Source organism: Tritonibacter mobilis, assembly GCF_001681715.1.
Taxonomy (GTDB): domain Bacteria; phylum Pseudomonadota; class Alphaproteobacteria; order Rhodobacterales; family Rhodobacteraceae; genus Epibacterium; species Epibacterium mobile.
On record NZ_LNWY01000005.1, the window covers coordinates 344,685 to 400,259 of the forward strand.

A 55,575-nucleotide genomic window follows, 5' to 3' on the forward strand; every position below is an offset into this window, starting at 1 on the left:
GCAGCTGACACAATTCTGGCTATTAAAATGCAAAAGCGCGGGACAGATGCCCCGCGCTTTTTCTGTACGAGCACCTCCGGTGCCGTTGGGCGCTTGTCGCCCCTTCAGCTTTTCTCAAATATCTCGGAGCGCGAGGCAGAGCTTCGCATCTCTGATCAAACCAGTGCGCCGCAGGCGCTCCGCTGGATCACGCGATTTCTGTAGTGACGTCGACGTTGCCCCGCACAGAATTGGAATAGGGGCAGATTTTATGTCCGGCTTCAGTCAGGCGCTCGGCGGCCTCTTTGTCCACACCGGGAAGTGTCACTTTCAAGTGGACCTTGAGGCCAAAGCCACCAGCTTCACGCGGGCCAATTCCAACTGCGGTTTCGACTTCGACGTTGTCCGGAACTTTCGGTAGGCTATCGTCTTGGGTTGTCGCAAACTTCATCGCGCCGATGTAGCAGGCGGAATACCCGGCGGCAAAGAGTTGCTCTGGGTTGTAGCCTTTGCCATCGCCTCCCATTTCTGTGGGCGGGGCGAGATCAAGAACTAGATCGGTGCCAGCTACTTTGGCTTGACCATCGCGGCCTCCGGTGGCGGAGGCATGGGCGGTGTAAACGGGGGATACGGACATGTTCGGCTCCTTTTGTCGTGGGCGATTATATCGTGTGCGATATACTTGGGTGCCCCAAGCAGAAAGTCAACCGCTTGCGATTGCATCGTGCGAGATCTAAATTTCCCACATGGATAGACCTTTGAAAATCGATGAGCTTTTGTGCTTCTCCGTTTATTCGGTGAACCATGCGATCTCGCGCCTCTATCGTCCGCTGCTGGCCCCGTTGGGGCTGACCTATCCACAATATCTAGTACTGGTCGCGCTGTGGGACAGGGACCACCGTCGGGTCAGCGATCTGGGAGCAGAGTTGCAACTGGATACGAATACACTGACCCCGTTGCTCAAACGTATGGAGACTGCCGGACTGCTCACACGCCAGCGCAACCCAGAAGATGAACGCAGCCTGATTGTAACGCTCACAGAAAACGGGCGAGTGTTGGAGCATAAAGCTACTGAGCTTACGGCATGTGTGTTGGAGGCAATGGGAGGGGATATTGAGGAACTCTCGGCTTTGCGCGATCAACTGCACGCACTGCGCGACAAGCTGGAGCAAAGGTAACCTGACTCATCCGCCCTTTGGATCAGTCAGTGGCTTGGCTTTGCCTCGGTCCAGTCCCAAACGGCTCTCACGCCAGATTACGATGCCATTTGCCACAATGACCAGCGCTGCACCTGCCAGCATCACCGCGGATGGCCATTCTGCGAACCAAATGTAGCCAATCACCAGCGCAAACAACATCGACACGTAGTCATAAGGGGCCAGCAGCGATGCAGGTGCAAACCGATAGGACGAGGTGATCAGGATCTGGGCAACTGCACCAATAAAGCCAGTACTGATCAGCAGCAGCAACAAGGGGGTATCGGGCATGATCCAGCCAAAGGGCAAGGTAAGAAGCGACAACAGTGAAGCGGTCACAGAGAAGTAAAAGACAATCGCCGCGGTTTCCTCGCTCTGTACCATTTTCCGGATGTGGATTTGTACAAACCCGCGCAAGGCAGCGGCCGTCAGGACCAGCATCGCTCCGATGAAGGCCGTATCCTGAAACGCCTCAGATCCCCCAAGTCGGGGAGAAAGCATGATCACTACGCCGACAAGCCCGATGGCGACGGCGCTGATGCGAATGATGCGAATACGCTCCCCGAGCAGCAACGCCGCCAGCACCAGCGTAAAGATTGGGGTGGCATAACCCAGAGCCGTAACCTCTGGCAGTGGCAGGATGGCCAGGGCTGCAAAATTCAGACCCATTGCAGAGGTCCCCACTAAGCCACGCCAAAAATGAAGCATCGGGCTTTTGGTGCGCAATCCGGCTGGTAGATCGCCACGTAGGGCAAGCCACACAAGGATTACAGGCAGCACGAAAAAAGATCGAAAAAACACGGCCTGACCCGTGGGAACAGTCTGTGTGATCTCTTTGATCAAACCCGACATGATGGTGAAAAGCCCAATGGCGGTCACTTTCAGGGTGATCGCCAAAAGTGGTCGATGCGATGTTAAGCTTTTTACCATGAGCGGACCCTGCGCGCTTGTCCGATGAATGGCAAGCGCGCAGGGTTGAACTGGTACATTATTTACTGGTCAACAATTCGGCTAGGTCAGTGCGCGTGACCGTGGTCATGGGCGTGGTCATCTTGCGCGGCCTTGGCCTTACCATCGCGCCACTCTGCAAGAGCTTGGCGCAGGATCTGGAAAGCGGAACTCAGGAACAAACCGGCCATGATGCCCGCAACGATCAGATCGGGCCAACCTGTTGCGGTGCCCCAGACGCCGAGGGCCGCGATCATCACTGCCACGTTTCCAACCGCATCATTGCGCGAACACAGCCAGACCGAACGTACGTTCGCATCGCCATCTTTATAGGCGGCCAGCAATGCCACCGACAAAAGGTTCGCGGCGAGCGCCATGAAGCCGATATAGCCCATGACTTGCGCCTCCGGGACGCCAACGACGAAAACTTTCCAAACAGTAGAGCCAAAGACCCAGCTCCCCATCAGCAAGAGGCTTACGCCCTTACCAATTGCCGCCATTGACCGTGCGCGCAGGCTGGCACCGATTACCGCCAGTGAAATCCCGTAAGTGAGCGCATCACCCAGAAAGTCCAGGGCGTCAGCCTTCAGTGCTTGGCTATTGGCGGCCTGACCGGCTGCCATTTCAACGAAGAACATCGCCGCGTTGATTACGATTACAGCCCAGAGACGACGCTTGTATTCGCGTGATACGCCGTCAAACTGAGCGTTGTGGTTGCAACATCCTGCCATGGGTCAGGTCCTTTGCTCTTGTCCTTGATCTCGATTCGGTATGAACCTAATTGCTCTAGCCACTAGAGGTTCAAGAGGGGATTTCGATGTATTCTATCGGCGCACTGTCAAAGGCCACCGGGGTCAAGGTTCCAACCATTCGCTATTACGAAGAAATCGGCCTGATTGATCATGCGACGCGCAATGCAGGTAATCAGCGGCGGTATGATCAAGCAGGGCTAGAGCGGCTCGGCTTTATCAAACATGCTCGTGATCTTGGCTTCGCGCTTGAAGAAATCAAAGACCTCATGGCGCTCAACGGTGAGTTGGGGCAGGACTGTCATGCGGCCGATATTATTGCGAAGGCGCAGTTGGAAAAGGTCCGCGCACGGATTTCACGCCTCCAGCAGCTTGAGGCTGAACTGGAAAGGATCACCCACCTGTGTGAAGGCGGTAGCGGCGGGACGTGCAAGGTGTTGGGAGCGTTGGGCGATCACAGCCTGTGCATCGGCGATCACGATTGATCGAATTCAACCGCCCTTAGACACCGGGCGGATCTGCAGGGGGGATGAACTTCTCCATGTCCTCGGCAGCCAGAACCGCCTGAAGACCGCTGCGATAGTCTGGATATAGCAGATCGACGCCTAAGTCTTCTTTGATCCTGTCATTGCGCACGCGTTTGTTTTCGCCGTAAAAACTGCGGGCCATCGGGCTCATGCCCGCTTCATCAAATGGCACCTCTGAGGGGATTGGCAGCCCCAACAGTTCGGCGGCATATCCCAAAACGTCTTGTGGGGGGGCTGGTTCATCATCACAGACATTGTAGATCGCCCCCGGGTCAGGATGAGCGATGGATGCCTTTAGAACCTGTGCGATATCATCCACATGGGCGCGCGAAAACACCTGACCGGGTTTGACGATGCGACGAGCCTTGCCTGCCATGAGTTTCGCAAATGGACCACGACCAGGCCCATAGATCCCCGCGAGGCGGAAAATATGAAGTGGTAGCTTTGGCACCGCCGACCAGTCATTTTCCGCCTGCACGCGCCAATCTCCACGCTGACTTGATGGTGTGGCGGGAGTGGCTTCATCCACCCACCCCCCATCGTGGTCACCGTAGACAGCGGTGGTTGACAGATACCCCACCCACTCCAGCGAAGGCAGCGCGGCAATTTGTGTACCCAGCGCATTCAGCACCGGATCGCCAGCCTCGGACGGGCTAATTGACAAGAGGATATGAGTGACGTTTTGCAGTGGGAGGTCATCTCCCGGCCATGTGACCAACTCCACATTCGCGTCATCGCTATGGTCAGGGGTGTCACGGGTTGTACCGATGATATGCCACTCATTGCGCGGCAGAATTTTTGCCAACGCGCGGGCGGTATAGCCATATCCAAAGCAGAGAAGCGTTTTGAGAGTGGTGTCCTGAGTCATGAGGCAGACCATGCGGGCGGGCGCAGGCAGATGCAAGCAACTGCCGGTAGTCATTGGGTATGATCCGCTCTACTACGTTCGAACCATTGCGCCTGACAAGGGCGCAACTCAGACGCGTAGCAAAGAGGAGAACATAAATGTTGACGTCCGAAAGTCAGTTCGAGACCGCCAAAGCCAGCCAGTATCTGCAGCAATTGTGCAAACATTTCGCGCATAAGGTCGAGGCGTCATGTGACGCTCATTCCGGCAAGGTCGCGTTTCCCTGTGGCACGGCAACCTTCGCTGCCAGCGACGATGTCTTGGTTATGACTGTGGTGGCAGAAGATCGGGCGGGATTAGAGCAATCCAAAGAGATCATCGAAAGCCATCTGATCCGTTTTGCCTTCCGCGATAAACTAGAGCGCCTTGACTGGGCCTGAAATCTAACTTTCCGAATTGACCATGGCTCTTCTGTGTGAGCTATGGCAGTTAATCAATGCCAGCAATTGCACAAGCAACAGCCAGCGAGACCGATCCCTCAAAACCATCAAAAGACCCGGAGTCTTTTCTATGTTTCGATCACTCGCCTGTGCCTCCGCACTGTTTCTTGCAGTGCCTGCTTTTGCTGCGGAGACTGTTTCCGTCGACACCTACCGCGGTGTTGTAGATGTCCCCGCCAATCCTGAAAAAATCGCCGTTTTTGATATCGCCGCTGTGGACACGTTGTCTGCGCTGGGCGTCGACGTAAGCGGCGCGCCGCAGAACCTTTATGTGGACTACCTCCAAAGCGTTGCGGACAAAGCCGAAGATCTGGGCACCCTGTTTGAGCCTGATATTGAGGCCGTACATGCACTGCAGCCCGATTTGATCATCGTGGGCGGACGCAGTTCTGATCAGGTTGATACGATGCGTGAACTGGCTCCAGCCATTGACATGACCATTTGGGAAGATGTCGTTGGACAAGGGTTGGCGCGCTTGGAAACCTACGGCAAGATCTTTGGTCGCGAAGACAAGGCGGCCGAATTGCGCGCGGATTTTGATGCGCAGCTAAAGAGCGCCCGTGCCGCGGTGGCGGATAAGGGGACGGCTCTGATCATCCTGACCAACGGTCCGAAAATTTCGGCTTATGGCAAGGCGGGCCGGTTTGGCTGGGTGCATTCCACACTAGACCTGCCAGAAGCAGCGGCGGAGATCAGCGATTCCACACATGGTGAAAGCATCTCTTTTGAATTTATCCAGACCGTAAACCCGGACTGGTTGATTGTGATCGACCGTCTCGCTGCGATTGGTCAGCCGGGCGAGAATGCGAAAACCACGCTCGACAACACGTTGATGCACGAAACCAAAGCGTGGAAGAACGATCAGGTCGTCTACCTCAACGCATCAGATATCTACATCTCCGGCGGCGGCATTCAGTCGATGATGCGCACGCTTTCGGATATTGAGGCCGGTTTCAACGGAAACTGATCTCTGATGTCGCGCACTGCCTTGGGTGTTCTGGCCCTCAGCCTCTTGTTCGTTGGGTCGCTCTTTGTTGGAGCGACCCCTCTTTCGCCGATGGACGTTACGACGCCGGAGGCGAGGGCCTTAATCTGGGACAGTCGCCTGCCGCGCGCATTTGCGGTGGTCCTGACCGGTGCGTCGCTGGCGATTGCCGGTCAGATCATGCAACTCATCGCGCGCAACAGATTTGTGGAGCCGATGACCGCCGGCACCGGTCAAAGCGCGATGCTCGGACTGTTGGTCGTTTCCGTCTGTCTGCCGGCCGCCTCCGTTGGGCTCAAGATGGCGCTCTCGGCCTTTGCTGCCCTGATCGGGAGCATCGGTTTTTTTGCGATCACCCGCCGCTTGCCGCCAGAGGAGCCGCTTTTGGTGCCGCTCGTGGGTATCGTCTATGGCGGTGTGATTGGCTCGGCTGCCGTCTACATCGGTTTTCAACTTGATATGTTGCAATATATTGACATTTGGCTGACCGGTGAGTTCTCCGGCACCATGCGTGGGCGATACGAATTGCTGTGGATTGCAGGTCTTGCGGCCGTGCTGAGTTATCTGGTGGCGGATCAGTTTTCCATTCTTGGCCTCGGGGAAACGGTGAGCCTCAACCTCGGCCTCAACTACCGTCAGGTCGTCCTGAGCGGTCTGGTAGTGATTTCAGTGGTGACGGGCCTCACCGTGGTGACAGTGGGCGCGATTCCCTTTATCGGGCTGGTGGTGCCAAATCTTGTCAGCCGCCTCGTCGGTGACAATCTGCGCCGCAGCCTGCCGCTGACGGCAATGGCGGGTGCAGGTTTGGTCCTGGCTTCGGATATCTTTGCACGCCTTGTGGTGCATCCGTTCGAGGTGCCCGTGGCGACCGTCATCGGCATTATCGGCGCGGCTGTCTTCCTGTGGATGCTTTACGGCAGAGCGCAGCATGTATCGTAATCGCCTGCTGTTACTCACGCTCGCCCTCTTGGCCTGCGCACTCGCCTATCTGTTCACTGGCGTGAAGGGGAGCCTTGAGTTTGCGCTGATGTTTCGCGGCAAAAAACTCGCGGCATTATTGTTGATTGGCGCAGCGCAGGCGGTGGCGGCGGTGATGTTTCAGACCATTTCCGGCAATCGCATCCTGACACCTGCGATCATGGGGTTTGATGCGCTTTACGTTCTGATCCTGACAGCTGCGGTGGTTGCACTGGGCGCACCTGCCTATCAACAGCTCGATCCGGGGCTATTGATGCTGACCAATGCGACGTTGATGTGCGCGGCGGCGGTGATGCTCTTTGGCCTGTTGTTGCGCAAAGGGCAGGGCGACCTGATGCGCATGCTTCTGACCGGGGTGGTCTTGGCGGTCATGCTGCGTTCTATCACTGGCCTCTTGCAGCGTGTGATCGACCCAAGTGAATACGCGGTGGTACAAGCGGCCTCTTTTGCGCGGTTCTCGCGGGCCGAAACGGATCTGCTGGGCGTCTCCGCTCTCCTCTGCTGTGGAGCGCTGGGATTGGCGTGGCGTATGCGGCACCGGTTGGATGTGTTGGCACTCGGACCGGTGGCATCAACCTCGCTGGGGGAGCCACCACTTCGCGGGCAGCGCAGGGCGCTCTTGCTGATTTCAGTTCTGGTTGCGGTCTCGACCGCATTAGTCGGTCCGGTGGCCTTCTTTGGTCTTTTGGTTTCTGCGCTGACCTATCTGGTTCTGCCAACCTATCGCCATGCGATCCTGCTTCCGGGTAGTGCGCTGATTTCCGGCGTGATCCTTGTTGGCGGCCAATGGGCGCTGGAGCGTGTCTTTGCCTTTACCACCCCGCTCAGTGTCGTGGTCGAATTCCTTGGTGGGGTGGTGTTCCTGCTGTTGTTGATGAAAGGACTGAAACGATGATCGAGGTCCAGAACCTGTCCCATGATATCCACGGTGCACCGATCCTCAGGGATATTTCTGTCACTGTCCCCAAAGGTGGCGTGACCGCGCTTGTTGGTCCCAATGGTGCGGGAAAATCCACGCTGCTGTCACTCATGGCGCGATTAATACCCCGACAACAGGGGCGTATCACGGTGGATGAGCTTGTCGTGGGCGAAAGCGATGACAAGGATTTGGCAAGGCGCCTCGCGATCTTGCCGCAAACGGTTCACGCCGCAAGCCGTTTGACAGTGCGCGATTTGGTTGGCTTTGGCCGGTATCCCTATCACAGGGGACGCCCAACGCCTGATGACCGCGCGATGGTTGAGGACGGTATGCGCCTCTTTGATCTGTTGCCGCTGGCGGAGCGGTCGCTTGATACGTTGTCCGGTGGGCAACGACAGCGCGCGTTTGTGGCGATGACCTATGTGCAGGATACGGATTATTTGTTGCTGGATGAGCCGTTGAACAATCTTGATTTGGCAGCCTCGCGCGCGCTGATGGCCCGCCTCAGAGATCTGGCAGACAATAAGGACCGCACGGTTATCATCGTGCTGCATGACATCAATTTTGCCACCGCCTATGCCGACCGTGTTCTGGTGATGAAGGAGGGGCGCCTTTGTGCAGATGGTGCACCGCAGGATGTGATTACCGAAACGCTGATCCAGAGCGTCTTTGAAACCGACGCGCCATTACGCACGGTTGAGGGTCGTCCGGTCGTGATGGTCTGATCCGGCTCTTCCCTGTCGCTTGACACAGGCCGTCTCACTGACGCAAGAGAGTAGCGATGGTTCCCCGACGCCTAAGGCAAGTGGGATGAAAAGGGAATTCGGTGAGGAGGAGCCAAAGGGCGCCAAATCCGAAACTGCCCCCGCAACTGTAAGCGGCAAGTGCCCCGTCACACACCACTGATCCAAATGGGTCGGGAAGGGACGGACGCGCAACGCCCCGCAAGTCAGGAGACCTGCCATCGCGATGTATAAACCAAGCGGGCGGTGGGCCTGCGGAGGACGCGATGCCAGATGTGATGTATCTGATGGACTGCAGTTGCCTGCCTCCCGTTGGGAGGCTGGAATGCACGTTTATCTCTACCTGATTTCAGCGACTTATGTGAGCGCAAAGCGTTCCGCAGCACTCGCCCGCGGGCTTGAGGCCGCCGCTCCTGTTCCCGCCATGGCCATTCGACTGGAGGCAGAGGGACAGGGTCTGTGGGCTGCGCTTGATGCACTCCTCGTGCGGGGGGCCAGCCGCATTGACTTGCGCCCGGTCGGAATGCCGTTTTCACAATCGCTGGAGAAATGGCTGCCCAGTGCAGCAGGTGCATGGCTTGCCCAGCAATCGGGCTCAACACCGGAGTTGTTTTTTGCCAGCAGCCCAGAACACGACGCGGCCACCGTGCGCGCTATTGCGCGGGCTGAGGTATCCCTGCGCCGGATTGGTGAAAAACCTGCGGGTGAGATGGGGAAGGGTTGGGATTTGCCGCCCGCGCATCGGCACCACCTGCTGGTTTGCACAGGTCCGCGTTGCCATGTGAAAGATGCGCCCAACCTTGCTGATGCACTCAAGGTGGAAATTCGGCGCGCCGGGCTCAGTGACAGCTGTTTGGTGAGCACCACCGGTTGCGTGTTTCCGTGTAACGCCGGACCGGTGATCGTGCATTACCCGCGCGGCGATTGGTATCGGGTGGCCGATCTCTCAGACATCCAGAGCTTTGTCGCGACCGTCCTCGCAAAGGGTGGCCGACTTGAACATCTTATTTTTCATCAAACGGGAGTGTCCCATGAACCTGCGTAATTTGCTGCTGCCGCTCGTGTTGCTGGCCTCGGCGGCGCATGCCGATCCGGTCACCATCAAAAGCTGTGGGGTCTCACACACTTTTGAGACCCCACCGAGCCGCGCCATCACCCTCAATCAGCAGGCGACAGAAGTCATGCTGGCGTTGGGGTTGCAGGACGCGATGGTTGGCACCGCCTATATGGATGACGCCATCCCGGAACAATGGAAAGCCGCCTATGACACCGTGCCTGTGCTGGCTGAAAAATACCCTGCTGCTGAGGTGGTGTTGGCAAACGAGCCTGATTTCCTCTTTGCCGGATTTGGTTCTGCTTTCTCTGAGGACAATCTCGGCGAGGCGACCAAATGGCATGACCTCGGCGTTGGCACCTATCTGGTGGATGCTTCATGCAAGGAAAAGCACCCCAAAGACGTGCCTCTGACTGTCGAGCCGATCTTCCACGATATTGAAACGGTTGGGAAACTCTTTGCAGTCGAAGATCGTGCAATAGATCTGGTGGGCACGCTCAAAGCCCGTCTGGACGCAGTGACGGCCGCGCCTGCGGGCGAAGGCCAATCCGCGTTTATCTACGACAGCGGCACCGATACGCCGTTCTCTATCGGGTGTTGCGGCGGGCCTGCGCTTTTGTCTCAGCTCACGGGTCTCAAGAGCATCAGCAGCGATGTTCCGGGCACTTGGGTCGATCTGTCGTGGGAACGCGTTGTGGCCGTTGATCCCGATGTCATCCTGTTGATTGAGGCCGACTGGTCCACGGCTGCCGACAAGCGTGCCTACATGGAGGCGGACCCGGTGTTGAGCGAGTTGCGCGCTGTCAAAGAGGGTCGTTTTGTCACCGTGCCGTTTTCCGAAACGCTCTTGGGGATGCGATTTGCCGATGGTGTTGAAAACCTGAACGATCAGCTTGCAGGGCTGAAATAAGTGAGCCGAGGATCGCCGCTCTTGCTGCCACTCTCTGTTGCGGTGCTACTGCTCGCGATGGCGGCCGGTGTCCTGTGGGGCACGGCTGAGATCACTTGGAGCGAACGGCTGGCGATCCTTTTGCGCAGCGAAGACGCGCCGCGCGGTTTGTCGATGATTGTCTGGCAGTGGCGCATCCCTCGGGTGCTTGCGGTGGGCATGATCGGTGCGGGGCTGACCCTTGCGGGTTTGTTGATGCAAACCGCGCTGCGCAACCCGATGGCTGACCCTTATCTCATGGGGGTGTCATCTGGCGCGTCTGCTGCTGCGGTTGGGGCGATCATTTGGTTTCCTGCCAGCGTTACACAGACGCTGGGCGTGCCGTTGATCGCGTTCCTTGGTGCGGCTGCGGCGTTTTTGCTAACCATGTCGCTATCGACGCGCCGTGGGCGATCCCTCGATCCTTTGGTGGTCATTCTTGCGGGCGTTGCGGTGTCGCTGATGTTTCAGGCGCTCACTGCGTTTTTCCTGTATGTCGGCGATCCGCATGCCACCCGCAACGCCATGGGATGGCTGATGGGAACCGCCGCTGGCACCGATTGGCATGAACTTCCGCTGTTGCTTGCGATACTGGTGATCTCCCTGATTCTTGCCTTGCGAACGGCATCCAAGCTGGATGCGACCCTATTGGGGGACGAGCGTGCGCAATCTCTTGGGGTGAACGTAGGGCGCATCCGGGTATTGGTGTTCTTTGTCACCATTGCACTGACGGGTATCGCAGTTGCGATTGCGGGGATTGTGGGGTTTGTTGGTTTGATCTTGCCGCATATGGCGCGGCTGCTGGTGGGCGCGCGCCACCGGGTGCTGATCCCGCAGGCTGTGATCCTCGGGGCGATCACCTTGATCCTCGTGGATTTGGCTTGTCGGGTGCTCCTCGCGCCTGAGGAATTACCACTCGGGGTTCTGCTCGCATTGCTGGCTGCCCCGCCGTTCATCTATATCCTGAGGGGGATGGCGCGTGTCCGATGAGCCAATACTCGAAATTTGTGATCTCTCGGTAGACGTGGGTGGGCAGCCCTATGTGCGGGATCTGTCGCTCCGGGTCAAACGCGGGCAATTCCACGGGCTGCTTGGTCCCAATGGCGCCGGTAAAACCACACTTCTGCGGGTTCTGTACCGTGCGCTGCGGCCTCAGGCGGGCGAGGTGCGTCTGCATGGCCGTGCGCAGTCCGAGTATAGCCCCATCGAATGGTCTCGGCATGTGGGGGCACTGGTGCAGGGTGGGGGGCTGCTCGCAGGTCTGACACCTGCTGATATCGTAGAGATCGGCCTGACAATGCGGGACATTCCTTGCGAAAAGCGCAGAGAAGCAACGCAGGATGCGCTGCAATTGGTTGGGCTTCAGGACAAGGCGAACCAAGACGCCGAGAGCCTCTCTGGCGGCGAGTTGCAGCGTTGCTATTTCGCTCAGCTGCTGGCCTGCGATCCTGAGGTCTATGTTCTGGACGAGCCGACCAACCATCTGGATTTGCACTACCAGCTCAGACTGCTGGATGAGGTCAGGCGGCGTGGGCGTACCGCGATCGTGTCATTTCATGATCTCGGGCTGGCGGCGCGCTATTGCGATACGGTGCATTTGATGCAGGAGGGTCGATTGGTGGCTGAAGGCATGCCGGAAGATGTACTCACCCGTGAGGTTCTCTATCACCACTATCGTGTTGACGGCGTACTAGAGGGTCACAGCCTTAAGTTAGAAGGGCCAGTTCTTGATAGAACCAGCCCTTTGCAAGCAGCGGAATGACGAGACCTCAGGCGACCATATGCCCCTCGCCGGGGGTGTCGTAAGCCTGATCCAGATTGGCGGAGTGGTTTGAACCCGTCTCGTCGATTTTGAACCGATTCACCGATGCCACCAGCTTGGCCGCCTCATCGCGCAGCATTTGTGTTGATGCAGCGGTTTGTTCCAGCATGGCCGCGTTCTTCTGCGAGCTCTGATCCAGATGCGTGACCGCACTGTTCACCTCAGTGAGGCTGCTGGATTGCTCAACATTTGCGGCACTGATTTGGTCGACCATTTTGACGATACTGGCGACACTCTCTTTGATTGCGCTTAGTTCACCACCTGTGCGGCTAACAAGTTCAACACCCTGAGTGACCTCGTTTGAGCTGTTTCGGATCAGCTCATTGATCTCTTGGGTGGCTGCCGCAGAACGTTGTGCGAGGGCGCGTACTTCGGATGCCACGACTGCGAAGCCTGCTCCAGCCTCGCCTGCACGAGCTGCTTCCACGCCAGCGTTCAGCGCCAGTAGATTGGTCTGAAACGATACACCCTCGATCAGATCTGTGATCTTGCTGATCGCTTCTGAGGCCTCGCGAATCCGGTTGATGGATGCGGTTGTTTCCTCGGCCACTCTCAGGGTGGAGTTGACCCGGTTCTGGGCGTCGCGCACGAAATCATAGGCTTGGCGAGAGTTGGATGCGGTGTCCTGCACAGAGTCGTTCAGCACCTGGATGGCCCCAGTGGTCTCTTCAAGCGATGCAGCGGTATCTTCACCACGTTTGGATGCATCAAATGTCGCTGCAGCGATTTCATTCGCGGTGTTGTTCAGCGTGATGCTGCTTTCGGCGAGTTGACGGATGACGTCAGTTTGCGTTTGGCTGAGCGTATCAACAGCCATAGCGATGTCTGCAAACACTCCGCGATGAGTATCAGGCATCCGCACCGTGAGGTCGCCGCTTGCAAGTGCGTCAACGGTGAAACGGACGTCGGCGAGTCCATTCTCCACGACTGTTCCGATGGCATTTACACCGTGACCCAACTCGGCAAACTCGCTGTCATCGTCCTCAACCGGGATGCGCAAGGAGAAATCCCCCTGTGCGCAGGCACTGATGACTTTGGTAATCTCAACCGCAAAGCGCTCGCGTTCGATTTGCCCTTTGCGGAAGTTGTCGATGGCTGTGCTTACAGCCTGCACTTCGCTGATAGAAGACTGTGGGATTTCTACGTCGAATTTTCCCTCAAACATCTTATTCAGAACGTTCTGAATTCTCAGCAACGGTTTTGCGATTTTCTGAGCCAACGCGAAACCAAGGGCGATAAATACGAGAAGTCCGATACCCGCCATCAATGTCGAGCGCTGCATCAGCTCATCCTGTGCAACCTGAGCGTTGGATACGATGGTATCGCGGCGATCATGGATCAGGTTGAGCGTATCTGCGAGAATAGGTTCGGCAGTGGCGTAGCGCTCCGACATGACACCGGTTTGTTTGTCCAGCGCCATCGTTTCTTCGACAAAAGCAGCGAAGGTAACACGGTAGTGTTCCAGCAGCGCGTCTATCTCCGTCTGTTGGGCGGCACTATCATAATAGCTGTCTGGAAAAGCACGGAACTCTTCAACCCGTTTTTGCAGGCGATCCAGGTACTTTGTATTCTTGCGCATGATGAAGTCTTTCTCGTGCCGACGCATCATCAGCATCTTCACCTGCATTTCGGGGTAGGACGTCGCTTTCAGGCTCTCCTCGACGGAATGGACAGCACTGCGAAGTTCCCCCTGAAGGCCAACGGTTTCATCTAAACCAAGCGCCCTGGACGTTGCGACTACATCAGAAAAACTGCTGGCGTAGGATGCTACGGCATCTTGCAATAGATCAAGGTTGGAAGAGATGTCTTCCATACCAGCCAAATCCACAGTCTGTTTGCGGGCGGAGTCCATGGTGCTGTTGAGCTGAGTGACGACCTCTGCGTGCCGGTCGACATATTTGTCGTCGCGACGCAGGAGGAAATCTTTCTCCGCCCGACGCGCCTGAAGGAAGGCCAACTCGAGTTGAACCAACGTCGCGTCCAATTTCTCGACGCGCTCGACCTCAGCTTGAGAGGTGTCCCGCGCATCATGTGTATAGAAAGACAGCCCGACGAGCGCGCACATGCTAATGGCGGCCAAACCGACAATGGACAGAATTGCGGTACGGATTGAATATTTCATGGGCGAGGCGCCTCTTCTGAACAGTTCCTGAGGCTCGATGTTACACCAATTAAGTTAAGCCAATGTTCAGCGCATGTGCGCCATGCGGGTGGACTTTGGGTATAGCTCGCGCCTTCCGGGTATTTTGAGTTCTCGAAAGAACAGCGAGAGTGGAGACGCTCGACTAAAGATTGCTGATTTACGCAATTGGGTAGAGAGTTCTTAACTCTATGCTGGCAGGATCACTCTGTGGCAGGCCTCGAATGCTCTGGCATTCTTGATGGTGTTGCTGCTCGGTGGAACCGGCAAGGTTCAGAAGAACATCCTCCGCGAATCGTATAGTGACCTACCGCCAATGCGCGGGCAAAGATGGCAGCAAGTTGCGCCTTTCTGTGCCCTGCCATATTTGGGTCACATTGCTGCCCGCAATGCGCCGCAAGTTCTCCCCCGAAAAGCCAGTATGGCCCTGATTTTGCCTTGAAAACCATAAGTTTAGACGTGTTACTCGGGTCAATTTTATCTGTTAAGACCTAGTTAAGAAAGCCCTCTGTATCCCGGTTTTGGGTGAACAGAAAAGGTGGTGGGAACATGACTGCACAGAGCAACGAAGCTCCTATTATTATCAAGAAGGTGAAGAAGGGTGGCGGTGACGGCCATCACGGTGGCGCTTGGAAAGTGGCCTATGCCGACTTCGTGACTGCGATGATGGCCTTCTTCTTGTTGATGTGGCTGCTGAACGCCACAACCGAGAAGCAGCGTAAGGGGCTTGCAGACTACTTCTCGCCATCTATCCCGCTCAGCCGTGTCTCCGGTGGCGGCAACGGCGCGTTTCAGGGGGACACCATGTTCACCGAAGACGTGAAGCCGCAAAATGGGATCGGCGCGACCAAAGAGAATCCAACCGACGCCTCACGCTCGCAGGGCGATACCGGTGTCGCTGACGACCAACAAAGTGATGAGGCGGAAGAGGCCAACTTCCTCAAGATCGAAGAAGCGTTGATGGGGCGTGGCGGTGAGAGCATGGTCAGCATTGATATGGCGCGCCATATCGTGACCCGTGTGACTGACGAGGGCCTGATCATCGAACTTTTCGAAACCGAAGATGCAAAGCTGTTTGAAAACGGTAGCGAACGCCCGACGATCCTGATGCGAGATCTGTTGCGCATGGTTGCGCGGGTGACCGCATCGGTTGAGAACAACGTGGCGATTGGTGGTCATGTCGCCTCGACCCCGGTGGTGATCGCCAATAACCCGGTTTGGGCACTGTCCCACGCCCGTGCGGATGCCACTCGTGAATTGCTGGAAACCGGCGGTATGCAGGCCAAGCGAATCTCTCGGGTAACAGGCTACGCGGATCGCGATCTTGCTTCCAAGAATCCCATGTCGGCGCGCAACAACCGCATCAATATCACGCTGCTGCGGAAATGATTGCGCCATAAAACTAAGGCAAATGCGGCTGGCAGATAGATAGGATTTTATCTGTTAGCCGCACGTTAAGTACAAGCGCGGTAATCCTTTCAGCGAGAATAAATCAAGATGCAGCAGAAAGGCGTATCTAATGACTATTTCCTCCTCGCTGAATGCTGGCGTAGCAGGGCTCGCCGCGAATTCCACTCGTTTGGCAGCCATTTCCGATAATATCGCGAATGCTTCGACTGCTGGCTACAAGCGTGTGGTGACCTCATTTGAATCTATGGTCATTTCGCAAAATGGCGGTTCTTACGCCGCTGGCGGTGTATCTGTGAACAACACGCGTATGATTGATGAGCGCAGTTCGCTGATTTCCACCAGCAATGCCACCGACCTTGCGGTCGCAGGACGTGGCTTCCTCCCGGTCGCGAGCCTTGCAGAAGTTGATTCTGGCGGCGACCCCACCATGCTTCTCACCACCTCGGGTTCGTTCCGCACGAATGACGAAGGGTATCTGACGACCACGTCTGGTCTGGTGCTGCTGGGATGGCCAGCGAACGCGGACGGAACCATTCCCACGGTTGCTCGTGATACGGATGGGCCCTTGGAACCCGTTCGATTTGACACCTCTCAGCTGAGTGCGGCGCCCACCACCGCAGTAAGCCTTGGTGTGAACTTGCCCGCTGGTAGTGCCGTCGCGGGTGCGGCTGGTGACCCTGAAGAGAACGCCATTCAATACTACGACAACCTTGGTGGTCAGCAGGAACTGGACATCGTCTATACTCCGACAGGTGCCAACGACAATGAGTGGACCATGACGCTTACCGATGGTGCGACAGGTACCGTTGTTGGCGAATACACTCTCACATTTGATGACTCAGCAACCGGCAAAGGCACGCTGGATACCGTCGCGACCACGACCGGTGGCGCGTATGATCCTGCCTCCGGCACGATCATCGTGACCACGGATAGCGGCCCAATAGAGATTGAGATTGGCGTGATGACGCAGCTCTCAAGCGCCTTCTCGGCTGCGACCATCGAGAAGGATGGCTATGAAGCCGCCAGCTTTGCCGGTGTCGAGGTAGATGAGGGTGGTTTTGTGCACGCCCTTTATGAAAACGGTAGCAGCCGTATCGTCTATCAAATTCCGCTGGCGGATATGCCTAACGCCAATGGAATGAAGTCGCTGGACAGCCAGACTTTCATGCCCTCCCCAGATAGCGGTGCGTACTACCTGTGGGATGCGGGTGCTGGCCCGACTGGCGAGGTAGCGAGCTATCGTCAGGAAGAATCCGGCACGGATGTCGCGACTGAGCTGACCTCGATGATCCAGACGCAGCGCGCCTATTCCTCCAATGCGAAGGTCATCCAGACCGTGGATGAGATGCTTCAGGAAACCACCAACATCAAGCGCTGATAAAATCAGCGCTTCGAACAGGTAAAACTTAGTCACAGAAGGTGATTTGGGATGTCTCTATCGACTGCCCTCAGTAGTGCGATGACCGGTATCACGGCGGCCGGCAGGTCGACGTCGGTGGTATCCGACAACCTCGCGAATGCCCTGACAGAGGGGTATTACCGCCGGACCCTGGACCTTAGCTCCAACGGTTCGGCAGGAGGCGTGCGGATCGGTTCCGTCCAGCGCATGATCGATCCCGCGATTCAAAAGAGCGTGCGATCTGCAGAGGCCAATTTTGCAGCAACCTCGGTCACGGCGGGATTTTATGCGCGCATCTCCGACCAGGTCGGTACAGTCAATGATGACTATTCGATCGCGCAGAGAATGACGGACATGGAAACGGCGCTGATCGAAGCAACGTCCTTGCCGGATTCGGATGCGCGACTGAACGATTTGTCGATGCAGGCGGGCGAGTTGGCGATGTCCATTCGCAATGCTGCAGAAGGGGTGTCGACTCTGCGGAACAAAGCAGAGGATTCAATTGGAGCGCTTGTAGAAGGGCTTCAGACCAATCTGGAGACGCTCAACGACCTCAACAAAAAGATCTTGGCCGCAGAAATCCGTGGCCAGGATCCCTCGGGCCTTGAAGATCAGCGTGATAACCTGATCAACGCCATCAACGAGGTGATCCCGGTACAGGTGCACAAGCGCGATAACAATCAAACCGCGCTCTACACCAACTCCGGCATCAAGCTCATTGACGGCGGATCGGTTGCAGAGTTTTCTTTCGACGAAACCCGTCTGGTCACCCCCTATATGTCTATCGACAATGGGCAGCTGTCGGGGCTGGAAATCGATGGCAGGTCCATTGACACCTCCATCAACGGTAAGATCGGTGGCGGCAGCCTTGCTGCACAGTTCCATGTGCGTGACGTCGCTTCTGTACAAGCTCAGGAAGATCTGGATACCATGGCGGCTGATTTGATTGGGCGCTTTCAGGATCCCGCCGTGGATCCGACCCTTGGTGCAACAGATCCCGGTATCTTTACCGATGCGGGCGCTTTCTTTGATCCCGTCAACACATTGGGGGCCGCCAACCGGATTGAGCTCAATGAAGTGATCTCAATGAGCGGCAGCGCTGAGACCTGGCGTTTGCGTGATGGTCTCAATGCTACGGCGATTGGGGACCGCGGCGATACCACGATCCTCAACAACTATGCCGAGGCGATGGAAGCCACAAACACGATCACCTCCCCCGGTCTGGGGTCGGGTGATTACAGTGCCTATGCGATTGCAGCTAACCTGATGACCAATTTCACCCAGGAAAACACCTGGGCGGAACAGGAACTGGCCTATTCCTCGGCGATTTACAGCGACATCCAGTCCCGTGAACTGGAACAAGGCGTCGATACCGATGCAGAGCTGCAAACGCTGATGATGATCGAAACGGTCTATGGTGCGAACGCCCGGATGCTTCAGGCGATTGATGAAATGATGCAGGAACTGATGAGGCTTTAAGCTATGAATGTGCAATCCTTTGGAGACATGGCGCAATATCTCTTCCTGCGTCGCCGCTCGGTAGAGCTGAACAAAACGCTTGATACACTGACTCAGGAAATGAGTACTGGGATCGCGTCCAATCTGCCGGAACGTCTGGGTGGTGATCTGGGCTTTGTGGTCGATCTTGAGCGTTCAATTTCAAAAATGGACAGCTATAAAGTGGCGGCACAGGAGGCAGGTCTTTTTGCCTCCACCGCACAAAGCTATCTTGAACGGATCAATGATAACGCATTGAACCTCGGCTCGGATATTCTGGCGCTGTCCAGTACCTCAAACGACACCACCACGCAGGAAATGGCAACGCAGTCAGCGAATTTCCTGACGGAAACGATCGCGAACCTGAACGGTAAGCTCTCTGGGCGTAGCCTTTTTGCGGGCACAGATACCAGTTCTACTCCGCTGGAAAGCGCAGATACCATGATGACTGCGCTCATCGCCGAAGTCGGCGCGCTTACGGATGTCGATGACATCGTCCAAGCCGTCGAGAACTGGTTCAACGATCCTGCCGGCTTTGATGCGATTATGTATAACGGCTCCACCAACAATATGAGCGCGGTGCGGATCGGAGCAAACGAAGAGGTTAACTTTGCGCTGCGCGCCGATGATGACCGTCTAAAGCAAGCGATGCAGAGTTTCGCGCTCGGTGCGCTCGCGAGCTCGGACAACCTTTCTCATCTTTCAACTGTAGAGTCGTCTGCGTTGATCAAGCGAGCCGGGACAGAACTGATGAACGCGCAATCTGAACTGACGGATGTTCAGTCGGATCTCGGTTTCATCCAGGCGCGCATTGAGGAAACTCAGACCCGAAACACCGCGGCGCTCACCTCGATGGGGACCACTCTGAATGATCTGATCCTTGCTGACCCAGCCGAAACGGCCAGCCGGGTAGAAGAAGTGCAGTTCCAACTCGAAGCGCTCTATTCGATCACTGTGCGCTCCTCGCAACTCAATCTGTTGAACTACATGTAATGCGTAAGTTTCTTCATATCCTGATGACGTGCCTGTTGCTGCCGACGCTAGCGCAGGCCAATGCAATTCGCCTCAAGGATCTCGTCGAATTTGACGGGGTCCGGGGGAACGATCTGGTAGGCTATGGGCTTGTGGTCGGTCTAGACGGAACCGGGGATGGGCTTAGAAATTCACCCTTCACCGAAGAGATCATGGCCAACATTCTGGAACGCCTCGGTGTCAACGTCAGCGGTGAGCAGTTTCGCCCCAAGAACGTTGCCGCAGTGTTTGTGACTGCGACGCTGCCTCCCTTTGCGCGCGTCGGTGGTACGATCGACGCTACGGTTTCAGCCATCGGTGATTCCAGCAGTCTTCTGGGCGGGACGCTCATTATGACGCCGCTGAACGCAGCCGATGGTCAGATCTATGCTGTGGCACAAGGGACTATTCTCGCTGGTGGTGCCGTTGCGGAAGGCGAAGCCGCAACCGTGACGCAAGGAGTTCCGACTTCTGGCGTGATACCGTCGGGCGCACGCGTGGAGCGCGAGATCGACTTTGATCTGTCATCACTGAATTCCATGCGCCTTGCCCTTCGGGAGCCGGATTTCACCACAGCTGGCCGCATTGAGCAGGCGATTAACAGCGAATTCGGTCGCAATGTCGCGGTCATGCGGGATTCTGGTACTGTTGAGGTCAATATCCAACGGACCAATGCGCGTTCCACAGCCCACGCGGTGGGTCGAATGGAAAACGTGTTGGTGGAGCCGCAGCGCAAGGCCCGGGTTGTGGTGGATCAGCGTTCCGGAACCATTGTGATGGGCAGCGATGTACGTATCTCAAATGTGGCTGTTGCGCAGGGAAATCTGACCTTACGGGTCGAGGAAGCTCCGCTGGTGTCGCAACCAAACCCCTTTGCTGAAGGCGAAACCGTGGTGGTTCCCCGTACTGGTGCCGCCATCGAAGAAGAAGAAGGTGTTCAGCTGGCAGAAGTCCCGGAAACCACCTCATTATCTGAAGTCGTCGCAGGTCTGAACGCACTGGGTGTATCACCGCGTGACATGATCGACATCCTGAAGAGCCTCAAGGCCGCAGGGGCGCTGCATGCGGAGTTCGTCGTGCGTTGACCCGCTAACCACAGCCCCCTGACCAACACCCCGGGAGACCCGCCCGGGGTGTTCTTTTTGTGCCCGTGTTCGGGTATTTGCTCGTACTCAGGGCGAAGTCGATACCTCCGCAGCGCGGGGGAGCTGCCCACCCCTGATCTTCGGCCTCTACCGTCGATTGGTCGCGCTCTCAGGTCTGGCGCACCGATTGGGGCATCGCCTTGATGGTGTTCTGGGAGGGGTGTCCGGTTCCATACTGAATAAAACCACTGGGACAAGCGTACAGGGCCACCGCCGGAACGGTGTCGTGATCAGGTTTTGCATGAACCGATATGGATAGAGATACCTTACTCGCGCTTCCGAAGCTCTTTGTCGATAGATGGCGGGACACTGATGCAAGTCGTCAGCCTCGAATTGGCACCGTTTGCGTACGTGTTCGCCTGAGGTCGTGCTGGAAACATGAAAAGCCCCGAACCGCTGAGCGGGCCGGGGCTTTGTAGGACTATATTTGCTGAATGCGCTAGGAGGGGTAGTAACTTCGCACCAGGGCGCTTGCGATCAGGCTCCAGCCATCGGCAACGACAAAGAACGCCAGTTTGAACGGCAATGATACCAGCGCCGGCGGCACCATCATCATCCCCATGGACATCAGCACTGCTGCCGTCACAAGATCGATCACCAAAAACGGTAGAAAGACCAAAAATCCGATCTCAAAAGCGCGGGTGATTTCCGACAGCATAAAGCTCGGTATCAGTACGGAGAGCGGTGATTCCGGCGAAGGGTCACTGCCTTGCGTTCCGGGGCGCAGATCTGCAATTGCATAGTAGGTATCAGGGTCCAGTCGATTGGCCATAAATACCCTGAAAGGCTCGACGGCGCGTTCCAGTGCTGGCACAACCTCGAGCTCTTCGTCGATCAAAGGTGCAATGCCGGTGTCCCAAGCTTCGGTAAAGACGGGCTCCATGACGAAATAGGTCAGGAACATCGCGAGGCTGATCATCAGCATATTCGGTGGAGCCTGCTGCAAACCGATGGCCTGACGCAGGATCGACAGAACCGTAATCAGGAATGGAAAACAGGTGAGCATGACCAACAGGCCCGGCGCGACGCTGAGCACGGTGATCAATAAGATCAGCTGAATTGTACGGGCCGAGATTGATTGACCATCGGCGAGGTTGAGGCTCAATTCTTGCGCCAGCGCTACCTGCGGCTGCACCAACAGTACAAAGACTGCCAGCGCGCCCAGAGCGAGAGTTTTCCGTATCATCCCAAACCGCTTTGCAGATCGGCGATTTCCGTCAGACGTACGGCCAATTGACCTGCCTGATCGCCTTCCATTTCTTCCAATTGTCCACGCGCCACGAGGCGGTCGCCGACATAGAGATCCACCGGATCCTCGACTTTCTTGTCGAGAGTGAGGATCGCATTTTCGCCAAGGTTGACGAGATCTCGGATCAGCGGGCGGGCTTTGCCGACCGAAACAATCACCTCAACCGGCACTGAGACAAACGGGTTGCCAGCATCGGCCGATTTTGGGTTCAGTTCGCCAGTCTCATCCATAATGGCTGTCCTCTTTGAATTGATAGGAGAAGGCATCGATAGAATCGCGAATGGATTCGATCAGGGCCTCAGAGTTGAGTTCACGTTCACTTTGGCCAACACGGAGTTGTGCCTGACCGGCGGAGAGATTTGCGTCTTCGCGCACCCGGACATTGAAGGTCGGATCTTCACCCAACAGAGCCCGGATAGCGTTGCCTTCTCCGGCAGCCGCCACGATTTCCATCGGTTCGTTGATCTGGCCTTTGGCCATCTCATTGAGGTGGTCAATCACATGGTGGCCGAACGTTGCAGCCATTGTGTCAGGTAGAATCACAGAGGTGAGGACCTTGAACATCGGATCGAGTGATTCCATCAGCTGAGATTGCGCCTCATGGTAGGTGAAGCTTAGATCTTCGAGCGACGTAGCAAGAGTAGCGGAGACATGCGTTGTCTCCTTGTCTTTGGCTTCGATCGCGTCATCCCAACCTGCCGTATAACCTTTCTCGAAAGAGACTAGCTTGGCTTCTTCGACAATTTCCTCGGAAAAGCTGCTGACGGGTTCGACAGGAGTTTTAATGCCGAAATCTTCCAGAAGATGGGCAATTGTCATTACGCACGCTCCTCATTGTTTTCTTCCAGCCACCCGCGCAGAATCTGCACGGTTTCCTCTTGGCGTTCGCCGATCATGGAGCGCAGACGATCCACAGGGTCGTCGCTCATGCCACCGCCGCCGCCGAAGGTGGCGAGGCCGTCACCCATGCCGGGAAGCCCGCCCAAGGGTTGGAATTGCCCGTCACCGCCGCTGTCGATCTCGCCGTCCAGAGCGATATTCGAACCCAGATCAGGATTGGTCATAAAGCCCGCATCACCGCCTCCCATGTTGGGGAGTTCCGGCAAGCCACCAGCCGCCATTCCGTCGGGCGACGGCAGAGATTGCACCGAAGCGCCGTTACCTGCGAGAATCGGGCGCACGACAAAGAGGCCAAGGATCAGTGCAACGACAGCAAGCGCGGCCATTTGAATGATCGACATCACATCAAAGTAGAGATTGTCGAACATGGACGACGTAACGGCGGTTCCTTCTGGTTCCACGTTGGGCAGATCCATCGACTTCAGGGTGATGACGTCTCCGCGTTCAGCGTCAAAGCCAACCGCAGCAGAAATCAATTCGCGCAAAGCGTCGAGTTCTTCATCTGGTCGCGGTTCGAATGTGGCCTGACCATCAGCGGTTGGGGTCGTGACGCCGTTGATCAGCACCGCGACGGTGAGGCGCTTGATTGCTCCGGGACCGCGTACAATTTCTTTTTCGGTTTCAGAAATCTCATAGTTCACGCGTTCCCGTGTGGCATTGGTGTTAGCGCGAGACCCTTCTCCGTTGCCTGCATCACCATCAGGAATATTGGAGGCGACGGTGACCTCTCCTGCCTGATTCTGAGAGGAATCGGTACGTTCTTCGACATCGGTGCTGATGGCGACGCGGCTTTGCGGATCGACCAGTTTTTCTCGGATCGATTCGGTATCGGTGACTGTTTCAACGCTGATCTCAACCACAGCATTGCCGTGACCCACCCGCGCTTCGACCAGTCGCAACACGCGCTCGCGCAGGGTTTGGGATCTGTCATCCGTGCCAGCGCCAGCTGCCGCAGCAGCCTCTGGGGAGCCGATCAGTGCACCATTGGCGTCGATTACGGCAACATTATCTACCGCAAGCCCGGCAACCGCCGAGGCGACAAGAAAGCGAATCGCGTTTGCTTGTGCCGGTGTAATTGGCGTGCCCATAGGTGTGACGGACACCGAGGCGGTGGGTTCAATTGTCCGTTGAAACGGATTGCTGCCAGTATTGGCAATATGTACCCGCGCCTGGCTGACATGCGGATTCGCTACAATAGTACGGGCCAGTTCGCCTTCTTTGGCGCGCCAGTAGGCAGCGTCAAACATTTGCGAAGTGGTTCCGAACCCGCTGAGCGAATCGAGCAGCTCGTACCCTTTGCCACCATTTGCAGGCAAACCTTGGCTCGCCAGCGTCATTCTCAATTCGTCACGCTTATTGGAGGGTACATAAATCGACCCGCCGCGCACTTCATAGTCGACACCGCTTTGTTCCAAAGCGCTGACCACATCTCCGGCCGAGCTGCTCTCCAGCCCAGCATATAGTAATTGCATGGATGGCTTATTCGCCACCATGGACATGAGGAAGAAAGTAAAGATCACAGCGAGGGTCGCCCCGATCGCCATCATCCGCTTCCGCGTGTCCAAACCTGCCCAGACATTCTTGATCTGCTGCACATTAACCTCCGTCGCACCGGCGTTCTCTCCGGTCTGCAACCCTTTTCTCCGATTGGCCTTAACATTCGGTTAGTTCCTGTCGGGTTATGAACGGGATGCACGACGTTTTAGGGATAGCCATGACAGACGCTGTAGCTGATGTAGAAACAGACGAACCGGCGAAGAAGAGTAAGATGCCCCTTATCATAGGGCTCGTACTTGGAATCGCTGGCGCAGGGGGCGGCTTCTTTGCCGTTCAGTCAGGCCTTCTTCCCTTTGGTAATAAGCCCGCGCCAGAAGTTGCGCAGGTTACCAAAGAGGCGCCAGAAGGCGTGGACAAGGGTGAGTCGGCGGAAGAGATCGCCAATCTTGCCTTTATTGAAATGGAACCGATTGTTGTCACACTGAACAGAGCCAGTGGCGTGCAACAACTTCGATTCCGTGCGCAACTCGAGGTCAACCAAGCCGATCAGGCTGAGGTTGAAACAGTCCTCCCCAGAGTTGTCGACGTTCTGAACAGCTACCTGCGGGCGCTGGAGCTTGAGGATCTGACCGATCCGATGGCTCTGCCAAAACTGCGGGCACAGATGCTACGGCGGATCAACATCGTAACCGGACAAGGTCGCGTGCGTGATTTGCTGATCATGGATTTCGTACTCAACTAGGAGGACAGGATGGAACTTATCGCTGATATCCTGCTTGCGGCCGGAGCACTGGGTGCCGGGTTTTATTGCCTGGTGCTGTCGCGCCGACTGAAACGCTTCAACGATCTTGAAAAAGGGGTCGGAGGCGCGGTGGCAGTGCTCTCATCGCAAGTGGATGATCTGAACAAGTCGCTGGTCGCGGCGCGAAAAATGTCTGATGGCTCCAGTCAAGCGCTGGAACAGCTGACCGGACGCGCCGAATCGGTGGCCCATAAGCTGGAGTTGATGATGGCGTCGATGCACGACATCGCACCTCAGCAAGAGGCACAGGCTCAACCCGAAGCGACCGAGGAAAATGATGCTCTCGCAGAGGCTTATGAAGCTGACGCACAGGCTGAAGTAACCGAAGACGTCGCTGAGCCCGAGCCACAGGAAGAAGCCAAGCCGGCAGGTCTGATGTTTGTGCGGCACAGCCGCAATCAAAACCGGGTGGCATGATGGCGAAGGCAAATAAATCCCAAAAGATGGAGAAAGCCCGACGCGGCACACTGATGCTGTTGGCTCTTTTCCTGATGGGGTCTGCGGTGGTTCGAATCGCCCTTGAGGCAGCGCCCGCAATCGCGCGCGAGGTTGCCGAAATCAAAGCAGGTGAGAACGACGAGGCGGCACCATCCGCGCCGGGGCGCGCATCGGTTCCCGATTCGGCCGAAATGCAAGCCATGCTCACAGCTTTCAAGAAGCGTGAGGCCAATTTGGCTGAACGAGAGGCTGAGCTTGAAGACAGAATGAGAGCTTTGGAAATTGCTGATGAGGCAATCGACAAGAAGCTTCAGGACTTGCAACAAGCCGAGCAAAAGCTGCTTACCACACTCGCGTTGGCGGATGGTGCTGCGGAACAGGATGTGACCAAGCTCACCACCGTTTATGAACAGATGAAGCCCAAAGACGCCGCGGCTCTCTTTGAAGAGATGGACCCGACCTTCGCGGCAGGTTTTCTCGCACGCATGAAGCCTGAGGCTGCTGCGGGTGTTATGGCGGGGCTTAGCCCAGAGGCAGCTTATACCATCAGTGTGGTGCTTGCCGGTCGAAATGGCGAGGTGCCCAAGGAGTAACTTGGGCCCTCACTCAGTCTTTTTTAACAAGACTATCCTACTCTTGAGCCAGTGACGGAATTTGGAGCTTACCTATGATCGGGATTGTAGGGATCATTGTGATCTTTGCCATGGTGTTTGGTGGTTATCTGCTGGCTGGCGGTAAACTGGGCATCATCATTAAGTCACTGCCATTCGAAATGATGATGATTGGCGGTGCGGCTGTCGGGGCATTCCTGATCAGCAATGACATGGGCGGTGTTAAACACACGCTCAAAGACATGGGTAAGGTGTTTAAAGGCCCGAAATGGAAGCCTGACGACTACAAGGACCTTCTCTGCCTGCTCTTCGCGTTGATTCGTATTGCTCGGGCCAACCCGGTCGAAGTTGAACAACATATTGAAGACCCGGAAAATTCTACCGTTTTTGGAAAATACCCCAAAATTCTAGCGGACAAAGAAGCGATCAACCTGATCAGCGATACAATGCGTTCCGCTTCAATGAACTACGACGATCCACATCAGGTTGAGGAAGTTCTGGAAAAACGCATCGAGGCCAACCTGCACCATGCGCTGCACTCTAGCCATGCGCTGCAGACCATGGCCGACGGCCTGCCTGCGCTCGGAATTGTTGCCGCCGTTTTGGGTGTTATCAAAACCATGGCGTCGATTGACCAACCTCCAGAGGTTTTGGGTAAGATGATCGGTGGTGCCTTGGTGGGGACCTTCCTTGGGGTGTTCCTGTCCTACGGTCTGGTGGCGCCGTTTGCGGGCAAAGTAAAATCCGTTGTCGAAGAAGACGCGCATTTCTATCAGCTGATCCGCGAGGTTCTTGTGGCCAATCTCCACAACCATGCGGCAGCCATCTGTATCGAAGTGGGGCGTCAGAATACGCCTTCCCACATCCGGCCCGGGTTCTCCGAGCTGGAGGAAGCTTTGAATGAAGTGAAACAGGACGCAGCATGATTTCGCGAGCAATCGCATTGACGACTGCAGTAGTGGTCGCCGGATATGCAGAAGCACAAACCATTGTGACACGCTCAGGAGAGCACGAGGATTTCACCCGATTGGTGATGCGCCTTCCTGAGGGTGTCGAGTGGTCACTGACCCAAAATGAGAACGTCGCAACGGTGAATGTCGGCTCTCCGACGGCGGTTTTTAATACACAAAGCGTATTTGACCTCATTCCAAGAACCCGCATTCAATCAGTTAGCCAGAACGGTCCAGGGCAGCCGCTCCGGATCGATTTGGGCTGTGAATGCAGCGTTGACTATTATCAGCAGTCTGATGGCTACCTTGTGATCGACGTGCGCGAGGGGCGTCCGCTGGCACTCGCCGCACCTGCTGACCGCAGCAGCCTGCCTCTGACGTTTCCCAGCAACGGTGAGGGGCGAGAGTTCAATATCGACCCGCGTGACCTTGCGAGTGCGCGGGTTGCAATGGGGCTCGAAGATGCTGTTGAGCAGACATTTGGGTCTTCAAAACGCCAACCAGTTCACACCGGTCCTGTAGAGCTTCCACTGTTGTCAGATGATCGTCCTTCGATCAGGTCTGATCGCAAGCGCGAGGTGGCCGCCCCTGCGGACGTAAAAGACGAAGATGGTAAATCAGCGCCTGAGACACTGACGTCGGATGCAAGCCTGCTCATGGATCTTGAGGAAAACCAGCGCGCCGCGATGGTAAATGACACTGAGGCCCGTCTGCTGCAACAAATTGGGCGAGCGAGCAATCAGGGGCTATTGGAGCCGAGTGAACAACGGCAAGAAAATCTGCATCTTGATCCGTTGGGCAATGACAATCGCCCTCTCAACCCATTGGACAACATGTCTGTTACATCCGCGATTGACCGGGAAACGGGATTGTTTGCGGTGGGTGGCGACAGGGATGAGGCCGACTCGCATTGTATCCCCGACCGTGAACTTGCTGTTCACAAATGGGGCACTGATACACCTTTCTCAGAGCAAATTGGCACCTTACGAAACGCGATGTTGGGTGAATTTGATCAGGTGGATCGTGACGCAACGCTCAAACTTGCGCGTACCTATCTTTACTTCGGTTTTGGCGCTGAGGCGGTTGCGATGTTGCACATGCTGCCTGAAAACAGCCTGAAGCCGCGCTCACGTGAAGTTATGACCACCTTGGCAAAGATCGTTGATGGAGGCGAGCTTCCGGTAAATACGGTCTTTTCCGGTCAGCAAACCTGTAATGGGAGCGTAGCTTTCTGGGCGGCCATGGCGGATGGGGTTGTTAAAAAAGGTGCAAATACGGATGCGATTCAGCAAGCGTTTGCACGTTTACCCGCCCATTTGCGTGTGCAACTTGGGGTGCGGATGAGTACATTGTTTGCCAAAGCGGGCGATCCTAGCGTCGCAAAGGCAACATTGCGATCTGTTGATCGCACCGGGGTCGAGGGTATCCCCGATCGCAATCTGGCTGAAGCGGCGATTGCGGAACTTGATGGGGATACAGAAGCCGTAGCTCGCAACCTTACAAAAGAGGTTGCGGAGCAAAGTCAAAATACGCCGCGGGCCCTGATTGACTTGATTGAATTGAGCTATGCTGAACGGCGCGCACTGTCGCCGGATGTGCCAGACCTGACAGCGTCATATGAATTGGAGAACCGTGGGACGTCACTCGGGGCAGATCTGCGCAAAGCTGAGGTGATGGCTTTGGCACTCACCGGAAGTTTCGACGCAGCATTTCACAAAGCCACAAAGCTTGAAGAACGCGACGGCCCGACATCGCGAAACGCGGTGAACGCTCCGCTTATGACACTGCTCGCTGAAAATGCAGACGATGTAACATTCCTAAAGTACGCCCTTATCTTTGCAGAAGAAGCTGGCGCTACGCGTGCGGCGCAAGTCGGTGATCTCGTTGCTCGTCGACTGCTGGATCTGGGTTTTGCGGAGCAGGCTGAAATGCTTCTGCGCAAGATGAGCCTTGAGCCACAGAACCAAGAGCGTCGCATGATGAGTGCGGAGGCGCATTTGCAGCTGGACCAACCCCAACGCGCATTGGTTGAGCTAATGGGGCTAGAAGGTCAGCAGGCAGACCGCATGCGCGCTGAGGCGTTGTGGCGCAATAAAGAATATGAGCGCGCAAGCGAATACATGATGTCCGCAGAAGATCTGAATGGTGCCGCCCGAGGATACTGGCTTTCCGAGGATCTTGAGGCAGCAGAAGCCATCGATCAGGACGCAGCACCTTTCAGCTCCGTTGCTGAAGTGACCAAACAGATCGACTCGGCTGTACGCGACCCCGAAGGCTTGCCACCGCTTGCCGAGGCGCGTGCGTTGGTCGAAAGCAGCGCTGGCGCAAGATCTTCGATTGAAGAACTGCTGCGTCAGGTAGAGCGTACGCCTCAAGAAGCTGAAAATTAAGGTAAACGTCGAATTTTGACGACATGGCCGTGCCATTGGTGCGGCCATTTCACATTCTGATGCTAACACTTTGTAAAGCATAGCAGCCTAGCTTGGGGACAGGGAAGAATCCTCATCTGGAACGGGCAGAATGCCAGTGAACGACATTAGACAAACCGGGCGTAAAGCTCGGATTTTAGCAACCGCGCAACAGGTGACAGGACTTGTTGGTGCGGTTTGCGGCATTTCGGCCCCTCTAGATCAGAAACTCTCCCACTTTCACTCCCGGTGCCTAGGCACCGCCGGACCGCTTCTGATCGCTTTCACATAAGAGAAAATCCGTGCCGAATCTGTCAGTCAAAGAGCTTTTTAGTCCGACCATTCTCCTAGCGATGGCGCTGATGGCGATCATCGTGATGATGATCCTACCGATGCCAGCCTGGGTGCTGGATGTGGGACTTGCGACGTCGTTCGCTCTCGCCATCCTGATTTTCACCATCACGCTCTTTATTGAGCGACCGTTGGATTTTTCGTCCTTTCCGACGATCTTGCTCGGCTCGCTCATGTTGCGATTGTCGCTGAATGTGTCGTCGACCAAGCTCATCATCGGGCAAGGCCATACTGGCACCGACGCGGCCGGAAACGTGATCGAGGGGTTTGCCAACTTTGTGATGGGGGGCAGCGTTTTCCTCGGGCTTGTGGTGTTCGGCGTACTTTTGATCGTGAACTTTATGGTGATCACGAAGGGTGCCGCGCGCATGGCCGAAGTGGGCGCGCGATTTGCTCTTGATGGGATGCCGGGGAAACAGCTCGCTATCGACAGCGACATGTCTGCGGGCGCGATTGACCATGCGACCGCTAAAGAACGCCGCGAAACCGAACAGCGCGAGACCACATTCTTTGGATCTTTGGACGGTGCGTCGAAGTTCGTGAAAGGCGATGCAATTGCCGGCCTTCTCATCACCCTTTTGAACCTGATCGTGGGCCTCATCATGGGGGTTCTCATCCACGGTATGCCCGTAGGTACTGCGTTTGAAACCTATGCAATTTTGACCGTGGGTGATGGTCTGGTTTCGCAAATTCCTTCTGTCATCATTTCCATCGCTGCGGCGCTTTTGCTGGCACGAGGTGGTGCATCCGGATCAACCGATGCCGCAATCTTCTCGCAGTTTGCAAAATACCCAGGCGCCATAGGAGCTGTGGCGGTGCTGATGGCGTTGTTTGCACTGGTTCCGGGTTTGCCGTTTATCCCCTTCATCGCGGGGAGCGGAGCCTTAGGTTACCTCGCGTATCGGGTTAAGAAAACGAACGATGAAGTCGCCCAAAAAGAGCTTGATGCAAAAGTCGAAGAAGTTCAGTCACCAGAAAAATCCAAAGCCCTGGGCGACATCCTTGACCTTGATGACCTGCATTTGGAGTTTTCGCAGGATCTGGTGTCCATGGTCTTGGATCCGGGAACTGGACTGGATGCTCGAATTGCCAACATGCGCACGCATGTGGCGACAACATTCGGCTTGATTCTACCTGAAATCCGACTAACCGATGAAGCGGAGTTGGACAACGGAACCTATGTGGTTCGCATTCAGGGTGTCGAACAGGCGCGCGGCACGCTGCATCCTGATATGGTGTTGGCACTGATGCCGGATAACCATGCCGCATTGCCCGCAGGCAATGATGTGACAGAACCTGTTTACGGTGCGCCTGCACGCTGGATTGCGACCAAACATCAGGAGGATGCTGCGCTCATGGGGGCGACCGTCGTTTCTCCGCCAGAGATCCTCGCGACTCATCTATTGGAAGTTGTTAAACAGAGCTTCCCACGTTTGTTGACGCTCAAAGCACTGCGCCGCCTGCTGCGCGAAATGACAGAACTGAGCGATGAATTCCGTGCCAATGCCAACAAGAAGCTCCTTGATGAACTGATCCCAGACAAGGTTCCGATTGATACGCTGCATGCTGTCTTGCGCCTGTTGCTGGAGGAACGCGTGTCGATCCGCAATATGCCACTCATTCTCGAGTCGATTGCCGAAGCACGGATGCGCACCACGTCGCCGGAACTCATCACAGAACATGTTCGTCAACGTCTAGGCTTCCAGCTGGTGGCTGAGATGAAACGCGACGATGGGACGATTCCTCTGGTGCAACTTGCACCCGAATGGGAAGATGCCTTCACGACCTATCAGGTTGAAACGCAATCCGGGCTGGATATCGCTCTACCGCCTGATACGTTCAACAAGCTGGTTGACGCGATGAGCGACAAAATCAACCAGGTGACGGAGCAGGGAATCTTTGCGGCTATTGTAACCTCGACCCGCCGCCGCCGCTACTTGCGTACAATTCTGAGGTCACGGGGTATCCAGAACCCGGTGCTGTCCTTCGAGGAGATCGGATTGGAGGCACGTCCTGCCCTCGTCGGCATGGTCGCAGCATGAATTTTGTCGGCATAACACCCGAGCTGATGGCGTTGTTCGGGGCAGGGTTCTGGCACGGAGCCATTGTGTTCCTCAGGATCGGTGCGATGACATCGATTATGCTGGGATTTGGTGAACAACTGATCCCAACGCAAATCCGCCTTGTTGCCGGGTTAGTGTTTACAGCAATTGTAGCGCCAGCCCTGCCGCAAATGCCGATACCTGAAACGGTCATGCAGTATGCAGGTCTTATAGCCACGGAGGTGGTGGTGGGGCTTTCACTGGGGCTCGGGCTTCGGATGTTCATGCATATGCTGCAAACCGCTGGGTCGATTGCCGCGCAGTGTACCTCTCTTAGTCAGGTGCTTGGTGGTGCGGGCGCGGATCCCATGCCTGCGTTGGGTGCGGTTTTATGGATTTCCGGGATTGCGGTCGCGGTGATGCTCGATTTTCACATCCACGCGGCGCAATTGATGATCCGATCCTACGATTTGTTCCCCGTCGGTCGGTTCCCGGATGCTGCAGGGCTTTCCGAATGGGGAGTGCATCGCGTGTCGGCGACCTTTGCCCAAGCGTTTACGTTAGCTGCGCCGTTTTTGATTACGGCGGTGATCTATAACCTTACGCTTGGTGTTATCAACCGGGCGATGACACAGCTGATGGTGGTCTTTGTGGGGGCACCGGTTATTACATTCGGCGGCTTGTCGATATTGATGATCGGCGCGCCTATGATGCTTGAGGTATGGGGGCGTAACCTATTGATGTTCTTTGCTGACCCGGGAGTGGGGATGCCATGAGCGACGATAGCGACGACTCAGATAAGTCATTTGAACCGACACCGGAGAAGCTGCGAAAAGCGCGGCTTGAAGGGGATGTTCCAAAGTCAAATGATCTTTTGCAGGCGGCCTCCTATCTGGGGCTTTTGATCGCATTCTATACTGCGGGTGGTTCCTCGGTAGAGGCGCTCGGTACCGTCTTAATGAGCATGATCGATCAGCCTGATAGGCTGGCCCCGGTGTTTTTTGGCGATGGGATTGCCGCTCCGGTCGCAGGAGAATTCATCTCAGCGGCTTTAACCTCCGTGATGGCATGGTTTATTGTGCCCGCAGCATTGGTTTTGCTCGCGGTATTTGCCCAAAAGGCGATGGTTTTTGCACCCAAACGGATCGAGCCGAAACTGTCCCGTCTGTCAGTGATCAAGAACGCAAAGAACAAGTTTGGTCGTTCAGGACTGTTCGAATTCGCCAAGAGTTTTTTCAAGCTGTTACTCTACTCCATCACGCTAGGCATATATCTGTCGTGGCGTTTACCAGAAATGATCGCATCCGTTGGAACCAGCCCGTATTCGGTTGTACCGTTTTTGGTGCAACTCGCGATGGAGTTTCTCATTCTGACGTTGATCATCGCGCTTGCGATTGGCCTGGTGGATGCTCCGTTTCAGCAAGCTGAATTCATCCGCAAGAACATGATGTCGCGCAAAGATGTCATGGATGAGATGAAGAACTCTGAAGGTGACCCCCACACGAAAGGCCAGCGTAAACAAAAAGGTCGCGAGATTGTCAGCAAGCAAATTGCGGCAGCTGTGCCAGAGGCTGATGTGGTGATCGTAAACCCGACGCACTATGCGGTTGCACTGAAGTGGAGCCGCGTCTCGGGCAGTGCGCCAGAATGTGTGGCGAAAGGGGTCGATGGTGTTGCTGCCATGATCCGCGAGATCGCTCAGGAAAATGGGGTGCCGCTTCACAGTGACCCGCCAACTGCGCGGGCATTGTATGCGACTGTTGAGGTCGGTGATGAGATTGCCGAGGAACACTATGCACCGGTCGCAGCCGCTATTCGATTTGCAGAAGAGATGCGCAAAAAGGCCAAGGAGAGCATTCTATGAAACAAGACAAAATGCTTGCGCAGATGAAAGCTGTGACAAATGCGGTCTACTTGCGGGAGCATGCGAAAGTGAAACCGATCTTGGATCGCGAAGCGCAACTCCGCGGTAAACTTGCGATGCTGAAGCAGCAAGTCGAAGACTCTCGTGCGCTCGTTGATCAAAGTCACGAGATGAAAGCGCTTGGCGTCGATCTGCAATGGCAAAAATGGCATACGAATGCGCGGCGCGACATCAATCAGGATCTGGCGCAGGTCACCGCACAAAAGTTCCGAGCAATGGATAAGCTGCGTCATGCTTTTGGACGCAAGCATGCTGTGGAAACTATGGAAAACCAGCATAAGTCTGATGCAAAGGAACGCCGCAATAAGATGCTGTTCGACCGTCTTATGAATCTGGATTGATCGGCATCTGGACTACGGACTCATACCATGGCCGGGTCTGGTGATACCGGTAACGCACCACACAAAACTCGGCCTTGAGCTCTCAGCCAACCCCGAACAATAAGAAAGCCGCCTCCCGATCAGGGAGGCGGCTTTCTCATATTCGGAGGGTATGTTGCCCGATCAGACGTCTTGACGTGTAATTTCCAGTATCAGGACATCAACCAGGTCACTGCCAAGGAAACGCCGTGCCTCTTCACGAAGAGAGGTTCGAAGCGGATCCAAAATTTCAGAGCGGGTGAACGCGCCACGGAAGCCCCCCATATTGGCATGATCAAACAGCACGCGCAGGAATACATCGCGAAGTTTGGGTTCGAAGGAATGTACCTTCCCAGACATGCCGGGCTTTGTTTCTAGGCTGAGCGACAAAACCACCATTGCAGTCATCTGGTCACGCTCGACCACCGGAATCACGAATTGGTTGTTGATCTTGATGAACTCATTGGGTTCGGCGTTTTCGTCTTCGGCCGCGTCTTCTTCGGCGTGCTCTTCTGCGTTTTCCTCATGGCTTGCATCATGGCCTTCGCCCGCGGCAGCGACCTCAGACTCTTCGGGCGCAGGTGCGAGCATAATGCCCGCACCGATGCCGCCGCCAATGCCGATAAGCAGCATAAGAATAGGAAGTAATTTCGCCATTATGACCTCCTTTAGAACGGCAGCACGGCATCAAGAACCTGCTGGCCATAGCGCGGTTGCTGCACATCTGTAATCTGGCCACGACCACCGTAGGATACACGAGCTGACGCGATTTTATCGTAGGTCACTTCGTTTTGCCGGCTGATATCATCGGGGCGCACGTAGCCGGACACAAGTAGTTCACGCAGTTCAAAGTTAACGCGCAACTCCTGCGATCCGCTAATGGCAAGAACGCCGTTTGGCAGCACATCCACAACCGTCGCCGCGACACGCAGTTCCAGCTTTTCACTACGGCTCACTGAACCACTGCCACCGGATGAGGAGTTACTCCCCAAGTCAATCAAATCGGCGCTGGACGCGCCATCGGGCAACCTGTCGTCAAGGCGCTGAGGCAAGCCCAAGAGCTGTGGCACCTGCATGCTTTCCGAGGAGTTTCTGGAACGCTTTGTGTCGTTGGAAATTGAGGCTTTCTCATTGATCTCAATCACCACAGTGAGGATGTCACCTTTTTTGGTGGCACGCCGATCACCGAGCAGGGAGGCGCGAGATCCACTCCAGAGCGAGGCGTTGTCTACCGCGCGTTGCGTTTGAGACGTCAGCGGCAGGCCCTGATAGAGCATCGCCACGTGTTCCTGCGTTTCGTCTGCTGGCGTGAAGCTTGGTGGTTTACCGATGTGGTCCATACGGGCGCACCCGCCCACAAGACTAAGGCCAAGAACCGCACATTTTACTGCGAGAAGGGGTTTCATCAATTTACCTCAATATTTCCGTCCGCCCTGATCCGGCCTGTGACCGTGGTGCGCGAGGACAGGTTCATAACGCGGATCAGTTCACCTTCCGCGCCTCGGCCGAGCGAACGACCTTCTGTAGAGATTTCGAGACCGCCGTGGCGAAAGATGAGTTTCACCAGATCATTGCGATCCACGAGCGCTGGCGGTCCGATATCGCCAGCGTGAATGGGACGGCTTGCATAGAGCGCAATCCTTGCTTCCTGCCCAATGATCTCGTTGGGGCTGCTCAGCGCACCGGGGGCCTCGACGTTTTTGAAAACGAGGTCTTCGGCTGCGATGATCTCCTTGGCTCGAATGGTCCGCACAGGCACCAGAATGTCGGCCAGTGCGGATTGAGCAAAGAGAATCCCGATGAGGATGGGCAGGAGTTTCATTTAGCGTACCTGTGTGGTTGCCGACATCATTTGGTCCACGGCGGAAATCACCTTGGAGTTCATTTCGTAACCGCGCTGGGCTTCGATCAGCTCAGTGATCTCGCGCACGGCATCAACCGAACTGTCTTCGAGATACTTTTGGCGCAGGGTTCCGACACCGTCTGCACCGGGTTCAGTCGTGTTGGGCTGGCCTGAGGCCTCGGTTTGTTTGAAGAGGTTGCTCCCCACCGCCTCAAGCCCCTTGGGATTGGTAAAACCCGATAGGGTCAACTGACCAAGCAGCTCTGCTTCGACCGTATCGTTGAAATAGGCGTAAACTTCGCCTTCAGCGTTGATCGAAATGGAATTCGCGTCCTCCGGAATGGTTATTTCGGGCGACACCGGATAGCCGTCATTGGTGACGATTAATCCTTCGGCAGAGCGCTTGAACGAACCATCACGGGTATAGGCGGTTTCGCCAGATGGCAGGGTGACCTCGAAATAGCCGTTGCCGTCGATGGCGACATCCAACTCATTGCCGGTCTGCGACAAAGCGCCTTGATTGAGATACACGGATACCGCAGCTGGACGCACACCTAGGCCGACCTGAACACCTGTGGGCAGGACGGTGCCGTCAGAAGCATTCACGGTGCCAGCTCGTGAGATCTGTTGGTAATGCAGATCCGCGAATTCGGCCCGCCGCGCATTGTAGGCGGTGGTGTTCATGTTGGCGAGGTTGTTGGAGATCGTTTCGACGCGCAGTTGCTGCGCGCTCATCCCCGTGGCGGCGATTTTGAGTGCACGCATGGTTATCTCCTATGATTTCATAAGGTTGTCGATGGCCGCGCGGATGCGCTTATCTTCGTTGTCGAGGAAGCTCTGCCCCATTTCATAAGCACGCTGCACTTCGATCATCCGGGCCAGTTGGTGGATGGTGTTGACGTTTGACCCTTCAAGGAACCCTTGCAGAACCTGCGCGCCTTCAGCTGGCAATGTCTCTCCTTCCACGCGGAACATCACGCCGTCCTCGCGCAGGATCTGAGCCTCCTCATCAGGGACAAATAGCCCGATCTGACCAAGCTGCTGTCCATCTGCGCTTAGCGTTCCATCCGCACCGAAGGAGATGCTTTCTGCATCACCCGGAACGAACATCGGCGCTTGGCCCGCATCCAGAACCCGGTAGCCATCGGCCGTCACGAGATCACCTTCAGCATTGGGGGTAAAGTTCCCCGCCCGAGTGAGCCGGTTGCCCGCAGGTGTTTCCACCATGAAGAAACCATCGCCCTCAATCGCGAGATCAAAACTGCCATTGGTCTGGCTCATTGTGCCCTGTTCGAGGGAGGTGTTGCGGATATTCGCACGCCCCATCGAGAGGCTTTCTTGGCCTGGAGCTGATTTGACATACTCCGAGAAGATCAACCCCTCCGAGCGATAGCCGGTTGTCGCAGAGTTTGCGATATTGTTCGCCACGGCCTGCATTTCGTTCAGCAACCCGGACTGGCGCGACAACGTGGTATAGCCGATAGAACCCATTACAGTCCTCCTGTTCCCTGAATGAGGGGAATAATATGACCAGTAAAGAAGGCGACGAGCGTCTGCGTCATGGTTGCCATCGTCAGCCAGAAAACGACGAGGATGCCCGTGAGTTTAGGAACAAACGTCAGCGACATTTCCTGAATGGACGTCAGCGCCTGAAACAGACCAACCGTTAGGCCGATCACCAGTGCCGTGATGAGAATGGGCAGCGACATAGTAATCGCCGCCAGAATTCCCTGACGCAAAGTGTCGTAGAATATGCCTTCGGTCAGCATGGCTTAGACCGGCATCCGCAGGATTTCCTGATAGGCTTCGACGACCTTGTTGCGCACCGTTACTGCGGTTTCGACTGCAAGCTCAGTTTGGGCCAGCGCCTGTACCAGCTGATGGGGGTCTGCGCCGCCGGTCATGGACTGGACAGAAACCTGCTCGCTGTGGGCGAGCGTGTTGGTGAAGTCTTGAAAGCTGGTCTTGGCCTGCTCTTGCAGGGAGGCCGGGTTGTAGTCCGGATCAACCTTAGTAGCGGGACGAGCTGCGGCATAGCCGGAGGTGGCAGTAAGCGAACGAATATCCATTCTGGATCTCCAATCTGTTCAGGTTAGCGGCGTAAAAGATCCATCAGGGAGGACGACATTTGTCGTGTCTGATCGAACATTTTCAGGTTTGCCTCATAGGTACGCTGCGCTTCGCGCGCGTCCGCGATTTCGATCATCAGATCGACATTCGACCCCTCGTAGTGGCCAGTTTCATCGGCCAGTGGATGAGAGGGGTCGTAAACTTGCTCCAGTTCACTACGGTCGAGCGAAACGCGACCGACTTTGACTTGGCTTACGTCCGTTTCCAGATCGCGCACCGCCTGAAAGGATACGGTTTTGCGGCGGTAGCCCGGAGTATCTGCGTTAGAGATGTTCTCCGATACATGGGTGAGGCGCGCAGCTTGAGCACGCAGGCCACTGGCTGTGACGGACAGGGATTTGGAAAAGTCGCTCATTTCTCAGTCTCCTTGATTAGCTACGGCCAAGGCTGGCGCGCAGCACGTTCATGGATGATCGGTACACAGCCAATGCGCGGTCATGTTGCCGCTTGGCTTCGATACCGTTGAGGATCTGCTCCTCAAGTGAGACGGAGTTACCGTTGGGGTCTACGGCCGAATCGTCCGTGGTGACGGCCCAATCAAACCCGGAGCCATTTGCGCCATTGATGTGCGAACTGCGCGAGGCAATCATGTCGCCCTGCGCTTCGCCTGCAGCAAAGACTTCTTTGAAGGGTTTAATATCCTTCGCGAGATACCCGGGGGTATCCGCGTTTGCGATATTTTCCGAGACAAGCGCCTGGCGCTTGCCCGCATGAGTCGCCATTGAATAGGCGATATTAAAAACATTCAGTCTTTCGAACACCGGGGCTTCTCCCTCGATCAATTTCAATCAAGGCTTAACCCTGATTCCTTTAGAAATTGTTTTCAGAGGAATGTTGGAGAACCCGCAGATGATGAAATCGATCCAGGCGCTCAGTCAGGAACTGGCCAATACCCGCCTTGCTGCCCCCATGGGGCGGGTGACAGGTATCTCGGGTGGCGAGATCGAAGTGTCCGGCCTTGAGACACAGGCTCGCATTGGGGATCGACTCGTTCTCCGGCGCGGCAAAAAGGATGATCTCCATGGCGAGGTGCTGGCGATCGGTGCCAATCATATTCGTATGTTACCGGACACTGCGCCGGAACGTGCATCCATAGGGGATGCGGTGCTTCTCTTTGAAACACCGGAATTTGCGCCGGATAACAGCTGGATCGGCCGCGTCATTGATCCCTTTGGCGAGCCTTTGGACGGCAAACCTATGCTGCGTGGGGTCGAGAGCCGTGATCTGATGGAAAGCCCTCCCAAAGCCGCAGCCCGTCGTGGCTTGGGCAAACGCCTCTCGACCGGGCTTGCCATCCTCAATACGGTGCTTCCCATCGTAACAGGCCAGCGGATTGGTCTTTTTGCGGGATCGGGTGTCGGGAAATCAACCTTGATGGCGCAGTTGGCGCAAAACATGGAAGCCGACGTCGTTGTTATGGCATTGATTGGCGAACGTGGGCGCGAGGTGAATCACTTCGTGAAGGAGGTACTTGGGCCGGAGGGGATGAAGCGTGCGGTTGTCGTGGCGGCAACCTCTGATCAGTCTGCTTTGGTACGCAGACGCTGCGCGTGGTCGGCGATGTCAGTGGCAGAACACTTCCGTGATCAGGGCTTAAACGTACTGTTTATGGCCGATTCCATTACGCGGTTTGCTGAAGCTCATCGTGAAATTGCTGTTGCCTCTGGTGAGGCACCGGCCCTTCGTGGTTTCCCGCCTTCCGTGACGCCATTGATTACGGGGCTTTGCGAACGCGCTGGACCCGGCCTGGAAGGCCAGGGTGACATTACTGCGGTATTCAGCGTTCTTGTCGCGGGCTCCGACATGGATGAGCCCATTGCCGATATTTTGCGCGGGGTTTTGGATGGCCACATTGTACTGAATAGGGAGATTGCGGAACGCGGGCGGTTCCCAGCCATCGATGTTTCACGCTCCGTTTCGCGCAGCCTGCCTGCGGCAGCGACAAAAGAAGAAAATGAGATGATTTTGGCGGTCCGCAAGTTCCTTGGCGCTTATGAGCAATCCGAGGTGATGATCCGTGCGGGCCTGTATTCAGAAGGCAATGACTTGGTGCTGGATCAGGCGGTCAAAATCTGGCCCGAGCTCGATTCCTTTTTTGGACGCAACGAAACTGACGGCACCCAGGGAAGTTTCAACCGTTTGGCGCTCTTGTTGCGGCGTGCTGGCGGCGGCCGATAGTGGGTATTCGATCGCCTGAAGCGGTAGCAACTGGCCTGCAAGGTCGGCGCGGCTGAGTCTTGGCCGCCCAACATCAATTCAAATTTAGTCGATCAGATAGAAAAACGCCCCGTGAAGCAGGGGCGTTTTTCATTTTGTCAGACTTTGAAGGTTTAGCTACGCAACATCATCAACGCCGCACTACCAGAGCTGTATCCGCTGCTGATATTGTTCATTTGCGAGCGCGTCAGGTACATGTTGACCAACTCATCCATCTTATCGCGAGAAATGAACTCTGAAGGTTTGTCAGTGCCCAGCACTTGTTCTGCCTTGCGCCGATATACCCCAACAGCCTGATCGATATCCATTTGTCCGACTTCCTTGGGTAATCCAAGAGCGACCTGCATGAACTCCGTCATCGCTTGCTGGCCCATGATCGTGTACCATTGCGAATTGGCGCTGGGGCCATCATCTTCGTCGTTCATGGTCCGCAATTTTTCCAATGCCTCTTCAAATTCTTTTTCAGCATCGGTTTCATCACTTTGGAACAGGATATCTAACTCCCGTTCAGCGATCTGAGAGTAATAGGTAATGAAAAATTCACTTTCACCAGCGGCCTCGGCGTTGGTTCTGTAGGCCTCGCTCACGGCGCCCATCTGGTAGGGGCCGGTTAGTTCCTTGAGATCATCGGTCCCGAAAATTTCGACCGCTTTTTCTTTATAGATTGCAAGCTGCTCTTCGACTGTCAGCGCTTCAAAGGTCTCACCCGGTTCAAGCCCTGACGATACATCAAGAGCCGTATTCAGGAAACGAGGCACACCTGTTTGGCCCATGATACTGTACCAGCCTGCGTCAACTGCTGCAGTGTCAGCGGCATCTGTGTCTCCTCCGTCAACCGCATCTTCCTTACCAAATGAGAATTTCAGGATCGTTTCTACGGTGCGGAGATTTCCCGAAATTTCACTGCTTCTCATGCCGGCTTCGGCAGCGTTTTCTCGATACGTGTTCAACGTAGCGTCCAAGTTGGCGGCGCTGGCAAAGATGTTTGGATCATCAGTACCAAACACTTCGATCGCTTTTTCCCGATAAATCCGCATCGCGTCACTGGTGTTGCGTGTCGCGATATCGTCAGGCAGTTCGAGGGCAACTTTCATAAATTCTGCCAATGGCTCTTGGCGCGAGATGAAGTCCCATTCCTCATTCAATGCGGCGTCGCGAGACACCATCTGATCAAGGATGTGCTCTGATAGTTTTGCGATCTTGGCGATTTCAGCTACGTCATCTCCATCAACCGTGGCGCGTGTTTTAAACGCAGACACGATGATTCCCTTATTCTCTCCAGAGAAGAACACGGTCGGATCATCGGTGCCAAAAACAACCTGTGCGCGTTCGCGGTAGAGTTGGATACGCTCATCTTCCTCGAGGCCCGCAGCACCCGCTGGGATACGTAATGTTGTGTCAAAGAATTCTCGCAACGTATCGCGCTGAACGATGTCCTGCCATTGATCCTCGACAGAGGTTACGCCGGGTACGTCATCGCCCTTGCCATTGATCTCTTTCATCGAGAGATCAAACTCTCGCAGCGCACGCTCTTTCACGCTGAGTTGTGATACATCGTCTTCGTCCGGCTCGCCGAATACTTCGATCATGGCGCGTTTGGCAAACAAAGCCGTGCGCATTGTTTCATCAACTTCGCCAACGGCTTCTTCAAACGAGGCAGACTGGAACTTGTCAATCACCGCCTGCATGGCTTTGCTGTCACTGGTCATCGGGGACTGCCCGGGACCAAACCCAAAGGCGTTGGAAAACTCAACGTAGCGCTCGTCATTCATCGTGTTGGCAAGCGCATCGCTGGCAGATGTGCCTTCATTGAGCGCACGTTGCAGCAGGGCGCGATAGTTGATCTCCTCCTCGAGACCAAACGCCTTAACCGCCACCTGAAGCAGGCGGCGGTCGTTCAGTAAATCCTCGCTGGAGGTAACTCCGCCGATATTCTCGGCGAAGTACTCACTATCGTTTTTCAAGCTTCCCGACTTGACGAAGGCGTCGTATTGCCGGTCATAGGTCGATTGCAGAAAATTCCAGCCCGCAACCCCTGATGAAGGAATGAGCGGTGTATAGGTCATTGCGCTCTGACGGCCATGAGCCGTTCCTCCCGGGGTAACAAAGCACGTAATGCTTTGAGGCAACGGTAGTGGTTGTTGCTGATCACAGCTTCGGTTGCTTCTGACAGGGCCGCACGGCTGTCCGGGTCGGTGAAGACCTGGCTCAACTCTTCGATCCGACGCAGCATTGGTAGACGATCCTCTTCGGGATCGACATCACCTGACAGCACCAGCTGTGCTGCATAGCAGACCCGGCGTACCGGCGTATTCGCTTGTTCTGGGTGAATCGCGTCCCGTAGGCGCAGGATATGCGCATCAGGGGTGACGATCGACAAGCGACTGCGGCGATCTCCGTTTTCGATTACGGCTCCATTGACCAGGACACGCTCTTTAGGGGCGAGTTTAAGGACCAATCCACTCATTTTCAGGACGCTCCGCTTCTAAGGCCACGCATGATGGCTGTGTTGATTTCGACCAGCGGCTGCACTGACGCCTTACGAGCCAGAACTTTGCTGCTGTGTTCACGCGTGAAGCGAGCCAGATGAAACAGGCGTTGTTTCAACTCGTCCGGCAGTTTGTTGCCGTCCTTGGCCAAATCTGAAGTGAAGAGTGTCCAGAGTTTGCGATTGTCGGAAACCGCTGCGACAAGATCCTTGAATCCATCCGAGCCCTTGCCATTCGCCACGATCATTCGATGTGTGATACGGGCAAGGATTTCATACTCGGTGTTCCGTGCTGTACGGGTCGGGGCTTTTGCCGCCGCATAGGCGCTCTTCGCCTTTAGAAGGGCATTCACGTGTTATCCTAACGTATTATTTTTCACTGATTCTCAGAGAAGTAAGGTAGTTGGGGCGCTGTTAAGCGCCCCAACTCAAAGGCGGATTTAGCGGAAGAGCTGCAGCAGTGAGCCCGGCGCTTCGTTCGCAATGGTCAGCGACTGCACTGCGAGTTCCTGCTGGGTTTGCAGGGCCGAGAGGCGAGCAGATGCTTCTTCCATGTCGGTGTCGGTCATTGTCGAGACACCCATGGTCATGGAGTCGACCAGGTTGCTTACGAATTCGGACTGATCGTCGAGGCGAGCGGAGTCGGCACCAAGAGCCGCAGCACCAGTAATAGCTGTCTGCAGGAAGGTCTCGATCTCAGTGAGTGCAGTTGCTGCAGTCGTTGTGTCGGTGATTGCAGTCAGCGAAGAGGAAAGATCCAGATCACCTTCAAAATCGACGGAGTCGATGGTGATCTCAACTGCGGAGACTGTACCACCTGCGCCAACACGGTCCAGCGAGGCCAGAACGCCTACGTTGGTCGCGCCGTTGCCGTCAACATCGGTCGCCAGCAGGTTGGCGCCGTTGAATTGTGCAGCGGAGATGATTGCGGCGACCTGATCAACCTTGGACGAAATGTCGTCTTGGATCTTGCCGTGGTCAACGTTTTCGGACTGAGCGGAAACGATCAGTTCTTTGATTTCGGTGAGTTTTTCGACGATCTGTTCGGCGCCTGCGGATGCGACGGCAACGGTTGCCTCGCCGATGGACAGGCCTTCTTCGATCGCTTCAAAGCCCGCGATGTCGGATTCCATGGTTTTGGAGATCGCCCAAACGGCTGAGTTGTCTTTTGCAACTCCGATTTCCTTACCGGTGGAGATGGCTTTCTGGGTGTCGTTCAGGTCGTTGTTCACAGACTTAAGGGTCTGCAGAGCAACCATTGCACCATTGTTCGTCAGAATGCTGGACATAGCATGAGTTCCTTTGATTTAGGGCACTTTAGCCCTTGATTTGGTAATCCCAGCTCCGTTGCCGGAGCTCTCTCTGTCGTCGTTCTGACTGTGCTTCACCGTTCGGTTTCCGCGCCACCTCGCTTGAGATGCAAGGTGACATTGGCGTATTAGGTGCTAAGAGAGTGCTAAAGGCGCAATTTGCATTTTTAAAATTGTCCAGACCTCTGATTGCGTTACGCACGCTTCTCCAGTTTCAGGCTGCCTGTGGTGGCAAAACGGGTGCGTTGACCAGATTGATTGTATACCTCCAGACCCTTTCTCACTTTGCGCAGTTCAGACATACGGTTTGCGACCGCCTTGATGCCTTGCATCGCGCTGCCGAGCAGAGCTTGATTGCGGGTGACTTTGTTTTGCACGGATTCGAGTGCGCCGCTTTCCAGATCCGTGATGTTATTGAGGCGATCAAACAGATCTTCTTTGCGTGCGAGAATGTCTTCAAGTTTATGGAGTTCGCCATTGGTCAATGCACCGCGCTCTTCTTCCAGCAGCGTGTCGAGCGCATTGATAATGGCTTGCGGGGTTTGATCGGTAAGTGCGCTCATTCTTGAGAGTCCTTCAGTGAGTTGTAGATTGATTCTGCGAGCCCGATGCCGCCAGCTTCTGCCATTGCGCGTGCCTGCTCATTGACTAGAAGGCCGGCAAACTGGTCTTCACCAGCACCGCCACCAAAGGCTTCAGGCGCTTTGCCGAGGCCAGCGGCTTTGAGCATTTCAGAAAGAAAGGAGGCTTCGAGATCAATCGCAGCCTGCCGCAAAGCTTGATCTTTTGGATCATTGGCTTGCGGATATGTGACCGCCGTTACGGGCGTCGAAACATGTGTTACGGGCATTTTGCCTCAGTCCTGATACTGTGTCGAATTCTTCGATATTTTTCAGTTTCGCGAAAAGCGGTTAAAAATGCCGTAACCGATTTCATTTATTCAGGATGCACACGAGATAGAACATCCGGTGGATCATGATTACGAAAATCCTTACGACTCAATCAGTTGGTAGTACGCCTGCTGAGTCGTCAAAGCGAACAGACCCGGCGCGCCGGGGCGGTGATTCATTCGAGTCCGTCCTCGCCCGCAAAGCAAACGAACAAGATCAAAACTCCTCCAAAGGAAAAATTGAGGCAGAGGCCCCAACTGGTGAAGATGCTAAGTCACAAGAGGTGAATGGTGATCAGCCAGCTGACGGACCAGCACCAGCACCTGAATTTGAATCAGCACCCGCTTCTGAGGAGACACTCCCCTTTGAGACATCCGATAAAGATGCTGAAGCTGACCCGCTTGTCGCGGGTAACAGCGCGGCCGAAGAGGGCGAGACCTCCTCAGATGAGGATATGGAGACAGATCCCGAGTTTCACACATCAGAAGAGAGCGACGCTGCTGAAATAGTAGCAGAGGCCGGGGCAGTTGCAGTACAAGCACCGCTTGCGCAGACATCGACTGTAACTGAAGAATCAGCAGTCGAAACGCCTTCTAAAACAGAAGCTTTGCCTCGCACGGCGCCACAGGCAGAAGCGAAGTTTGAAGACAGTCAACCCATTGCCACCCGTGCAGGTCTTCTGTCTGAAACACAGGAACGCAATGAAACATCCGTACTTCTGAATGCGCAGCACAAAGAGGTGCGTCAGCAGCGGGTGATCGGTCCGATGCCACCTGAGACGAAAGGGCAGCCGGTCGTTCAAACTCAAGCTATGACGTCAGCCGAGGCTTTGAAAACAGCTCCTCCAGTTGAGGTGGGCAAAGACGAAATTCGTGTTCGGGATATGCCTCTGACGGCGGTGCAGGCTCAGGCGGCGACCACAGTTGTGAGCGCTCGGGCTCAAATAAGCGCAGGCGACACGAGGCAGTTGCATTCGGCTGCAAACGGGACGGCCCAGACCTTGGCAACAGCCCAAGCTCAACTGAGCGACACCGTCCTCAAGTCAAGTTCCGCCGTGGTCACGAGCCTCATGGGCGCAGGCGATGCGGCGAAAGTTGGTGAGGATATCCTGACCCAGCGCGGGGCAGAGAGCTTTGCTCTGCCACAGCTGTTGGCAGAGGCATCGGTGCGATCAGGTGCGTCTAGCTTTCGTGCTGAAACACCGCGTCGTGTCGCACAACAACTGGCAGAAGCCGTCGCGACTGGCGGCAAGCGCAACGTGGACGTGACCCTGAACCCGCGTGAGTTGGGGCATGTGAACATGCGCGTGATGACCACCGATGTGGGTGTCACGGTCACCATCAATGCGGAACGCCCTGAAACCGAAGATCTGATGCGGCGGCATATTCAGGATTTGGCCCGTGAATTCAAAGAAATGGGCTTTTCTGACATCTCTTTCCAGTTTGGTTCTGACGCGCAGGCGGGCCAATCCGAAGATGGTGATGGAAATGGCGGTGCAGGTGGATCGGGTCTTCAGGGTGAAGGCGACGCTGTCGAGGAGACGCAGTCTGGCCTTCCATTGTCACAACAATTGAACATCGCAGCCGACCGGCTGGATATAAGGATATAAGAGCATGACCACTCCAGTTACAGGTGCAGGTACCCAGCAAACGGCCACTGGCGGCGCGGCCGCAGGCAAACAATCTGCGACCAGCGCGCTCACATCAGATTTTGAAACGTTCTTACGGCTGATGACGACTCAGGCGAAGTATCAGGATCCACTGGAGCCGATGGATTCGTCTGATTATACCGCGCAGCTGGCGCAGTTCTCGTCGGTCGAACAGCAGGTTCTGACTAATGAAACGCTGACCAGTATGCTGACGGCCCTGTCGCTTTCCAATATGTCTCAATTGACCGGTTGGGTCGGTAAAGAAGTACGTGCGCAAGCCGCGGCTCACTTTGATGGATCGACTCCTATTTCTGTGGCGCCGAATCCAGCTGCTGTCGCGGATAAGGTGGAAATGGTCATCTATGACGCCGAGGAAAATGAGGTTGGGCGGGTCGAATTGCCTGTCTCTGCCGAGCCTTACCAGTGGAATGGTAAGGACGGGGAGGGCGAAACCTTGCCCGAGGGTTCTTATACCTTTGTGATTGAGAGCTCGTCCAAGGGCGAAGTGATCCTCTCAGAAGTTGCGGAAGTCTATGGCGTTGTTAAGGAAACTCAAAACGTGAATGGTGAAGTGGCCTTGATCCTCGAGAGTGGAAGCGCCATTCTCGCCACCTCGGTTACAGCGTTGCGTGACCCGGGTACGCCGTCTGGCAGTTCCTGATCCGCAGCATTAACCGGGCCTCATGATCGCCGGGGCAGGTGGTGATCCGTTCAGCGGAGCGTTCTTGCCTCTATCTGCGCAACACGAGATCCAGACAGCCCTGTTTCGCCATCTGGCGCAGCAGGGTTGGTCTATGTCTGCCCCTGTTGTGTTGACGGGTGGACGCAGCAACTATGTCTGGCGGTCAGGTGACAGAGTGGTGAAACTCTATCGAGAGGGCTGTCAGAACCCGCTATTTGCCAACGAGTGGGGACGCGAAAGATCTGTGCTATTGGCACTCAATGGAACCGGTATGGCACCGCGTTATCTGGCGCATGGAACGTGGCAGGGGCGGGCATGGCTTATTTATCGTCATGTCGCGGGTTCTCGCTGGCATGAAGATGCGGGTCATGTGGCGCGGCTGTTGGGCATTCTGCATGACCAAACGGCGCTTCCGGATCTTCCAGCAGGCCGCAATGGATCTCGTGCGTTGACAGAGCAAACGCGTGAGATTCTTGCGCAGTGCTCTACGGACGCGGGTTTAGTGTCGATCGCCCCGCGGGGTGTGGTGCCGCCGACATCGCAGGTTTGCCTGATCCATGGCGATCCGGTGCCCGGGAATCTCGTGGCTCATGATGGCACTTTGACTTTGATCGACTGGCAATGTCCGCAGCTGGGTGATCCGGCAGAAGATTTGGCAATGTTTCTCTCGCCCGCAATGCAGCACCTTTATCGCGGGCGTGTGTTGTCATCTGAGGAAGAGATGCAGTTTGGTTTAGCTTATCCGGATCGCAGGGTGGTGGCGCGCTATTATGCGTTGAAACCCTGGTTCCACTGGCGGATGGCGGCGTATTGTGCGTGGCGCGGGGATCGGGAGGCGTGTGATCTGGAAGTGGCCGAGCTTCAATCGAGCAGGCTCAGGAGCCCATAGGCAGGCGGCATCAGCAGACGTCTGGCGCGCCCCAACGGGAAGCGAGGCAGGCGCTGCAGGACCTTTGAATAGGGCATGTCTGGGGTGTTACCCTGTACGAGCTGTGCCAAAAGCGCGCCGGAATAGCTACCCATGGCAACACCATTGCCGTGATAGCAAAGCCCCGCGAACAAACCCTGATGGTCTGGAACAGCCCCCACGAAAGGCACGAGGTTTCGCGAAAGGCAGACCATCCCGGACCAACTATGTGTGGTTTCCACATGCGTCCACTTAGGAAACAGCCCTTCAAAATGGCGACGCAGTAGGGAGCGAATCTTTTGCTCGGAGCGGGGTGAAGACGTCAGCCCTCCGCGCATCCCGAACAGAAATCGCCCATCCGGCATCAGGCGAAAATAATGCAGCATATGGCGAGTGTCGTAGGCCATCTGCGCTGATGTCCAACCCTGCATCGCCCGTTCGTCCGGTGTGATGGGCCGCGTGACCATCACTGTGGACTGTGCTGGCATGTAGCGACCTGCAAGCCAATCGGGCAGGTTTTCGCTTGAATATCCGTTGGTTGCGATGACCATCTGTGCAGCGCGCAACTGACCTTTAGGCGTGACAGCGTGCCAATGTTTGCCGTCTTGGTGTAGGCGGAGCGCGGGGCTGTTTTGATAGAGATCTGCACCTGCTGATTGCGCAGCATCTGCCAAACCAAAGAGATATTTACGTGGATTGAGCGCAAAACCCACAGGGGTGGTGAGCGCGCCGTGAAAGTTTCCGCCCAGACCCTGGGCAGCCAGTTGAGGGGCGTCGATGAACTCCGATCGCGTGTCTGCGGCCTCTCGCATCAGAGCGGTGCGGGCCTTGGCGGAATGCGCCATGACGGTTTCGCCCTGTGAATGTGTATCCGCATCAATCCCGTGGCGGGCGATCAACTGTTCTACCAAGTGGACGGCGGCCTCCTCGCCCGCCTGATAAACCTGTGTTTCCTGGCTGCCGTGCAGGCGCGACATGGCGCGCGCGCCAAGCTTTGCGCCGCCGAGGCAGCAAAATCCGCCATTGCGCCCTGATGCGCCCCAACCGGGTGTTTCGGCTTCCAGCACTGCAACCTTTAGCCCCGCCTCCGACATATGCAGTGCGGCCGAAAGCCCGGTGAAACCGCCACCGATGATCGCCACATCAACGGTCTGATCCCCCTGAAGCTCCGGCCAGATGGGCGCAGGGCAGGTCTCATCCCACCAGCAGTTGCTGCGTGGACTTGCCCCATAGGCGTAGTCGGAAAAGATGCGGCGCATCATGCGGTACGCACCGCTTCCTGTTCTTCGCGCCGCTGCTTTACCAAGGCTCGTTTGCTAATGAGCGATGCGCTGATCACGCCGACAGTGACGATGCCGATCATAATGGTCGAGAGCGCATTGATCTCAGGGCTGACACCGAGCCGCACGGCCGAGAAGATCTTGATCGGCAGGGTCGTGGCAGCCGGGCCGGTTGTGAAAGAAGCGATCACCAGATCATCAAGCGACAGGGTGAAGGCCAAAAGCCAGCCGGAGACCACGGCAGGCGCGATAATTGGCAGCGTGACCAAGCGGAATGCTTGTGCTTGAGAGCACCCGAGATCCAGCGCCGCCTCTTCCAGCGAACGATCAAATGTCGCAAGCCGTGAAGAGACCACAACGGAAACGTAACACATGGCAAACGTGGTATGTGCCAGCACAATCGTCAGCACGCCGCGGTCCAAGCCGATGCCGATGAACAGCAGCAAGAGCGACAGGCCGGTGATCACCTCAGGCATGACCAAAGGCGCGTAGATCATGCCGGAAAACAACGTCCGGCCCATAAAGCGCCCGCCGCGTACCATGACGTAGGCCGCCATGGTTCCAAGCACGGTCGCGATGGTTGAAGAGAATACTGCAACCTTTACGGTAACCCATGCGGCTTGAAGCATGGCCTCGTTCTGCATCAACTCGCCGTACCATTTGGTCGAAAAGCCTGCCCAGACCGTCACCAGTTTGCTTTCATTGAAGGAAAACAGGATCAGGATCAGCATCGGAATATAGAGGAAGGCAAAGCCAAGCGTCAGCGAGACCACATTGAATGCGCTCAGACGTTTCATGCGTCGCCCTCCTGTTCTTTTTGCTGATTGCGTTGGAACAAAACGATCGGCACCACGAGGATCAACAGCAGGATCACTGCAACCGCGCTCGCCACCGGCCAGTCGCGATTGGAGAAGAACTCCTCCCACAGCACTTTGCCGATCATCAGCGTGTCAGAACCGCCGAGCAACGAAGGGATCACAAATTCGCCCATTGCCGGGATAAAGACGAGGAAACAGCCTGCGATGATGCCCCCTTTGGACAGGGGTATGGTCACCAGCCAGAACGCCGATAGGCGCGAACAGCCCAAGTCCTCGGCCGCCTCGATCAAGCTGTCGTCCATCCGCTCCAGCGCCGCATAGATCGGCAGAATCATAAACGGCAGATAGGTGTAGACGATGCCGATATAGACGGCGGTGGTGGTGTTCAGGATCTGCAGCGGTTCGGATACAAGGCCTGTCCACATCAGGAACTGATTGAGGAAGCCTTCGTTCGACAGGATGCCCTTCCACGCATAGACTCGGATCAGGAATGAGGTCCAGAACGGCAGAATCACCAACATCATCAGCGTCGGTCGCCATTCTTCGGGCGCGCGCGCCATGCCATAGGCGATGGGATAGCCCACGATCAGCGTCAGCAGGGTCGATGTCAGCGCGATCTGAAGGCTACTGAGATAGGCTTTCCAGTAGAGATCGTCCTCGATGAGCCATGTAAAGTTTTCAAAATCCAGCTCTGCGAAGAACGCGCGAATGCCCTCAGCCCACTCGAACTGTGGGACATAGGGGGGGCGCGCGATAGCCGCATCCGAGAGCGAGATTTTAAGGACGATGATGAATGGCACCAAAAACAGTGCCAAGAGCCAGACGTAGGGAACAGCGATCAGAAAAAAACGGCGCATCACTCACCCAGCAAGACGCCGCCGGTGGCTGTCCAGGACAGCCAGACGGTGTCTTCCCATGTGTAGGCACGACGCGAAATGCGGCGAGTGTTGGCGGTTTGTGCCTTGATCACATCGCCGGTGGGCAGTTCGACGTGGTAGGTCGAGAGGTTGCCGAGATAGGCAATATCCAAGACCTTGCCCTGCACGGCATTGTCGGCGCTTTCGGGTTTGTCGGCGCTGATGGTGACTTTCTCCGGGCGGATCGCCAGATGTGCAATTTGGCCATCAGAGATTGTGTTGGGTGATTTTACGACCAAAGGTGCGGCACCCTCGCGCCAGTGCAGCGCATATACGCCTTCGCCAGTTGCGGTAACTGTGCCCTCGATCAGATTAACGTCACCAATGAAATCAGCGACATAGACGGAATTTGGTGCCTCGTAGATATCTGCAGGTGTGGCGACTTGCATTACCTTGCCATTGTCCATCACCGCGACCCGGCTCGCCACTGTCATGGCTTCTTCCTGATCGTGGGTGACGATCACAAAGGTGGTGCCGGTCTTTTCCTGAATGTCCATCAGTTCGAACTGGGTTTCTTCGCGCAGTTTCTTATCGAGTGCGCCGAGCGGCTCATCCAAGAGCAACAGTTTGGGTGCTTTTGCGAGACTGCGAGCCAGTGCCACCCGTTGGCGTTGTCCGCCGGAAATCTGATGCGGTTTGCGACGGGCGAATTTTTCCAGCCGGGTCAGGCGCAGCATCTCTTCGACGCGGGCGTTGATGTCATTGCGAGGCAGGCCTTCGCGTTTCAGGCCAAAGGCGATGTTTTCCCAGACACTAAGGTGAGGAAACAGCGCGTAGGACTGGAACATCATGTTCACAGCGCGCTGGTTTGGGGGAACGGGTGCGATATCTTGCCCGGCAAGGAAGATCTTGCCTTCTGTTGGGGCTTCAAAGCCTGCAAGCATCCGCATCATAGTGGTTTTTCCACAGCCGGACGGACCCAAAAGCGCAAAGAACTCGCGCTCAAAAATGTCAATGGTCAGGTCGTCGATTGCAGTGAAATCGCCAAAGCGTTTGGTCACATTCTGGAATTGGATCAGCGGCTTAGCCTGCGGATCGGTCCAGGGTTCAAATACCGGTATTGCCAAGTCTGCCCCCATGCGGGCGGCCTAAAGCCTGCCCGTCGTCTTCTGTCAGTCGGGGCAGGGCGCTTGTGTACGCCCTGCCGGAGGTTCGGTCTGATGGGTCTCAGGTGCCGGATTTCACACGGGTCCACAGGCGTGTCACCACGCGCTGTACTTTCTGCGGATATGGACCTTTGATGTATGTGTTTTCCATCGCCGCGGCAGAGGGGTAGATCGCCGGATCACCGATCACGTCTTCGGCCAGAAACTCTTGCGAGGCTTTGTTGCCATTGGCGTAATACACATAGTTCGATGCGGCGGCCATATTCTGAGCGTCGAGGATGAAGTTCAGGAATTTATGTGCGCCCTCCGGGTTGGGTGCGTCCGTGGGAATGGCCATCTGATCGAACCACATCAACGCACCTTCAGATGGGGCGTTGTAAGCGATTTCCACACCGTTATCAGCCTCGGCTGCGCGGTCGCGGGCTTGCAAAATATCACCGGACCAGCCGAAGGCGACGCAAATGTCGCCATTCGCGAGCGCATTGATATACTCAGAAGAGTGGAATTTCTGCACATAGGGGCGCACGGCTTCCAGCACGCCCGCTGCCTGCTCCAGATCGTCTTTTTCGTGGCTGTTGGGGTCTAGCCCGAGATAGGTCAATGCGGCAGGGATCAACTCATCCGGGGCATCAAGGAAATGCACGCCGCATTCGGACAGCTTTTCCATGTTGGCGGGGTCGAAGACCAGCGAGAGACTGTCGATCGGAGCATCTTCGCCAAGGGCCTCGGTCACTTTGCCGAGATTGGTCCCCATGCCTGTGGTGCCCCACATGTAGTTGATCGAATAATCGTTGTTGGGGTCAAAACGCGCGGTGCGATCCTGAATGACGTCCCAGACATTGCCGTAGTTTGACAGCTTATCCTTGTCGATTTTCTGGAACACACCCGCTTGGATCTGGCGCTGCAGGAATGAGCCGGTAGGCACCACCACGTCATATCCAGAACCACCAGCGAGCATCTTGGTCTCAAGCAGCTCATTGGAATCGAAAACGTCATAGATCAGGTCAATGCCGGTCTCTTCTTCGAACTTCGCCAACAGCGATTCGTCGATGTAGTCGGACCAGTTGTAGACGCGCACTTGCTCAGCCGAAGCGGCGGCTGCGACGCTGAGTGCGATGGCGGACACGATGGTGGCCGTTGTGATTTTCATGAGAATCTCCCCTGTGCATACCGGCGTCTTTTCCGTCCGGCTGTGGGCTATTTTGATCAAGTTTTGCCTCATCCGGCAAGACACTTTATGTTTTCATCTGTATTTCCTTCGTGCAAGCTGCCCGAAAATGAGAAGGATCCAAGCCCGGTGAATGTGCCAAATCCGCCATCCGTTTCCCCCGTTGAAGGGGCCGCAAAACTCCCCGCGCATGAGCAAGTTTATCAGCGTCTGCGAGCGCAGATATTGTTTGGTGAACTGGCGCCGGGGCAGGCGGTGACGATTCAGGGTCTGGTGGAAGCATTGGACAGCGGCATGACTCCTGTGCGTGAAGCGATCCGCAGATTGATCTCAGACGGGGCGCTGGTGTTTCAGGGAAATCGTCGCGTTTCTGTTCCTGAACTTCGTGCAGAAGATGTGGATGAGCTTATTTTTGCAAGAAAAACAATGGAATGTGAGCTGGCTCGTCGTGCTGCGACCCGTATTCCTGCGTCTGCTGTAGACGCGCTAGAAGCGCTCGATCTGCAATTGGATGTCGCGATAGCCAACGGTGATGTGGCCGGGTATCTGGCGCTCAACTACGAGTTCCACAGCAGGCTCAATACCCATGCGGATGCACCGATCCTTGCGGATCTGGCGGATCGTCTCTGGCTGCGCTTTGGCCCATCGCTTCGGGTGGTCTGCGGACGCTTTGGCACACAGAGCTTTCCAGACCGCCATAAAGACATCCTTGAAGGCCTGCGTAAAAAAGATGCGGATCTTGTCGCGCTGGCGATGGAACGGGACGTCTTGCAGGGCATGGAGCAGGTTCGAGCGGGGCTGACTCCGATCAACTGATTCGATTGACAGTGTGATTTTTGATCATATTCTGGACGAAAGCTTCCCGTTCAGGAGTGTCATCAATGACGACGATTACCAACCATCTGCCGACCGCAGAACTGCAGGCGCTGGATGCGGCGCACCACATGCACCCTTTCACCGCAAACGGCGGTCTGGCGCAGAAGGGCGCGCGGGTCATCACGCGCGCCAATGGCGTCACTCTGACCGATAGCGAAGGTCACGAGATCCTCGATGCGATGGCGGGACTTTGGTGCGTCAATATTGGCTACGGTCGCGACGAACTGGCCGAGGTGGCAGCGCGCCAGATGCGCGAACTGCCGTATTATAATACCTTCTTCCAGACCACCCATGTGCCTGCCATTGCGCTTGCGGCAAAGATCGCTGAACTGGCGCCGGGCGATCTGAACAATGTGTTCTTTGCCGGTTCCGGCTCGGAGGCCAATGACACCAACATTCGCATGGTGCGTCATTACTGGGCGATGAAGGGCAAACCGACCAAATCCATCATCATCTCACGTAAAAACGCCTATCACGGTTCCTCGGTGGGCTCTGGTTCTCTTGGCGGTATGTCGGCCATGCATGCTCAGGGCGGTCTGCCGATTCCGGATATTCACCACATCGACCAACCGCATTGGTGGGCCGAAGGGGGCGATACCAGCCCTGATGACTTTGGTCTTCAGCGCGCGCAAGAGTTGGAGAAAGCCATTCTCGAGCTGGGCGAAGATCGGGTCGCGGCCTTTATTGCGGAACCTGTGCAGGGTGCTGGTGGTGTTATCGTGCCGCCCGCAACCTATTGGCCCGAGATCCAGCGTATCTGTGATAAATATGAAATTCTGCTGATTGCAGACGAGGTGATTTGTGGCTTTGGCCGCACCGGGAACTGGTTCGGTTCTGAGACAATGGGTATTCGCCCCGACATCATGACCATCGCCAAAGGGCTGTCCTCAGGCTACGCGCCGATTGGTGGCTCCATTGTCTCCGACGAGGTGGCGGGTGTGATTGCGCAGGATGAGTTCAATCATGGCTATACCTATTCCGGGCACC

Annotated in this window: 61 protein-coding genes and 1 riboswitch (2 of these 62 running past the window's edge); of the genes, 32 read left to right on the plus strand and 29 right to left on the minus strand. The window is 55.9% G+C overall.

What is annotated here, in order from left to right:
- Window positions 1-8: the 3' portion of a branched-chain amino acid aminotransferase gene (locus UB90_RS05725; protein WP_065325546.1), read on the plus strand. It extends 859 nt beyond the left edge of the window; only the last 8 of its 867 coding nucleotides appear in the window; the start codon falls outside the window, past its left edge; the stop codon is at window positions 6-8.
- Between the two features lie 179 nt (window positions 9-187).
- Here the strand turns inward: UB90_RS05725 and UB90_RS05730 are convergent, their stop codons facing one another.
- Window positions 188-616 carry an organic hydroperoxide resistance protein gene (locus UB90_RS05730; protein WP_009178053.1) on the minus strand — a complete coding sequence of 143 codons (429 nt, stop codon included), beginning with the start codon at window positions 614-616 and terminating at the stop codon, window positions 188-190.
- 109 nt (window positions 617-725) lie between these two features.
- Here UB90_RS05730 and UB90_RS05735 point away from each other — a divergent pair, with 109 nt between their 5' ends.
- Window positions 726-1,157 carry a MarR family winged helix-turn-helix transcriptional regulator gene (locus UB90_RS05735; protein WP_009177973.1) on the plus strand — a complete coding sequence of 144 codons (432 nt, stop codon included), beginning with the start codon at window positions 726-728 and terminating at the stop codon, window positions 1,155-1,157.
- A 6-nt stretch (window positions 1,158-1,163) separates the two neighbouring features.
- Here the strand turns inward: UB90_RS05735 and UB90_RS05740 are convergent, their stop codons facing one another.
- Together UB90_RS05740 and UB90_RS05745 are read right to left on the minus strand one after the other, a co-directional pair.
- On the minus strand, window positions 1,164-2,105 hold the full coding sequence (locus UB90_RS05740; RefSeq protein ID WP_065325545.1) for a DMT family transporter: 942 nt from the start codon (window positions 2,103-2,105) through the stop codon (window positions 1,164-1,166).
- Window positions 2,106-2,191: 86 nt separating this feature from the next.
- The gene (locus tag UB90_RS05745; protein ID WP_065325544.1) at window positions 2,192-2,854 is read right to left on the minus strand and encodes a cation transporter; all 663 of its coding nucleotides are present in this window, start codon (window positions 2,852-2,854) and stop codon (window positions 2,192-2,194) included.
- 86 nt (window positions 2,855-2,940) lie between these two features.
- Here UB90_RS05745 and UB90_RS05750 point away from each other — a divergent pair, with 86 nt between their 5' ends.
- Complete coding sequence (locus UB90_RS05750) at window positions 2,941-3,357, plus strand: MerR family transcriptional regulator (protein WP_065325543.1); 417 nt, start codon at window positions 2,941-2,943, stop codon at window positions 3,355-3,357.
- A 16-nt stretch (window positions 3,358-3,373) separates the two neighbouring features.
- Here the strand turns inward: UB90_RS05750 and UB90_RS05755 are convergent, their stop codons facing one another.
- Complete coding sequence (locus UB90_RS05755; RefSeq protein ID WP_227512116.1) at window positions 3,374-4,267, minus strand: SDR family oxidoreductase; 894 nt, start codon at window positions 4,265-4,267, stop codon at window positions 3,374-3,376.
- 137 nt (window positions 4,268-4,404) lie between these two features.
- Between UB90_RS05755 and UB90_RS05760 the strand changes: the two genes are divergently transcribed.
- From UB90_RS05760 to UB90_RS05800, 9 genes are all read left to right on the plus strand, one after another.
- Window positions 4,405-4,686: a DUF2218 domain-containing protein gene (locus UB90_RS05760; RefSeq protein WP_009177584.1), complete on the plus strand. Its 282-nt coding sequence runs from the start codon at window positions 4,405-4,407 to the stop codon at window positions 4,684-4,686.
- 130 nt (window positions 4,687-4,816) lie between these two features.
- The gene (locus UB90_RS05765; protein ID WP_065325541.1) at window positions 4,817-5,713 is read left to right on the plus strand and encodes a siderophore ABC transporter substrate-binding protein; all 897 of its coding nucleotides are present in this window, start codon (window positions 4,817-4,819) and stop codon (window positions 5,711-5,713) included.
- 6 nt (window positions 5,714-5,719) lie between these two features.
- Window positions 5,720-6,670: an ABC transporter permease gene (locus tag UB90_RS05770; RefSeq protein ID WP_065325540.1), complete on the plus strand. Its 951-nt coding sequence runs from the start codon at window positions 5,720-5,722 to the stop codon at window positions 6,668-6,670.
- The gene (locus tag UB90_RS05775) at window positions 6,660-7,604 is read left to right on the plus strand and encodes an iron chelate uptake ABC transporter family permease subunit (protein WP_065325539.1); all 945 of its coding nucleotides are present in this window, start codon (window positions 6,660-6,662) and stop codon (window positions 7,602-7,604) included. Before UB90_RS05770 ends, UB90_RS05775 begins: the two co-directional genes overlap by 11 nt.
- The gene (locus tag UB90_RS05780) at window positions 7,601-8,353 is read left to right on the plus strand and encodes an iron ABC transporter ATP-binding protein (RefSeq protein WP_065325538.1); all 753 of its coding nucleotides are present in this window, start codon (window positions 7,601-7,603) and stop codon (window positions 8,351-8,353) included. The genes UB90_RS05775 and UB90_RS05780 overlap by 4 nt, the downstream gene beginning before the upstream one ends.
- Window positions 8,354-8,393: 40 nt before the next feature.
- A riboswitch (cobalamin riboswitch) is annotated at window positions 8,394-8,608 on the plus strand.
- An 88-nt stretch (window positions 8,609-8,696) separates the two neighbouring features.
- Window positions 8,697-9,416 carry a (2Fe-2S) ferredoxin domain-containing protein gene (locus tag UB90_RS05785; RefSeq protein WP_065325537.1) on the plus strand — a complete coding sequence of 240 codons (720 nt, stop codon included), beginning with the start codon at window positions 8,697-8,699 and terminating at the stop codon, window positions 9,414-9,416.
- Window positions 9,403-10,335, plus strand: coding sequence for an ABC transporter substrate-binding protein (locus UB90_RS05790; protein ID WP_065325536.1), 933 nt, complete (start codon window positions 9,403-9,405; stop codon window positions 10,333-10,335). Before UB90_RS05785 ends, UB90_RS05790 begins: the two co-directional genes overlap by 14 nt.
- Window positions 10,336-11,343, plus strand: coding sequence for a FecCD family ABC transporter permease (locus UB90_RS05795; RefSeq protein ID WP_227512117.1), 1,008 nt, complete (start codon window positions 10,336-10,338; stop codon window positions 11,341-11,343).
- Entirely contained in the window at window positions 11,333-12,115 is a 783-nt protein-coding gene (locus UB90_RS05800) for an ABC transporter ATP-binding protein (protein ID WP_065325535.1), read from the plus strand. The genes UB90_RS05795 and UB90_RS05800 overlap by 11 nt, the downstream gene beginning before the upstream one ends.
- A gap of 7 nt (window positions 12,116-12,122) precedes the next feature.
- Here the strand turns inward: UB90_RS05800 and UB90_RS05805 are convergent, their stop codons facing one another.
- Window positions 12,123-14,297 carry a methyl-accepting chemotaxis protein gene (locus UB90_RS05805; RefSeq protein ID WP_065325534.1) on the minus strand — a complete coding sequence of 725 codons (2,175 nt, stop codon included), beginning with the start codon at window positions 14,295-14,297 and terminating at the stop codon, window positions 12,123-12,125.
- Window positions 14,298-14,864: 567 nt separating this feature from the next.
- On the opposite strand from UB90_RS05805, the gene UB90_RS05810 reads away from it, so the two are divergent.
- The 5 genes from UB90_RS05810 to UB90_RS05830 all read left to right on the plus strand — a co-directional run bounded on the left by UB90_RS05810 (window position 14,865) and on the right by UB90_RS05830 (window position 20,717).
- Window positions 14,865-15,704, plus strand: a complete 840-nt coding sequence (locus tag UB90_RS05810; protein WP_009177434.1) for a flagellar motor protein MotB — start codon at window positions 14,865-14,867, stop codon at window positions 15,702-15,704.
- A 130-nt stretch (window positions 15,705-15,834) separates the two neighbouring features.
- A complete protein-coding gene (locus UB90_RS05815) occupies window positions 15,835-17,103 on the plus strand; it encodes a flagellar hook protein FlgE (RefSeq protein WP_009178008.1) in 1,269 nt (422 codons plus the stop codon).
- A gap of 51 nt (window positions 17,104-17,154) precedes the next feature.
- On the plus strand, window positions 17,155-18,603 hold the full coding sequence (gene flgK / locus UB90_RS05820) for a flagellar hook-associated protein FlgK (protein ID WP_009177495.1): 1,449 nt from the start codon (window positions 17,155-17,157) through the stop codon (window positions 18,601-18,603).
- A gap of 3 nt (window positions 18,604-18,606) precedes the next feature.
- A complete protein-coding gene (locus UB90_RS05825) occupies window positions 18,607-19,614 on the plus strand; it encodes a flagellin (protein WP_065325533.1) in 1,008 nt (335 codons plus the stop codon).
- Window positions 19,614-20,717 (plus strand): flagellar basal body P-ring protein FlgI, encoded by a 1,104-nt coding sequence (locus UB90_RS05830; protein ID WP_065325532.1) that lies wholly within the window; start codon window positions 19,614-19,616, stop codon window positions 20,715-20,717. Before UB90_RS05825 ends, UB90_RS05830 begins: the two co-directional genes overlap by 1 nt.
- Window positions 20,718-21,216: 499 nt before the next feature.
- On the opposite strand, the gene fliP is transcribed toward UB90_RS05830, so the two are convergent.
- The 4 genes from fliP to fliF are packed head-to-tail and all read right to left on the minus strand — an operon-like array spanning window position 21,217 to window position 24,521.
- Window positions 21,217-21,963 (minus strand): flagellar type III secretion system pore protein FliP, encoded by a 747-nt coding sequence (fliP, locus tag UB90_RS05835; RefSeq protein ID WP_065325531.1) that lies wholly within the window; start codon window positions 21,961-21,963, stop codon window positions 21,217-21,219.
- On the minus strand, window positions 21,960-22,256 hold the full coding sequence (locus UB90_RS05840) for a FliM/FliN family flagellar motor switch protein (protein ID WP_005607898.1): 297 nt from the start codon (window positions 22,254-22,256) through the stop codon (window positions 21,960-21,962). The genes fliP and UB90_RS05840 overlap by 4 nt, the downstream gene beginning before the upstream one ends.
- Window positions 22,249-22,845, minus strand: a complete 597-nt coding sequence (locus UB90_RS05845; RefSeq protein ID WP_009178062.1) for a hypothetical protein — start codon at window positions 22,843-22,845, stop codon at window positions 22,249-22,251. Before UB90_RS05845 ends, UB90_RS05840 begins: the two co-directional genes overlap by 8 nt.
- A complete protein-coding gene (gene fliF / locus UB90_RS05850) occupies window positions 22,845-24,521 on the minus strand; it encodes a flagellar basal-body MS-ring/collar protein FliF (RefSeq protein WP_065325625.1) in 1,677 nt (558 codons plus the stop codon). Before fliF ends, UB90_RS05845 begins: the two co-directional genes overlap by 1 nt.
- A gap of 119 nt (window positions 24,522-24,640) precedes the next feature.
- Here fliF and UB90_RS05855 point away from each other — a divergent pair, with 119 nt between their 5' ends.
- From UB90_RS05855 to UB90_RS05895, 9 genes are all read left to right on the plus strand, one after another.
- Window positions 24,641-25,165, plus strand: coding sequence for a flagellar basal body-associated FliL family protein (locus tag UB90_RS05855; protein ID WP_039983434.1), 525 nt, complete (start codon window positions 24,641-24,643; stop codon window positions 25,163-25,165).
- 9 nt (window positions 25,166-25,174) lie between these two features.
- Window positions 25,175-25,642: a hypothetical protein gene (locus tag UB90_RS05860; protein WP_005607909.1), complete on the plus strand. Its 468-nt coding sequence runs from the start codon at window positions 25,175-25,177 to the stop codon at window positions 25,640-25,642.
- Window positions 25,642-26,256: a MotE family protein gene (locus UB90_RS05865; protein ID WP_065325624.1), complete on the plus strand. Its 615-nt coding sequence runs from the start codon at window positions 25,642-25,644 to the stop codon at window positions 26,254-26,256. The genes UB90_RS05860 and UB90_RS05865 overlap by 1 nt, the downstream gene beginning before the upstream one ends.
- 74 nt (window positions 26,257-26,330) lie before the next feature.
- Complete coding sequence (gene motA / locus UB90_RS05870) at window positions 26,331-27,200, plus strand: flagellar motor stator protein MotA (RefSeq protein WP_009177477.1); 870 nt, start codon at window positions 26,331-26,333, stop codon at window positions 27,198-27,200.
- On the plus strand, window positions 27,197-29,614 hold the full coding sequence (locus UB90_RS05875) for a hypothetical protein (RefSeq protein WP_065325530.1): 2,418 nt from the start codon (window positions 27,197-27,199) through the stop codon (window positions 29,612-29,614). Before motA ends, UB90_RS05875 begins: the two co-directional genes overlap by 4 nt.
- A 371-nt stretch (window positions 29,615-29,985) precedes the next feature.
- Window positions 29,986-32,025 carry a flagellar biosynthesis protein FlhA gene (gene flhA / locus UB90_RS05880; RefSeq protein WP_009177966.1) on the plus strand — a complete coding sequence of 680 codons (2,040 nt, stop codon included), beginning with the start codon at window positions 29,986-29,988 and terminating at the stop codon, window positions 32,023-32,025.
- Entirely contained in the window at window positions 32,022-32,801 is a 780-nt protein-coding gene (locus UB90_RS05885) for a flagellar biosynthetic protein FliR (protein WP_005607917.1), read from the plus strand. The genes flhA and UB90_RS05885 overlap by 4 nt, the downstream gene beginning before the upstream one ends.
- Window positions 32,798-33,889, plus strand: a complete 1,092-nt coding sequence (gene flhB, locus UB90_RS05890) for a flagellar type III secretion system protein FlhB (protein ID WP_005607919.1) — start codon at window positions 32,798-32,800, stop codon at window positions 33,887-33,889. The genes UB90_RS05885 and flhB overlap by 4 nt, the downstream gene beginning before the upstream one ends.
- Complete coding sequence (locus tag UB90_RS05895) at window positions 33,886-34,290, plus strand: hypothetical protein (RefSeq protein ID WP_065325529.1); 405 nt, start codon at window positions 33,886-33,888, stop codon at window positions 34,288-34,290. The genes flhB and UB90_RS05895 overlap by 4 nt, the downstream gene beginning before the upstream one ends.
- 162 nt (window positions 34,291-34,452) lie before the next feature.
- Here UB90_RS05895 and UB90_RS05900 read toward each other — a convergent pair whose 3' ends face one another.
- Genes UB90_RS05900 through UB90_RS05940 form a run of 9 tightly spaced genes read right to left on the minus strand, consistent with a single transcriptional unit; the run spans window position 34,453 to window position 39,042 of the window.
- Window positions 34,453-34,965 carry a flagellar basal body-associated protein FliL gene (locus tag UB90_RS05900; RefSeq protein ID WP_204161365.1) on the minus strand — a complete coding sequence of 171 codons (513 nt, stop codon included), beginning with the start codon at window positions 34,963-34,965 and terminating at the stop codon, window positions 34,453-34,455.
- Between the two features lie 11 nt (window positions 34,966-34,976).
- Window positions 34,977-35,714 (minus strand): flagellar basal body L-ring protein FlgH, encoded by a 738-nt coding sequence (flgH, locus tag UB90_RS05905; protein ID WP_065325527.1) that lies wholly within the window; start codon window positions 35,712-35,714, stop codon window positions 34,977-34,979.
- Window positions 35,714-36,130 carry a flagellar basal body P-ring formation chaperone FlgA gene (gene flgA / locus UB90_RS05910; protein ID WP_065325526.1) on the minus strand — a complete coding sequence of 139 codons (417 nt, stop codon included), beginning with the start codon at window positions 36,128-36,130 and terminating at the stop codon, window positions 35,714-35,716. Before flgA ends, flgH begins: the two co-directional genes overlap by 1 nt.
- Window positions 36,131-36,916, minus strand: coding sequence for a flagellar basal-body rod protein FlgG (flgG, locus tag UB90_RS05915; RefSeq protein ID WP_005607928.1), 786 nt, complete (start codon window positions 36,914-36,916; stop codon window positions 36,131-36,133). It abuts the gene before it with no gap.
- A gap of 9 nt (window positions 36,917-36,925) precedes the next feature.
- Entirely contained in the window at window positions 36,926-37,642 is a 717-nt protein-coding gene (locus UB90_RS05920) for a flagellar hook-basal body complex protein (protein WP_005607930.1), read from the minus strand.
- On the minus strand, window positions 37,642-37,920 hold the full coding sequence (locus tag UB90_RS05925) for a flagellar biosynthetic protein FliQ (RefSeq protein WP_009177988.1): 279 nt from the start codon (window positions 37,918-37,920) through the stop codon (window positions 37,642-37,644). The genes UB90_RS05920 and UB90_RS05925 overlap by 1 nt, the downstream gene beginning before the upstream one ends.
- Before the next feature lie 3 nt (window positions 37,921-37,923).
- Window positions 37,924-38,220 carry a flagellar hook-basal body complex protein FliE gene (gene fliE, locus UB90_RS05930; RefSeq protein WP_005607934.1) on the minus strand — a complete coding sequence of 99 codons (297 nt, stop codon included), beginning with the start codon at window positions 38,218-38,220 and terminating at the stop codon, window positions 37,924-37,926.
- Window positions 38,221-38,243: 23 nt separating this feature from the next.
- On the minus strand, window positions 38,244-38,636 hold the full coding sequence (gene flgC / locus UB90_RS05935) for a flagellar basal body rod protein FlgC (protein WP_005607937.1): 393 nt from the start codon (window positions 38,634-38,636) through the stop codon (window positions 38,244-38,246).
- A gap of 16 nt (window positions 38,637-38,652) precedes the next feature.
- Entirely contained in the window at window positions 38,653-39,042 is a 390-nt protein-coding gene (locus tag UB90_RS05940) for a FlgB family protein (RefSeq protein WP_046002044.1), read from the minus strand.
- An 88-nt stretch (window positions 39,043-39,130) separates the two neighbouring features.
- On the opposite strand from UB90_RS05940, the gene UB90_RS05945 reads away from it, so the two are divergent.
- Complete coding sequence (locus tag UB90_RS05945; RefSeq protein WP_065321589.1) at window positions 39,131-40,459, plus strand: FliI/YscN family ATPase; 1,329 nt, start codon at window positions 39,131-39,133, stop codon at window positions 40,457-40,459.
- Between the two features lie 152 nt (window positions 40,460-40,611).
- Here UB90_RS05945 and UB90_RS05950 read toward each other — a convergent pair whose 3' ends face one another.
- The 6 genes from UB90_RS05950 to UB90_RS05975 form a co-directional block, all read right to left on the minus strand.
- On the minus strand, window positions 40,612-42,564 hold the full coding sequence (locus UB90_RS05950; RefSeq protein ID WP_065325525.1) for a DUF1217 domain-containing protein: 1,953 nt from the start codon (window positions 42,562-42,564) through the stop codon (window positions 40,612-40,614).
- Window positions 42,561-42,965: a flagellar biosynthesis repressor FlbT gene (gene flbT, locus UB90_RS05955; protein WP_005607958.1), complete on the minus strand. Its 405-nt coding sequence runs from the start codon at window positions 42,963-42,965 to the stop codon at window positions 42,561-42,563. The genes UB90_RS05950 and flbT overlap by 4 nt, the downstream gene beginning before the upstream one ends.
- Before the next feature lie 2 nt (window positions 42,966-42,967).
- Window positions 42,968-43,339, minus strand: a complete 372-nt coding sequence (gene flaF, locus UB90_RS05960; RefSeq protein ID WP_005607961.1) for a flagellar biosynthesis regulator FlaF — start codon at window positions 43,337-43,339, stop codon at window positions 42,968-42,970.
- An 87-nt stretch (window positions 43,340-43,426) separates the two neighbouring features.
- A complete protein-coding gene (locus UB90_RS05965; protein ID WP_009177357.1) occupies window positions 43,427-44,275 on the minus strand; it encodes a flagellin N-terminal helical domain-containing protein in 849 nt (282 codons plus the stop codon).
- Window positions 44,276-44,490: 215 nt separating this feature from the next.
- Window positions 44,491-44,859: a flagellar protein FlgN gene (locus tag UB90_RS05970; protein ID WP_005607966.1), complete on the minus strand. Its 369-nt coding sequence runs from the start codon at window positions 44,857-44,859 to the stop codon at window positions 44,491-44,493.
- Window positions 44,856-45,146, minus strand: coding sequence for a rod-binding protein (locus tag UB90_RS05975; protein WP_065325524.1), 291 nt, complete (start codon window positions 45,144-45,146; stop codon window positions 44,856-44,858). The genes UB90_RS05970 and UB90_RS05975 overlap by 4 nt, the downstream gene beginning before the upstream one ends.
- Window positions 45,147-45,640: 494 nt before the next feature.
- Here UB90_RS05975 and UB90_RS05980 point away from each other — a divergent pair, with 494 nt between their 5' ends.
- Genes UB90_RS05980 through UB90_RS05990 form a run of 3 tightly spaced genes read left to right on the plus strand, consistent with a single transcriptional unit; the run spans window position 45,641 to window position 48,405 of the window.
- Window positions 45,641-46,795, plus strand: coding sequence for a flagellar hook-length control protein FliK (locus UB90_RS05980; RefSeq protein WP_227512118.1), 1,155 nt, complete (start codon window positions 45,641-45,643; stop codon window positions 46,793-46,795).
- A gap of 4 nt (window positions 46,796-46,799) precedes the next feature.
- Entirely contained in the window at window positions 46,800-47,495 is a 696-nt protein-coding gene (locus UB90_RS05985) for a flagellar hook assembly protein FlgD (protein ID WP_065325522.1), read from the plus strand.
- Between the two features lie 22 nt (window positions 47,496-47,517).
- Complete coding sequence (locus UB90_RS05990) at window positions 47,518-48,405, plus strand: phosphotransferase (protein WP_065325521.1); 888 nt, start codon at window positions 47,518-47,520, stop codon at window positions 48,403-48,405.
- Here the strand turns inward: UB90_RS05990 and UB90_RS05995 are convergent.
- The 5 genes from UB90_RS05995 to UB90_RS06015 all read right to left on the minus strand — a co-directional run bounded on the left by UB90_RS05995 (window position 48,378) and on the right by UB90_RS06015 (window position 53,694).
- The gene (locus tag UB90_RS05995) at window positions 48,378-49,685 is read right to left on the minus strand and encodes an NAD(P)/FAD-dependent oxidoreductase (protein WP_065325520.1); all 1,308 of its coding nucleotides are present in this window, start codon (window positions 49,683-49,685) and stop codon (window positions 48,378-48,380) included. The two genes, UB90_RS05990 and UB90_RS05995, sit on opposite strands and share 28 nt — an antisense overlap.
- Window positions 49,682-50,500: an ABC transporter permease gene (locus UB90_RS06000; protein WP_009178010.1), complete on the minus strand. Its 819-nt coding sequence runs from the start codon at window positions 50,498-50,500 to the stop codon at window positions 49,682-49,684. The genes UB90_RS05995 and UB90_RS06000 overlap by 4 nt, the downstream gene beginning before the upstream one ends.
- Window positions 50,497-51,378 carry an ABC transporter permease subunit gene (locus tag UB90_RS06005; protein WP_005607984.1) on the minus strand — a complete coding sequence of 294 codons (882 nt, stop codon included), beginning with the start codon at window positions 51,376-51,378 and terminating at the stop codon, window positions 50,497-50,499. Before UB90_RS06005 ends, UB90_RS06000 begins: the two co-directional genes overlap by 4 nt.
- The gene (locus tag UB90_RS06010) at window positions 51,378-52,517 is read right to left on the minus strand and encodes an ABC transporter ATP-binding protein (protein ID WP_009178085.1); all 1,140 of its coding nucleotides are present in this window, start codon (window positions 52,515-52,517) and stop codon (window positions 51,378-51,380) included. Before UB90_RS06010 ends, UB90_RS06005 begins: the two co-directional genes overlap by 1 nt.
- Window positions 52,518-52,605: 88 nt before the next feature.
- A complete protein-coding gene (locus UB90_RS06015) occupies window positions 52,606-53,694 on the minus strand; it encodes a polyamine ABC transporter substrate-binding protein (protein WP_065325519.1) in 1,089 nt (362 codons plus the stop codon).
- Window positions 53,695-53,781: 87 nt separating this feature from the next.
- Here UB90_RS06015 and UB90_RS06020 point away from each other — a divergent pair, with 87 nt between their 5' ends.
- Window positions 53,782-54,528, plus strand: a complete 747-nt coding sequence (locus UB90_RS06020; protein WP_039983282.1) for a GntR family transcriptional regulator — start codon at window positions 53,782-53,784, stop codon at window positions 54,526-54,528.
- Window positions 54,529-54,593: 65 nt separating this feature from the next.
- Window positions 54,594-55,575: the 5' portion of an aspartate aminotransferase family protein gene (locus UB90_RS06025; protein ID WP_065325518.1), read on the plus strand. It continues 416 nt past the right edge of the window; 982 of the gene's 1,398 nt are visible here — the first part of the coding sequence; it begins with the start codon at window positions 54,594-54,596; the stop codon falls past the right edge of the window.

Coding starts and splice junctions, on each gene's coding strand:
- UB90_RS05730 (WP_009178053.1), bottom strand. CDS start 616: ATGTCCGTATCCCCCGTTTACACCGCCCATGCCTCCGCCACCGGAGGC.
- UB90_RS05735 (WP_009177973.1), top strand. CDS start 726: ATGGATAGACCTTTGAAAATCGATGAGCTTTTGTGCTTCTCCGTTTAT.
- UB90_RS05740 (WP_065325545.1), bottom strand. CDS start 2,105: ATGGTAAAAAGCTTAACATCGCATCGACCACTTTTGGCGATCACCCTG.
- UB90_RS05745 (WP_065325544.1), bottom strand. CDS start 2,854: ATGGCAGGATGTTGCAACCACAACGCTCAGTTTGACGGCGTATCACGC.
- UB90_RS05750 (WP_065325543.1), top strand. CDS start 2,941: ATGTATTCTATCGGCGCACTGTCAAAGGCCACCGGGGTCAAGGTTCCA.
- UB90_RS05755 (WP_227512116.1), bottom strand. CDS start 4,267: ATGACTCAGGACACCACTCTCAAAACGCTTCTCTGCTTTGGATATGGC.
- UB90_RS05760 (WP_009177584.1), top strand. CDS start 4,405: ATGTTGACGTCCGAAAGTCAGTTCGAGACCGCCAAAGCCAGCCAGTAT.
- UB90_RS05765 (WP_065325541.1), top strand. CDS start 4,817: ATGTTTCGATCACTCGCCTGTGCCTCCGCACTGTTTCTTGCAGTGCCT.
- UB90_RS05770 (WP_065325540.1), top strand. CDS start 5,720: ATGTCGCGCACTGCCTTGGGTGTTCTGGCCCTCAGCCTCTTGTTCGTT.
- UB90_RS05775 (WP_065325539.1), top strand. CDS start 6,660: ATGTATCGTAATCGCCTGCTGTTACTCACGCTCGCCCTCTTGGCCTGC.
- UB90_RS05780 (WP_065325538.1), top strand. CDS start 7,601: ATGATCGAGGTCCAGAACCTGTCCCATGATATCCACGGTGCACCGATC.
- UB90_RS05785 (WP_065325537.1), top strand. CDS start 8,697: ATGCACGTTTATCTCTACCTGATTTCAGCGACTTATGTGAGCGCAAAG.
- UB90_RS05790 (WP_065325536.1), top strand. CDS start 9,403: ATGAACCTGCGTAATTTGCTGCTGCCGCTCGTGTTGCTGGCCTCGGCG.
- UB90_RS05805 (WP_065325534.1), bottom strand. CDS start 14,297: ATGAAATATTCAATCCGTACCGCAATTCTGTCCATTGTCGGTTTGGCC.
- UB90_RS05810 (WP_009177434.1), top strand. CDS start 14,865: ATGACTGCACAGAGCAACGAAGCTCCTATTATTATCAAGAAGGTGAAG.
- UB90_RS05815 (WP_009178008.1), top strand. CDS start 15,835: ATGACTATTTCCTCCTCGCTGAATGCTGGCGTAGCAGGGCTCGCCGCG.
- flgK (WP_009177495.1), top strand. CDS start 17,155: ATGTCTCTATCGACTGCCCTCAGTAGTGCGATGACCGGTATCACGGCG.
- UB90_RS05825 (WP_065325533.1), top strand. CDS start 18,607: ATGAATGTGCAATCCTTTGGAGACATGGCGCAATATCTCTTCCTGCGT.
- UB90_RS05830 (WP_065325532.1), top strand. CDS start 19,614: ATGCGTAAGTTTCTTCATATCCTGATGACGTGCCTGTTGCTGCCGACG.
- fliP (WP_065325531.1), bottom strand. CDS start 21,963: ATGATACGGAAAACTCTCGCTCTGGGCGCGCTGGCAGTCTTTGTACTG.
- UB90_RS05840 (WP_005607898.1), bottom strand. CDS start 22,256: ATGGATGAGACTGGCGAACTGAACCCAAAATCGGCCGATGCTGGCAAC.
- UB90_RS05845 (WP_009178062.1), bottom strand. CDS start 22,845: ATGACAATTGCCCATCTTCTGGAAGATTTCGGCATTAAAACTCCTGTC.
- UB90_RS05855 (WP_039983434.1), top strand. CDS start 24,641: ATGACAGACGCTGTAGCTGATGTAGAAACAGACGAACCGGCGAAGAAG.
- UB90_RS05860 (WP_005607909.1), top strand. CDS start 25,175: ATGGAACTTATCGCTGATATCCTGCTTGCGGCCGGAGCACTGGGTGCC.
- UB90_RS05865 (WP_065325624.1), top strand. CDS start 25,642: ATGGCGAAGGCAAATAAATCCCAAAAGATGGAGAAAGCCCGACGCGGC.
- motA (WP_009177477.1), top strand. CDS start 26,331: ATGATCGGGATTGTAGGGATCATTGTGATCTTTGCCATGGTGTTTGGT.
- UB90_RS05875 (WP_065325530.1), top strand. CDS start 27,197: ATGATTTCGCGAGCAATCGCATTGACGACTGCAGTAGTGGTCGCCGGA.
- flhA (WP_009177966.1), top strand. CDS start 29,986: ATGGCGCTGATGGCGATCATCGTGATGATGATCCTACCGATGCCAGCC.
- UB90_RS05885 (WP_005607917.1), top strand. CDS start 32,022: ATGAATTTTGTCGGCATAACACCCGAGCTGATGGCGTTGTTCGGGGCA.
- flhB (WP_005607919.1), top strand. CDS start 32,798: ATGAGCGACGATAGCGACGACTCAGATAAGTCATTTGAACCGACACCG.
- UB90_RS05895 (WP_065325529.1), top strand. CDS start 33,886: ATGAAACAAGACAAAATGCTTGCGCAGATGAAAGCTGTGACAAATGCG.
- UB90_RS05900 (WP_204161365.1), bottom strand. CDS start 34,965: ATGGCGAAATTACTTCCTATTCTTATGCTGCTTATCGGCATTGGCGGC.
- flgH (WP_065325527.1), bottom strand. CDS start 35,714: ATGAAACCCCTTCTCGCAGTAAAATGTGCGGTTCTTGGCCTTAGTCTT.
- flgA (WP_065325526.1), bottom strand. CDS start 36,130: ATGAAACTCCTGCCCATCCTCATCGGGATTCTCTTTGCTCAATCCGCA.
- flgG (WP_005607928.1), bottom strand. CDS start 36,916: ATGCGTGCACTCAAAATCGCCGCCACGGGGATGAGCGCGCAGCAACTG.
- UB90_RS05920 (WP_005607930.1), bottom strand. CDS start 37,642: ATGGGTTCTATCGGCTATACCACGTTGTCGCGCCAGTCCGGGTTGCTG.
- UB90_RS05925 (WP_009177988.1), bottom strand. CDS start 37,920: ATGCTGACCGAAGGCATATTCTACGACACTTTGCGTCAGGGAATTCTG.
- fliE (WP_005607934.1), bottom strand. CDS start 38,220: ATGGATATTCGTTCGCTTACTGCCACCTCCGGCTATGCCGCAGCTCGT.
- flgC (WP_005607937.1), bottom strand. CDS start 38,636: ATGAGCGACTTTTCCAAATCCCTGTCCGTCACAGCCAGTGGCCTGCGT.
- UB90_RS05945 (WP_065321589.1), top strand. CDS start 39,131: ATGATGAAATCGATCCAGGCGCTCAGTCAGGAACTGGCCAATACCCGC.
- UB90_RS05950 (WP_065325525.1), bottom strand. CDS start 42,564: ATGACCTATACACCGCTCATTCCTTCATCAGGGGTTGCGGGCTGGAAT.
- flbT (WP_005607958.1), bottom strand. CDS start 42,965: ATGAGTGGATTGGTCCTTAAACTCGCCCCTAAAGAGCGTGTCCTGGTC.
- UB90_RS05965 (WP_009177357.1), bottom strand. CDS start 44,275: ATGTCCAGCATTCTGACGAACAATGGTGCAATGGTTGCTCTGCAGACC.
- UB90_RS05970 (WP_005607966.1), bottom strand. CDS start 44,859: ATGAGCGCACTTACCGATCAAACCCCGCAAGCCATTATCAATGCGCTC.
- UB90_RS05975 (WP_065325524.1), bottom strand. CDS start 45,146: ATGCCCGTAACACATGTTTCGACGCCCGTAACGGCGGTCACATATCCG.
- UB90_RS05980 (WP_227512118.1), top strand. CDS start 45,641: ATGGAGACAGATCCCGAGTTTCACACATCAGAAGAGAGCGACGCTGCT.
- UB90_RS05985 (WP_065325522.1), top strand. CDS start 46,800: ATGACCACTCCAGTTACAGGTGCAGGTACCCAGCAAACGGCCACTGGC.
- UB90_RS05990 (WP_065325521.1), top strand. CDS start 47,518: ATGATCGCCGGGGCAGGTGGTGATCCGTTCAGCGGAGCGTTCTTGCCT.
- UB90_RS05995 (WP_065325520.1), bottom strand. CDS start 49,685: ATGATGCGCCGCATCTTTTCCGACTACGCCTATGGGGCAAGTCCACGC.
- UB90_RS06000 (WP_009178010.1), bottom strand. CDS start 50,500: ATGAAACGTCTGAGCGCATTCAATGTGGTCTCGCTGACGCTTGGCTTT.
- UB90_RS06005 (WP_005607984.1), bottom strand. CDS start 51,378: ATGCGCCGTTTTTTTCTGATCGCTGTTCCCTACGTCTGGCTCTTGGCA.
- UB90_RS06010 (WP_009178085.1), bottom strand. CDS start 52,517: ATGGGGGCAGACTTGGCAATACCGGTATTTGAACCCTGGACCGATCCG.
- UB90_RS06015 (WP_065325519.1), bottom strand. CDS start 53,694: ATGAAAATCACAACGGCCACCATCGTGTCCGCCATCGCACTCAGCGTC.
- UB90_RS06020 (WP_039983282.1), top strand. CDS start 53,782: ATGTTTTCATCTGTATTTCCTTCGTGCAAGCTGCCCGAAAATGAGAAG.